The organism is Paenibacillus alkaliterrae (genome assembly GCF_021532375.1).
GTDB classification, from domain to species: domain Bacteria; phylum Bacillota; class Bacilli; order Paenibacillales; family Paenibacillaceae; genus Pristimantibacillus; species Pristimantibacillus alkaliterrae.
In genome coordinates this window covers 1-45,419 of record NZ_JAKGAP010000020.1, presented here as the reverse complement: position 1 = coordinate 45,419, position 45,419 = coordinate 1, and the positions used below count along the sequence as shown (strand labels likewise).

67 protein-coding genes are annotated in these 45,419 nt (G+C 45.2%); 56 read left to right on the top strand and 11 right to left on the bottom strand.

Annotated elements, in window-relative coordinates:
* Window positions 1-120: 120 nt before the first annotated feature.
* Genes L1N85_RS10940 through L1N85_RS10930 form a run of 3 tightly spaced genes read right to left on the bottom strand, consistent with a single transcriptional unit; the run spans window position 121 to window position 2,892 of the window.
* On the bottom strand, window positions 121-1,626 hold the full coding sequence (locus L1N85_RS10940) for a recombinase family protein (protein ID WP_235237680.1): 1,506 nt from the start codon (window positions 1,624-1,626) through the stop codon (window positions 121-123).
* A 25-nt stretch (window positions 1,627-1,651) separates the two neighbouring features.
* Window positions 1,652-2,224 (bottom strand): hypothetical protein, encoded by a 573-nt coding sequence (locus L1N85_RS10935; protein WP_235237678.1) that lies wholly within the window; start codon window positions 2,222-2,224, stop codon window positions 1,652-1,654.
* Window positions 2,225-2,271: 47 nt separating this feature from the next.
* Window positions 2,272-2,892 carry a LexA family protein gene (locus tag L1N85_RS10930; protein WP_235237674.1) on the bottom strand — a complete coding sequence of 207 codons (621 nt, stop codon included), beginning with the start codon at window positions 2,890-2,892 and terminating at the stop codon, window positions 2,272-2,274.
* 194 nt (window positions 2,893-3,086) lie between these two features.
* On the opposite strand from L1N85_RS10930, the gene L1N85_RS10925 reads away from it, so the two are divergent.
* The 19 genes from L1N85_RS10925 to L1N85_RS10835 all read left to right on the top strand — a co-directional run bounded on the left by L1N85_RS10925 (window position 3,087) and on the right by L1N85_RS10835 (window position 10,055).
* On the top strand, window positions 3,087-3,317 hold the full coding sequence (locus L1N85_RS10925) for a helix-turn-helix transcriptional regulator (protein WP_235237670.1): 231 nt from the start codon (window positions 3,087-3,089) through the stop codon (window positions 3,315-3,317).
* A 14-nt stretch (window positions 3,318-3,331) separates the two neighbouring features.
* Window positions 3,332-4,003, top strand: coding sequence for a Rha family transcriptional regulator (locus L1N85_RS27575; protein ID WP_235237667.1), 672 nt, complete (start codon window positions 3,332-3,334; stop codon window positions 4,001-4,003).
* Between the two features lie 12 nt (window positions 4,004-4,015).
* Window positions 4,016-4,222, top strand: coding sequence for a hypothetical protein (locus tag L1N85_RS10915; protein ID WP_235237664.1), 207 nt, complete (start codon window positions 4,016-4,018; stop codon window positions 4,220-4,222).
* A 129-nt stretch (window positions 4,223-4,351) separates the two neighbouring features.
* Window positions 4,352-4,504 carry a hypothetical protein gene (locus L1N85_RS10910; protein WP_235237663.1) on the top strand — a complete coding sequence of 51 codons (153 nt, stop codon included), beginning with the start codon at window positions 4,352-4,354 and terminating at the stop codon, window positions 4,502-4,504.
* Window positions 4,504-4,683 carry a DUF2188 domain-containing protein gene (locus L1N85_RS10905; RefSeq protein ID WP_235237662.1) on the top strand — a complete coding sequence of 60 codons (180 nt, stop codon included), beginning with the start codon at window positions 4,504-4,506 and terminating at the stop codon, window positions 4,681-4,683. The genes L1N85_RS10910 and L1N85_RS10905 overlap by 1 nt, the downstream gene beginning before the upstream one ends.
* Window positions 4,684-4,697: 14 nt before the next feature.
* Window positions 4,698-4,877: a hypothetical protein gene (locus L1N85_RS10900; RefSeq protein WP_235237661.1), complete on the top strand. Its 180-nt coding sequence runs from the start codon at window positions 4,698-4,700 to the stop codon at window positions 4,875-4,877.
* A gap of 88 nt (window positions 4,878-4,965) precedes the next feature.
* Window positions 4,966-5,229, top strand: a complete 264-nt coding sequence (locus L1N85_RS10895; protein WP_235237660.1) for a DUF1642 domain-containing protein — start codon at window positions 4,966-4,968, stop codon at window positions 5,227-5,229.
* Window positions 5,230-5,233: 4 nt separating this feature from the next.
* The gene (locus L1N85_RS10890) at window positions 5,234-5,590 is read left to right on the top strand and encodes a hypothetical protein (RefSeq protein ID WP_235237659.1); all 357 of its coding nucleotides are present in this window, start codon (window positions 5,234-5,236) and stop codon (window positions 5,588-5,590) included.
* 80 nt (window positions 5,591-5,670) lie between these two features.
* Window positions 5,671-5,835, top strand: coding sequence for a hypothetical protein (locus tag L1N85_RS10885; RefSeq protein WP_235237658.1), 165 nt, complete (start codon window positions 5,671-5,673; stop codon window positions 5,833-5,835).
* A 317-nt stretch (window positions 5,836-6,152) separates the two neighbouring features.
* Complete coding sequence (locus tag L1N85_RS10880) at window positions 6,153-6,368, top strand: hypothetical protein (RefSeq protein WP_235237657.1); 216 nt, start codon at window positions 6,153-6,155, stop codon at window positions 6,366-6,368.
* On the top strand, window positions 6,365-7,015 hold the full coding sequence (locus L1N85_RS10875; RefSeq protein ID WP_235237656.1) for an ERF family protein: 651 nt from the start codon (window positions 6,365-6,367) through the stop codon (window positions 7,013-7,015). Before L1N85_RS10880 ends, L1N85_RS10875 begins: the two co-directional genes overlap by 4 nt.
* Before the next feature lies 1 nt (window position 7,016).
* Entirely contained in the window at window positions 7,017-7,418 is a 402-nt protein-coding gene (locus tag L1N85_RS10870) for a single-stranded DNA-binding protein (protein WP_235237653.1), read from the top strand.
* Window positions 7,419-7,433: 15 nt separating this feature from the next.
* Complete coding sequence (locus L1N85_RS10865) at window positions 7,434-7,760, top strand: hypothetical protein (protein ID WP_235237649.1); 327 nt, start codon at window positions 7,434-7,436, stop codon at window positions 7,758-7,760.
* A 15-nt stretch (window positions 7,761-7,775) separates the two neighbouring features.
* Window positions 7,776-8,303, top strand: coding sequence for an HNH endonuclease signature motif containing protein (locus L1N85_RS10860; protein WP_235237648.1), 528 nt, complete (start codon window positions 7,776-7,778; stop codon window positions 8,301-8,303).
* A gap of 362 nt (window positions 8,304-8,665) precedes the next feature.
* The gene (locus L1N85_RS10855) at window positions 8,666-9,019 is read left to right on the top strand and encodes a hypothetical protein (RefSeq protein WP_235237640.1); all 354 of its coding nucleotides are present in this window, start codon (window positions 8,666-8,668) and stop codon (window positions 9,017-9,019) included.
* A complete protein-coding gene (locus L1N85_RS10850) occupies window positions 9,016-9,243 on the top strand; it encodes a hypothetical protein (RefSeq protein ID WP_235237637.1) in 228 nt (75 codons plus the stop codon). Before L1N85_RS10855 ends, L1N85_RS10850 begins: the two co-directional genes overlap by 4 nt.
* A complete protein-coding gene (locus tag L1N85_RS10845) occupies window positions 9,240-9,443 on the top strand; it encodes a hypothetical protein (protein WP_235237633.1) in 204 nt (67 codons plus the stop codon). Before L1N85_RS10850 ends, L1N85_RS10845 begins: the two co-directional genes overlap by 4 nt.
* Entirely contained in the window at window positions 9,433-9,660 is a 228-nt protein-coding gene (locus L1N85_RS10840) for a hypothetical protein (RefSeq protein WP_235237625.1), read from the top strand. Before L1N85_RS10845 ends, L1N85_RS10840 begins: the two co-directional genes overlap by 11 nt.
* 116 nt (window positions 9,661-9,776) lie before the next feature.
* Window positions 9,777-10,055, top strand: coding sequence for a hypothetical protein (locus L1N85_RS10835; RefSeq protein ID WP_235237617.1), 279 nt, complete (start codon window positions 9,777-9,779; stop codon window positions 10,053-10,055).
* Here the strand turns inward: L1N85_RS10835 and L1N85_RS10830 are convergent.
* The gene (locus L1N85_RS10830) at window positions 10,052-10,273 is read right to left on the bottom strand and encodes a helix-turn-helix domain-containing protein (protein WP_235237614.1); all 222 of its coding nucleotides are present in this window, start codon (window positions 10,271-10,273) and stop codon (window positions 10,052-10,054) included. The two genes, L1N85_RS10835 and L1N85_RS10830, sit on opposite strands and share 4 nt — an antisense overlap.
* 145 nt (window positions 10,274-10,418) lie before the next feature.
* Between L1N85_RS10830 and L1N85_RS10825 the strand changes: the two genes are divergently transcribed.
* The 34 genes from L1N85_RS10825 to L1N85_RS10660 all read left to right on the top strand — a co-directional run bounded on the left by L1N85_RS10825 (window position 10,419) and on the right by L1N85_RS10660 (window position 39,589).
* Window positions 10,419-10,559: a plasmid partition protein ParG gene (locus L1N85_RS10825; protein ID WP_235237611.1), complete on the top strand. Its 141-nt coding sequence runs from the start codon at window positions 10,419-10,421 to the stop codon at window positions 10,557-10,559.
* A gap of 1 nt (window position 10,560) precedes the next feature.
* Complete coding sequence (locus L1N85_RS10820) at window positions 10,561-11,445, top strand: phage replisome organizer N-terminal domain-containing protein (protein WP_235237608.1); 885 nt, start codon at window positions 10,561-10,563, stop codon at window positions 11,443-11,445.
* A complete protein-coding gene (locus L1N85_RS10815) occupies window positions 11,411-12,700 on the top strand; it encodes a replicative DNA helicase (protein WP_235237605.1) in 1,290 nt (429 codons plus the stop codon). Before L1N85_RS10820 ends, L1N85_RS10815 begins: the two co-directional genes overlap by 35 nt.
* The gene (locus L1N85_RS10810; protein ID WP_235237601.1) at window positions 12,681-12,857 is read left to right on the top strand and encodes a hypothetical protein; all 177 of its coding nucleotides are present in this window, start codon (window positions 12,681-12,683) and stop codon (window positions 12,855-12,857) included. The genes L1N85_RS10815 and L1N85_RS10810 overlap by 20 nt, the downstream gene beginning before the upstream one ends.
* Before the next feature lie 131 nt (window positions 12,858-12,988).
* Complete coding sequence (locus tag L1N85_RS10805) at window positions 12,989-13,138, top strand: hypothetical protein (protein WP_235237598.1); 150 nt, start codon at window positions 12,989-12,991, stop codon at window positions 13,136-13,138.
* Between the two features lie 13 nt (window positions 13,139-13,151).
* Window positions 13,152-13,565: a YopX family protein gene (locus tag L1N85_RS10800; protein ID WP_235237595.1), complete on the top strand. Its 414-nt coding sequence runs from the start codon at window positions 13,152-13,154 to the stop codon at window positions 13,563-13,565.
* A 189-nt stretch (window positions 13,566-13,754) separates the two neighbouring features.
* Entirely contained in the window at window positions 13,755-13,973 is a 219-nt protein-coding gene (locus tag L1N85_RS10795) for a hypothetical protein (RefSeq protein WP_235237590.1), read from the top strand.
* Window positions 13,974-14,276: 303 nt separating this feature from the next.
* On the top strand, window positions 14,277-14,678 hold the full coding sequence (locus L1N85_RS10790; RefSeq protein WP_328285198.1) for a RusA family crossover junction endodeoxyribonuclease: 402 nt from the start codon (window positions 14,277-14,279) through the stop codon (window positions 14,676-14,678).
* 200 nt (window positions 14,679-14,878) lie between these two features.
* Window positions 14,879-15,103 (top strand): DUF3310 domain-containing protein, encoded by a 225-nt coding sequence (locus L1N85_RS10785; protein WP_235237585.1) that lies wholly within the window; start codon window positions 14,879-14,881, stop codon window positions 15,101-15,103.
* Window positions 15,104-15,106: 3 nt separating this feature from the next.
* Entirely contained in the window at window positions 15,107-15,283 is a 177-nt protein-coding gene (locus tag L1N85_RS10780; RefSeq protein ID WP_235237579.1) for a helix-turn-helix domain-containing protein, read from the top strand.
* Window positions 15,284-15,461: 178 nt separating this feature from the next.
* The gene (locus L1N85_RS10775; RefSeq protein WP_235237576.1) at window positions 15,462-16,502 is read left to right on the top strand and encodes a hypothetical protein; all 1,041 of its coding nucleotides are present in this window, start codon (window positions 15,462-15,464) and stop codon (window positions 16,500-16,502) included.
* Window positions 16,502-16,966: a hypothetical protein gene (locus tag L1N85_RS27570; RefSeq protein ID WP_328285197.1), complete on the top strand. Its 465-nt coding sequence runs from the start codon at window positions 16,502-16,504 to the stop codon at window positions 16,964-16,966. The genes L1N85_RS10775 and L1N85_RS27570 overlap by 1 nt, the downstream gene beginning before the upstream one ends.
* Window positions 16,967-17,027: 61 nt before the next feature.
* Window positions 17,028-17,288: a hypothetical protein gene (locus tag L1N85_RS10765; protein ID WP_235237574.1), complete on the top strand. Its 261-nt coding sequence runs from the start codon at window positions 17,028-17,030 to the stop codon at window positions 17,286-17,288.
* Window positions 17,289-17,299: 11 nt separating this feature from the next.
* Entirely contained in the window at window positions 17,300-17,506 is a 207-nt protein-coding gene (locus L1N85_RS10760) for a hypothetical protein (RefSeq protein WP_235237573.1), read from the top strand.
* Window positions 17,503-17,973 (top strand): sigma-70 family RNA polymerase sigma factor, encoded by a 471-nt coding sequence (locus tag L1N85_RS10755; protein WP_235237569.1) that lies wholly within the window; start codon window positions 17,503-17,505, stop codon window positions 17,971-17,973. The genes L1N85_RS10760 and L1N85_RS10755 overlap by 4 nt, the downstream gene beginning before the upstream one ends.
* Before the next feature lie 550 nt (window positions 17,974-18,523).
* Window positions 18,524-19,063 carry an HNH endonuclease gene (locus tag L1N85_RS10750; RefSeq protein ID WP_235237567.1) on the top strand — a complete coding sequence of 180 codons (540 nt, stop codon included), beginning with the start codon at window positions 18,524-18,526 and terminating at the stop codon, window positions 19,061-19,063.
* Window positions 19,064-19,385: 322 nt separating this feature from the next.
* Window positions 19,386-19,901, top strand: a complete 516-nt coding sequence (locus tag L1N85_RS10745; protein ID WP_235237566.1) for a transposase — start codon at window positions 19,386-19,388, stop codon at window positions 19,899-19,901.
* The gene (gene terL / locus L1N85_RS10740) at window positions 19,873-21,417 is read left to right on the top strand and encodes a phage terminase large subunit (protein ID WP_235237565.1); all 1,545 of its coding nucleotides are present in this window, start codon (window positions 19,873-19,875) and stop codon (window positions 21,415-21,417) included. Before L1N85_RS10745 ends, terL begins: the two co-directional genes overlap by 29 nt.
* Before the next feature lie 4 nt (window positions 21,418-21,421).
* Window positions 21,422-21,670, top strand: coding sequence for a hypothetical protein (locus L1N85_RS10735; protein WP_235237564.1), 249 nt, complete (start codon window positions 21,422-21,424; stop codon window positions 21,668-21,670).
* A 32-nt stretch (window positions 21,671-21,702) separates the two neighbouring features.
* The gene (locus L1N85_RS10730) at window positions 21,703-23,826 is read left to right on the top strand and encodes a portal protein (RefSeq protein ID WP_235237563.1); all 2,124 of its coding nucleotides are present in this window, start codon (window positions 21,703-21,705) and stop codon (window positions 23,824-23,826) included.
* A gap of 81 nt (window positions 23,827-23,907) precedes the next feature.
* Window positions 23,908-24,903: a hypothetical protein gene (locus L1N85_RS10725; protein ID WP_235237562.1), complete on the top strand. Its 996-nt coding sequence runs from the start codon at window positions 23,908-23,910 to the stop codon at window positions 24,901-24,903.
* A 6-nt stretch (window positions 24,904-24,909) separates the two neighbouring features.
* Window positions 24,910-25,326 carry a hypothetical protein gene (locus L1N85_RS10720; protein ID WP_235237561.1) on the top strand — a complete coding sequence of 139 codons (417 nt, stop codon included), beginning with the start codon at window positions 24,910-24,912 and terminating at the stop codon, window positions 25,324-25,326.
* Between the two features lie 14 nt (window positions 25,327-25,340).
* Window positions 25,341-26,333 carry a phage head protein gene (locus L1N85_RS10715; RefSeq protein WP_235237560.1) on the top strand — a complete coding sequence of 331 codons (993 nt, stop codon included), beginning with the start codon at window positions 25,341-25,343 and terminating at the stop codon, window positions 26,331-26,333.
* Window positions 26,334-26,346: 13 nt separating this feature from the next.
* Complete coding sequence (locus L1N85_RS10710; protein ID WP_235237559.1) at window positions 26,347-26,700, top strand: hypothetical protein; 354 nt, start codon at window positions 26,347-26,349, stop codon at window positions 26,698-26,700.
* A gap of 2 nt (window positions 26,701-26,702) precedes the next feature.
* The gene (locus L1N85_RS10705; protein ID WP_235237558.1) at window positions 26,703-26,882 is read left to right on the top strand and encodes a hypothetical protein; all 180 of its coding nucleotides are present in this window, start codon (window positions 26,703-26,705) and stop codon (window positions 26,880-26,882) included.
* Between the two features lie 137 nt (window positions 26,883-27,019).
* Window positions 27,020-27,373 carry a hypothetical protein gene (locus L1N85_RS10700; RefSeq protein WP_235237557.1) on the top strand — a complete coding sequence of 118 codons (354 nt, stop codon included), beginning with the start codon at window positions 27,020-27,022 and terminating at the stop codon, window positions 27,371-27,373.
* Between the two features lies 1 nt (window position 27,374).
* A complete protein-coding gene (locus L1N85_RS10695; protein WP_235237556.1) occupies window positions 27,375-27,959 on the top strand; it encodes a hypothetical protein in 585 nt (194 codons plus the stop codon).
* A gap of 13 nt (window positions 27,960-27,972) precedes the next feature.
* A complete protein-coding gene (locus L1N85_RS10690; protein ID WP_235237555.1) occupies window positions 27,973-28,608 on the top strand; it encodes a phage adaptor protein in 636 nt (211 codons plus the stop codon).
* On the top strand, window positions 28,608-30,857 hold the full coding sequence (locus tag L1N85_RS10685; protein WP_235237554.1) for a hypothetical protein: 2,250 nt from the start codon (window positions 28,608-28,610) through the stop codon (window positions 30,855-30,857). Before L1N85_RS10690 ends, L1N85_RS10685 begins: the two co-directional genes overlap by 1 nt.
* 4 nt (window positions 30,858-30,861) lie before the next feature.
* Window positions 30,862-32,823: a right-handed parallel beta-helix repeat-containing protein gene (locus L1N85_RS10680; protein ID WP_235237553.1), complete on the top strand. Its 1,962-nt coding sequence runs from the start codon at window positions 30,862-30,864 to the stop codon at window positions 32,821-32,823.
* A gap of 80 nt (window positions 32,824-32,903) precedes the next feature.
* Complete coding sequence (locus L1N85_RS10675; RefSeq protein ID WP_235237552.1) at window positions 32,904-34,244, top strand: hypothetical protein; 1,341 nt, start codon at window positions 32,904-32,906, stop codon at window positions 34,242-34,244.
* Window positions 34,245-34,359: 115 nt separating this feature from the next.
* Entirely contained in the window at window positions 34,360-35,022 is a 663-nt protein-coding gene (locus L1N85_RS10670; RefSeq protein WP_235237551.1) for a S1 family peptidase, read from the top strand.
* Window positions 35,023-35,151: 129 nt separating this feature from the next.
* Window positions 35,152-36,792, top strand: a complete 1,641-nt coding sequence (locus L1N85_RS10665; RefSeq protein WP_235237550.1) for a hypothetical protein — start codon at window positions 35,152-35,154, stop codon at window positions 36,790-36,792.
* Window positions 36,793-36,802: 10 nt separating this feature from the next.
* Complete coding sequence (locus L1N85_RS10660) at window positions 36,803-39,589, top strand: hypothetical protein (RefSeq protein WP_235237549.1); 2,787 nt, start codon at window positions 36,803-36,805, stop codon at window positions 39,587-39,589.
* Between the two features lie 5 nt (window positions 39,590-39,594).
* On the opposite strand, the gene L1N85_RS10655 is transcribed toward L1N85_RS10660, so the two are convergent.
* Window positions 39,595-39,798 (bottom strand): hypothetical protein, encoded by a 204-nt coding sequence (locus tag L1N85_RS10655; protein ID WP_235237548.1) that lies wholly within the window; start codon window positions 39,796-39,798, stop codon window positions 39,595-39,597.
* 289 nt (window positions 39,799-40,087) lie between these two features.
* On the opposite strand from L1N85_RS10655, the gene L1N85_RS10650 reads away from it, so the two are divergent.
* The 3 genes from L1N85_RS10650 (at window position 40,088) to L1N85_RS10640 (ending at window position 41,946) form a co-directional block, all read left to right on the top strand.
* A complete protein-coding gene (locus tag L1N85_RS10650; RefSeq protein ID WP_235237547.1) occupies window positions 40,088-40,669 on the top strand; it encodes a hypothetical protein in 582 nt (193 codons plus the stop codon).
* On the top strand, window positions 40,632-41,336 hold the full coding sequence (locus L1N85_RS10645) for a peptidoglycan recognition protein family protein (protein WP_235237546.1): 705 nt from the start codon (window positions 40,632-40,634) through the stop codon (window positions 41,334-41,336). Before L1N85_RS10650 ends, L1N85_RS10645 begins: the two co-directional genes overlap by 38 nt.
* A 103-nt stretch (window positions 41,337-41,439) precedes the next feature.
* Window positions 41,440-41,946 carry a hypothetical protein gene (locus L1N85_RS10640; RefSeq protein WP_235237545.1) on the top strand — a complete coding sequence of 169 codons (507 nt, stop codon included), beginning with the start codon at window positions 41,440-41,442 and terminating at the stop codon, window positions 41,944-41,946.
* Between the two features lie 104 nt (window positions 41,947-42,050).
* Here the strand turns inward: L1N85_RS10640 and L1N85_RS10635 are convergent, their stop codons facing one another.
* From L1N85_RS10635 to L1N85_RS10610, 6 genes are all read right to left on the bottom strand, one after another.
* Window positions 42,051-42,245: a hypothetical protein gene (locus L1N85_RS10635; protein WP_235237544.1), complete on the bottom strand. Its 195-nt coding sequence runs from the start codon at window positions 42,243-42,245 to the stop codon at window positions 42,051-42,053.
* Entirely contained in the window at window positions 42,229-42,471 is a 243-nt protein-coding gene (locus L1N85_RS10630) for a hypothetical protein (protein ID WP_235237543.1), read from the bottom strand. Before L1N85_RS10630 ends, L1N85_RS10635 begins: the two co-directional genes overlap by 17 nt.
* A 115-nt stretch (window positions 42,472-42,586) precedes the next feature.
* Window positions 42,587-43,237, bottom strand: a complete 651-nt coding sequence (locus tag L1N85_RS10625) for a replication-relaxation family protein (protein ID WP_235237542.1) — start codon at window positions 43,235-43,237, stop codon at window positions 42,587-42,589.
* Window positions 43,131-44,228, bottom strand: coding sequence for an FtsK/SpoIIIE domain-containing protein (locus tag L1N85_RS10620; protein WP_235237541.1), 1,098 nt, complete (start codon window positions 44,226-44,228; stop codon window positions 43,131-43,133). Before L1N85_RS10620 ends, L1N85_RS10625 begins: the two co-directional genes overlap by 107 nt.
* Before the next feature lie 296 nt (window positions 44,229-44,524).
* A complete protein-coding gene (locus tag L1N85_RS10615) occupies window positions 44,525-44,719 on the bottom strand; it encodes a hypothetical protein (RefSeq protein WP_235237540.1) in 195 nt (64 codons plus the stop codon).
* 72 nt (window positions 44,720-44,791) lie between these two features.
* On the bottom strand, window positions 44,792-45,013 hold the full coding sequence (locus L1N85_RS10610; protein WP_235237539.1) for a hypothetical protein: 222 nt from the start codon (window positions 45,011-45,013) through the stop codon (window positions 44,792-44,794).
* Window positions 45,014-45,419: the final 406 nt, after the last annotated feature.

The window sequence follows — 45,419 nt, the reverse complement described above, 5'->3', positions numbered from 1 at the left end:
TTTGCTGCCTGACGGGAATTGGGGACTGATCCTAACGGCCTGCGCGATTTTGCTCGTCATTTATATCATTAATACGTTTTTGCAATATGTGGTCACATATTATACATTAGGTAGGTATGATTAATTAAAAATGACCTCTGTAATTCGAAACGGAAGCGTCTTGAATCGGTGAGCTCCTTCACCAGTCTCCTGGTCACATTCAATAACTACACTGTCAAAAAGCGTCTGCATCCATTCTTTACGTGACAAATTATCAAGGTTTGGCCAATATTTATTTAATTCGACAAGGTTGTCTATCGTTGTAGGATTAACCCCAAGATCATAGGATCGCGCATCTTCTAATGCTTTCTTGATAATCATTTCTTGCTCATCATCTTCACGTTTGCGCGCGCGGAAATCCGTCTCGCTAATCATATCTTCAGCAAACATATACTGCCACTTTTTGCGACGTTCCGTAATGATACGCAATTCTTTAAGCAGTTGTTCCTGGTCGGCAGCTTGATTTCGATTAGACGCTTGGATTTCATCAATTCCAGCAGCTACTTCTTGTTGAGACAGTAATACACTTGTGACATGGGACATAATCATTTCCTCCGCTACCACCTGACGGAGCATAGGCATGTTACAGCCTTGTCCTTTTTCTCGGTTGTAACATTTGTATACGCGAATAGGTTCATATTTGGTCCCGTCCGCTCTCCGGTTCGTGTATGTGCTTCCTTTTAGTTTGCTGCCGCAGCGCGCGCACCGGAGTATGCCCACAAACCAATAATCAGCTTTACGCGAGTTTCCGTACTTTACGCGTTTATTCATTCGCTCCATGTGCTCCTCAAACTCTTCCCATGAATAAATAGTGGGGAAGCTCGATTCCGAAATCATCACATCGGCACGATCCCCTTTCTTGCGGAAGCCATATTTCCCTTGCTTATCCTTAGAGCCGAACCTTATCTTCCCGGCGTAGATAGGATTTTCAAGCGTGTACCCAATCATGGTAGGGGACCATATCGCATCGTCACGCCTTTTCATGCCCCGGGAGTTTAGATACATCGCCGTATTCCGCAAACCGTTACCAGCCATATATAATCGCCTGAGTTCACGCAATGTAGTGTATTCCTCCGGTACGATGTGCATGGTTTCTCCATCCCAGGCGTATCCGTAGGGAACAACTCCCCCGGGCCAATTACCCTCTCTGACTAGCTGCTCTTTACCGAAACGGACGCGCTCCCCAAGATTAGCCCGTTCCCATTCAGCCAGGGACGCAACGATATTAATGAACAGCCGGCCCATCGCAGTGGTCGTATCATAAACCTCGGTAGCTGATCGGAACTTAATATTCTGTTTGTCAAACAAGTCCAGCAGGGCGTGTAAGTCACGTACCGAGCGCGTAAGTCTATCCAATCTGTAGACGAGTAGAACGTCGAACAAGCCCTCCCCAGCGTCTGAGAGCATCCGTTTCACTTCGGCACGATTCAAGTCCTTTGCAGATTCGCCTTCCTCAATATAGGTTTCGACTATTTCCCAATCCTGAGAGACAGCGTAGGCTTTACATCGGTCGATTTGAGCGTCAAGAGAATAACCTTCCTCCACTTGAGCTGAAGTACTTACACGGACGTATATAGCTGCTTTCATGTTGTTCCTCCTAATAAAGAAGCCCCTAGAGAGGGGCGTTGTTATCAATTCCATTGGAACGTTCATATGCGTAATAAAGCACAGATTTAGCTATCGATATTTCAAACATCATTATTGGAATACGGAGGACAAAGTAAACGACTCCACCTTCCCACCAATTTGTTGCAAAAACAATGATCATTAAAACCAATAACGCCAGGTTGGAAAATACTTCTATGGTTTTACTATAAACACCAAAACCATATCTGCCTATTCCATTGGCTATTCCGAATAAAACACTAATTATAATAAAGGTATTCCACATAATTGTCGGCATAAAGAAATTCCCTGCAATATTTATGATTACAGAGGAACACTCAGAGTTTGCTACATAAAGACAAATAAAGATAAGAAGGTGTCTGAAAAATGGATAGTTTTCTTTCATTGGCAAAGAAGTATTTATAAAAAAAGAAAATATAATAGAAAGTACGTAGAATGTAAACCAATTGTAATCAAACATATAAAAAATAATGGATTGGAATATAAACGCAATTGTAAATAACCATAAAAATCTAAAAAATAAACCAGTGTAATATCCAGTTTGCGTACCCGGATTCATATTACAAACACTCTCCCGACAATATTCCCCATCGGTTGGGGGATTGGCTATAAATCCCTACGTATTTGAATCACTTTACCTATAATATGTATTTGTTTAGCTGGATAAATCTGAGTTTCGTAAGTTGTATTCGACGGGATCAGCACACACATACCGTCCTGGCATTTTACCCTTTTCAAGGTAGCTGCTTCACAATCGATCGCCACAACTGCTATATCCGAAGCTGTGACGTCTTCATCCATAGCTACAATTACCTTATCGCCATTAAATATGTAATCGCCTGCCATGCTGTCACCATTAACGACAAGCACGAAACCACGCCTACCGCGCAACACCTCAGGTTCAACTAATTCGTATCCTTCTGTATGTTCACTCATGAGGATTGGTTCACCAGCCTTTATTGTCCCTAGCACGGGTAATCGTATCATGTTAGAGGGATCGTAGGGGATGGCATTATGTGGTAACTGTTGAACTTCGTTGCGACCAACTAAATGATCTATTGATACCTCAAAGAAGTCAGCTAATTTTTCTAAGGTTGCATACTCTGGTACTCTTCTATTTATCTCATATTGTGCGTAGGTACTCCTAGTTAAATGTAACCTATCCGCAATGTCTTGTTGTGTAAGTTTTTTCTTCTTTCTTAATAGTACGAGTGTTTCCCCAAGCATCTAATTTCCTCCTTCCAATGACCTATAAATAGCGCAACATCATCAACAATTATATCGTTGCATCAAGCGACAATAAACAAATGGGGCGATTATTAACATCCTCCAAAAATACTATTGACTTTGTGGCAACATGCAACTATACTGTGGTCATAGGGCAGTTGCTTCAAGCCACAAAACATAAGGGGGGTGATAACGTGAAACAAAAGCGCGATTGGTTGTCTGGTCTAAGGAACCATCAAAAACTAACCCATCAAGACGTTGCGGACTTAGCGAAAATCGACCGTTCCTTCTACACTCAAATTGAAAATGGGGATCGAAACCCAAGTGTAGAAACCGCGCAAAAGATCGCAAACGCCTTGAAGTTTGACTGGACCATTTTTTTTAACCATAAACGTGGCATAAAGCCACAAAATAAAACGGCGTAGGAGATGAGGATAAAGTGAAATTAGTATTCGTCGAAAACAACCGTCCAGTAACGGACAGCCTTACGGTAGCTGAAACATTCGGTAAAGATCATTCCCGGGTAATGAGAGACATTCGCGAGCTCGGATGCAGCGAAGTGTTTCGGGTAGGCAATTTCGCCGAGTCGGTTTATCTAAATCAGCAAGGAAGAGAAACACCAAAGTTCCTGATGACCGAACAAGGATTTGCACTACTGGCCATGGGATACACCGGAAAGAAAGCAATGAGCTTCAAAGAACAATACATCCTCGAATTCGATAACCTCCGAATTCAACTAAGTAACAAAGTTGAGGTGATGAGCGAACGCAAAGCATTGATCCAATCGCTCAAACTAACCGCCGAACTTGCTGATGAAGTCGAGGAAATCAAAGACCTTACGCAAGCCAACAGTCAAAGGATATTCGAACTAGAAGCAAAAGTTGACGAACAAATCACGTTGGATAGCGGTGATCAACGCAAAGTCCAGAAGGTTGTTGCTCGTAAGATTTACAGCATTGAAGTCGACAACAAGCAACGCAGTCAGTTATTCCGTCAGCTCCACCGTGAAATAAAAGACCGCTGGGCCGTACCGAGTTATAAAGACATCCGCAAGCACGAACTGGATGGACTTATGAACTATATTGAAGCATGGCGCCCGATAGCCACCTAGGAGGAACGCGAGATGTTCTATATCAAGACAGAACACGGCGGGAAGCAAATAAAGGTTGAAATCTTCGGTGACGAGATATACACCATTTGTTTCAATTGCGGTAAAGAAATACAAGTTGATGATGAAACGCTGCGAGAAGTCATGAAGGATGGTGATTTATCCTCAACGTCACTTAGCTGCTGCAGCAATAAAAAGCCCGAATTAACAGTAATCAAATAAGGAGGCATAACCCATGCAATACGATCCATCTGTAGTAAAAAACCAACCCAGCGACCGCTGCCGCAAGAATATGGCGTTACTCGTTGCAAAAGAAATCCTCAAACGAGCAGCCAAAGCTAATCAAGGCGCATGAAACACGCTCTATACGTAACCCAGCAAGCTTTAAAGGACTATGCGGACGCCAGCTGGCACCAACGTCTGAACATCATGACGGAGTATTTCGAGAATGAGCTGCCGGTTGTGGTGGAGGAAATGAAACGCAAATTGGAGGGTGAACAGTAATGGGATTTTTTAAAAAAACGAAAGAAGAAGCATTTGCGTATGCTCGCGAGAGAGCTCAACGACTTGGTTCTGATCAGCTTGTTATTGTGGTTGACGGTGGTTATCGCGTAGGAGGAGAAAAGACAATCTCTCGTTTCTTCCCGAATTTCCTAGGGTGGTATGTAAGACCAATTTATTAAGAGGAGGCATAACCATGGAAAACCCAATCATCGCCGCAGGAGAGCGACAGAACAACCGCATACCGATTCGTTATCCTCGCATTGTGATGAATCCCTGCGAATGCGGCGTAGGAGAAGCGGTAGCAGTCTACAAAGGCAAGCAGAAACTTTGCATAACCTGTCTGGAAGGAATATTGGAGGTGGAACTTATATGAACAAAGTCCAGCCAGTATGCGGTCCTAAACCAATCGTTCGCAATCCCCAGCAAGGCCAACCATTTGAGAGAAAAGGAGAGGTTAGAGTATGAGTGAAAAAGTGAAGCTGCCACGTGAAGTGGCGAGAGCGCTCAACTACGCACGTAACCGCCTAGGATGGACGGATGGGAATATTCTTGTTCGAACAATCAGAGGTGATTGGGAATCCGCAGAGATGCAGCCACTCAACGAATTCGTACAGTCAGATGACGATCGGATTTTAATTGCTGCCGCTCTTGTCAACGGCTATGAAGTAGAAGAAACGCACGTAGTCGAAATATGCCATATTCCGTATAAGTTAATGAGGAGGTAAATGTATGAAAGCTTGGGATCACTTGGAATCACAAATTGCTGAATTTATACAGGATTTAAACGGTCGAGGTTGGAAAAATGAAGAAATCGAGCAATCGCTCTCCAACCGGCTGTACTGGGTAACAGAAGCACCATTCCGCGGCGAAGTCTTCAACTACGAATCAGCTCGCTTCACCCTTCATCAGCTTTGCAACATTGTCGATATGCTCACCGGTTCAGATCAATCGTTTGTAGACGAGTTGAGAGGGCATATCAACTCACTTCTGAATGTGGGCTATGAGCAGGAAGTTGTTGCAGCTGAGATGCAGCGCGAACTTGTGTGGAGCTTGAAACAATCGATTGATAAAGGAGAGGTAGCATGAATCACATTTCGCCTTGTTGTCACAAAGAAATCATCGTCAGGACGCACGTTGAATTCCCATTAGGAGGTCGTACCTGGGGCATGAGCTACAAATACGATGCTTGCGCCGGATGCGGAAATGAGGTTGAGGAATATGTCCATGCTTGCGAAGAGTGCGGAGAAGTTAGGTGTGAATGCGACGCCGGAACAGTATCAGTGGTTGGCTCGGAAGATGTTAAGCAGACCGAACAGCCGGAGGTTGGTTGAAATACTGGTATTGAGCCAACATTTTCGAATGACAGCACAGAAAAAAGGCGTAGCTCGAACTACGCCAGTCGGGAAATAACGAAATATGGTACGTCCATCATACCCCAAGGAATGAGGGATTTCAAATGCCAATTATTGAGCATGAAGGCGAAAAATACCTACAAGTCATGGCACACTCAGCTGTTAGGCCGTACGGTAACGATCGGTTAAAGGTGCTGACTTTTGAAGAGGATGGCACGGTGCAGTGCAAGTCGCGGACCGTTCCTCATCGGTTGTTTGATGCTGTTGCAAGTATATACGAAAGGAACGTTTGAGCCATGGAGAAGCGCACAGCCTTAGTGTTGCGCCACAAGAAAACGGGGCTCTATTACGACAAAATGAACGGTCATGGTAAAGAATTGTGGCAGGCGCGGCGTTTTATGAACGAGGAACAGCTGGCGGTATGGTCGGAGGCATCCATCTACCGCCCGGATGATCCCGATGAATATGAGCCGGTTGTAGTTGAAATGAGCATACAGGAGGTAATGAAATGAGCGTAACAAAGAATCTGTATCAAAAGATTAGCGCGGTTATGAAGGACATTCAGTACTTACAGAAAGATGATAACGTTTCGACCGGGAAAAGCGGGTCCTACAAAGCCATGTCAGAGGAAAAAGTTACGCAGACGGTAAGAGAATCACTTATCGAGCATGGATTAATCATTTTGCCCGTTGCACAAGCACATAGCCGTAGCGAGTTGATTGACCGGGACGGCGTGTTAAAAGGCTATCTTAGTACCGTTGATACGCAATACAAGATAGTCGATATCGACACAGGTCAATTTGAGCTACTGGCATCCAGCGGCACGGGAGCTGACACGCAGGATAAAGGCGTGGGCAAGGCGATGACCTACAGTTACAAGTACCTGTTGCTCCGCACATTCGCCATTCCGACAGGTGACGATCCTGACAAAGTTTCTAGCGCCGCGCTCGATGAGCAGCATGAAGCCAGCAAACGGAAAGCGGCTGAGGAAGATGCGAAGCTGCTGCCTGAGTTAAAGGCGAAGTGGCAAACGTTAGCCGGGAACCTTGATGGATTCGATGATTGGCACGGAAAACAGCATAAAGCCGGTATCACAAACCAAATAATGAACCAAATGTTAACTAAAAAGATGATGGATAAGAAAAAGGAGGCTGTGTGATATGAACGTTGCAGCATTAGTGGGGCGGTTAACACGAGATCCTGATTTACGGTATACGAGTACGGGTGTAGCGACCTGTACTTTCTCCATCGCGGTTGAGGATCCATTCGCCAAGACAGACCCGAAAGCGGATTTCCTGCCGATTGTCACCTGGAAGCAGCAAGCCGAAGCTTGCGCTAATTATCTCCGCAAAGGTTCATTATGCTCCATTGAAGGCAGAATAAAGACTCGCAATTACGAAAACAAAGACGGACAGCGCGTTTATGTAACGGAAATTTTAGCAAATGGCGTTCGGTTCTTGGAACCAAAGAAAAACGGAGATCAACAATCTAGCAATCAGACTAGCAATCAGAATTCAGATAGTCGTAGCGACGAACCTCCTATTGATGATTTGCCATTTTAACAAGGAGTGAGCCTAATGGAAATCGCACAAGTAACCCAAGAAGTATACACCGCATCTAAACGCCTAGAGAAGGCCGCTAACGAACTCTACAAGCTGGGGGAAGCTAAGGCTTCCTCCGAGCAAGTATACCGCGTAAAGCTTGCTCAGGAGATGCTGAAGCTAAAGACAGAAGGAATGGCAGTCGGCATGATCTCGGACGTATCCAAAGGGAATGTCGGTGACTACCTTTTCAAGCGTGATTATGACGAGGTTCGATTCAAAGCAGCTCTCGAATCAGTTGATGCCATTAAGAGTCAGCTATCGGCGCTGCAGAGTATCTTGCGGTACCAGTCAGATTTTTAAGAAAGGGCGGTAGATATGGAATCACTACCTAAAAGATTTTCCGAAAAAATAGATTTTAGTGGCGATTGTTGGTTGTGGAAAGCCTGCATCTACAAAAATGGATATGGTCATTATTACTCCAACAAAAAACACGTATATGCCCACAGGTACTCATACACCCATTTCTATGGAGATATACCGGATGGAATGAACGTTCTGCATGAATGTGACGTTCGAAATTGCGTTAATCCAAGACACCTTTCTGTCGGAACACAAAGCAAAAACTTGCTGGATATGTACAAAAAGGGCAGAAGCGGAAAAAGAAATTTCCCAGTCGGCGATGATCATTGGAGCAAAAAAAGACCTGATTTAGTAAAACGCGGAGAATCAAATAACAAAGCAAAAGTTACTCCTGATATTGTACGGGAAATCAGAAACAGTTACAGAAGAGGAACAAATCGCAAGAGCGATCTTTCATACAACGGACTAGCAAAAAAATACGGTTTGACAATAAATGCCGTTAGAGAAATTGTTCTTCGGAACACATGGACTCACGTCGAATAACGTGTAGGAGGACAAGCTATGGGATTACCATTCCAACCGGTCCCGAAACCCACTCACAAACGAAACAAACCAACGGCGAAGCAGCGCGGGGCTATCAGCTCCTCTGTTCGCCAACAGGTCAACATTCGCTCCCAAGATCGATGCGAGAGATGCGGCAAGCACATAAGCAACGTTTGGACGCTTGAGCAAGCCCATATAAAGCGGCGGTGGACGATGGAGGGTAAATGTACCGCAAACGATCTCGTACGCCTCTGCGGTCCTTCTAGCGATTCTAGCACGTGCCATCATTTTGCAGATTATACAAGAGCCGGCCGGGAGTGGTTGGTAGAGTTTCAAACTAAACTTTTGGAGGAATCAACCTAATGAATAAAATCCCTGTAATGGTGTTGCGCAATAAAACGAATGCAGATAGGTATTTGGCGGCGAATATCGATGTGGGTGATTGGGACGATGAGAATCTAGACGTAACCATGAATGACATCCAAAACGCCTACATGATTGTCCGCAAAGATTTAGCTGTTCCGACTGTTTCTGATTTTGAGGAACACAAAGATTACCATGCAAAGTGGAAACAAATATTGACCAAAAAATACGGCAACGACGCTTTTATTTCAATGGACTTTGAAGGTGTGTGCGAAGCGTACGAGCCAATCAATATTGAAATCACAAAAGAGCAGTATGAATATGCCAAAGAGTTAATGGAGGAATCGGAATGAACCGTATAGACCACCAAAAAATCCTGCACGAATTAGCCCAACCTTACCTCCAAATGGCAGCAAGCAGCTTAAGCAATCACCTTGAGCGCGTGAGAGTAGATCCCGTTACTCAGACTATGGTCGAAAGCCTGATCCTGGCATTGAAGGACAAAAATGCTCTTGCAACAGAGCTTTCCGAAGAGAACGACAAACTAAAAGAGATGTTGAAGGAGCTGGTGAAATGAGTGAAATAACATGCCGATATTGCAATGAATCATCCGAGGACAAAGATATGATCGAAATGCCGTTACGCAAGGTGATTAACGGCGAATTGTTAACTACAGTGGTACATCCGATGGGGCGTAAACAATCTGAATTCATGTGCTTGGAATGCTTAAAAAGTGAGATTGAGAACTATGACGGGCGGTGGCCAAATGAGTGGTAATCTGCAGCAAATCATACAGAGAGCGAAAAGGGATATAGAACTCAAATACGTTTACGTCATGATGCCAATTCCGCAGCTACAGACTCTATTAAACGCCATAGAAGATTTACAGCAAGAAGTAGAAGAAAGAGACGATGCGATCAGCTACGCAATGAATCAAATCCAGATTAAAGAATCACATATCCGCAAGTTGGAGGAATCGCATGCCGCATCCTGATGAAAGTGGCAATATCCAGCAGTACAAAGTAACTCTGCGTGATACCTTTCGGGCACATTTAACGGCACTTATAATTCGCATTCTAAATTGGGACGCTGAAAGGTGGTACAAGAAATATGGAAACCGCTAACCTGGAAATATCGCACTGTATCGTAAATGTATCTTCTTCTTTCGAAAGTCACCGCTGGTTTGAGGGAAAAGTTATTGTGTTCGAAAACGGGAAATTGATTAACTTCAACGTCGATTTCCCTATGGAGGATATGAAGGAGCTCGGCGTATGTAAGAACCTCGGAAACTGGAAAGCTATCCGAGCTTGGGTAGAGACTGAGGAAGGGTTAGATTACATTGTTCGCAATAGGAAACGTAATTACTTCGATTTAGTAAGGGGAGGTTAGTCCCCTTTAGGTGGATCGGGGACATACTCCAGCAGGTCGCCAGGAGTGCAGCTAAAGAACTTACAGAGGGCGTTGAGCGTGTCGTAATCGATGCCTCCGCCCTCACCGTTGTATATTTTCGCAAGCGTTCGACGAGACACACCGGTTTCCTTTTCGAGCTGAGAGAAGCTTTTAATCTTATGTTTACCCATCATTTCAGACAATAACGGACGGATCATAACGTTCACCCATTCTTTATTAGTTAATTCTATAATACCCGTCCAGCTTAATAAGTAAACGATATAAGCCTAATTGGTAAATATATATACCAAAACGGTAAATATATGATACAATGATATCAAGACAAATACGGAGGTTGATCATATGAAACCAAAAGCTTTGCCAGTCCGATTCGATGAGAATGAGCACAAGAGATTGAAAGTGTTCTGTGCCGAGCATGGCATTTCGATGCAAGAGTTCATCATGAGAGCAGTTGAAGAGTACAAGAAAAAATGGGCGGTGTAAAATGGCTGGCGACATCAAGTGGATCAAGGTTATTACAGACATTTTCGAGGATGAGAAAGTAAAGCTCATTAAATCCATGCCTGAGGGAAGGACACTCGTTCTGCTGTGGTTTCAACTGCTCATACAGGCAGGGAAAACAAACGCGGCCGGTTGGATCTACTTAAGCGAAGGCTGCGCCTACACACCAGCGATGCTTGCGACATTGTTTAACGAAACGCAGCAGATGGTTGAGCTTGCATTAAAGCTATTTTCGACTAAGCCGTTCGACATGATCGAGATTACAGAGGATGGACTCATCTATATTCCTAATTGGGAAAAACATCAAAATGTCGAATCGATGGATAAAATTAGGGAAAAAGAGCGATTACGCAAAGCAAAACAGCGTGAAAAGCAGAAATTATTGAAAATGTCACGGGACAGTCACGGGACAGTTCACGGGACGTCACACGAAAGTCACGCAACAGAAGTAGAGTTAGAAGTAGAACTAGAAAAAGAAAATAATACTACTCTACCCGAGGATCCATTCGAAAAAGTAAGGATCGCTTTCAAGCTGATGCATAAAATGATCGACATGCCGTACAAAGACAGTCCCCTTTTAACTGATCTGCTCAAGGAGTTCCCAGCTGATCTGATTATAGGAGTCATGAAAGACAAGTTCAGAGAAAACGTAAGAACATTGAAATACTACGAAGGTGCTATTCGTGATACAGCTATATTCGATAGCACCCGGCGTTCCAATGGGAATAACAAAGCTGCATATTTCCGACCAGCGCCAAAAATTGATTCCGAACTTGATTACAGAAGAAGAGAAATAGCATTCAACAAGTGGGTGCAAGATGGAGGGAATCCGGATGAGTTTGAATATGGACATGCTTCAAACCATTGAATCAGAATCAGCCGTGTTGGGTGCGGTATTCTTAGACAATCAGGTGTTAGACGACATAGTTGAGATGCTAGAGCCGAGAGATTTCACCATTGAAGCGAATGAGCTGATTTGGAAAGCGATGCAATACCAGTACAAGCGCAATCTTCCGAGTGACCTTGTTACCATTACGGCCATGTTGCAGCAATACGATCGGCTGGAGGAGACCGGGGGAGTCAGCTACCTTGCAAAACTCGCCAATTCCGTACCGACTTCTACCCATGCGAAATACTACGCCGATATCATCCGGAGTCGGTCATACCGGCGCCGGGCGAATGAAGCAGGCATAAAGATAACGCAATTATCCATGGATGCTGATTACAGCGACGACGAAGTTTTATTCCAAGAGGTTGAGCGGATCGCATTAGGAGTACGGCCGTCCATATCCGGAGACATGAAAAGCTTAGCGGAAGCCCGGCAAGAATACTTTGAGTACCTGGGGCAGAAGGATGATTTCTTAAACACCGGATTTAGGCAATTTGATGAATGGATGGGCGGCATTGGCCGGGGTTGGTTGTATGTACTGGCCGGACGTCCAAGTGTAGGGAAGACAGCCAAGGCGCTGCAGATGATGCGAGGGATTGCAGAACAAAACGCCGGGCATGTTCTTCTGTGGTCGCAAGAGATGAAAAGGAACCAACTTCTTAACCGGATGATTGCACCGGCTTCTGGAATATCGGGAAACCGGATCCGGCGCAAAGAGATGGACGAATCGGAAATGAAAAGGCTCCGGGATGCTTATGACATTCTCGAAAAGCTGCCACTACATATTGAGGATGCCAAGAACGTGACGATTGATGAAGTCCGGGCCGCTGCCAGACAGTTCAAACGGAAGCATGGACGCTTGGGGGCGATAGTCGTTGATTACCTCACAATCATGAAGATCGTCCAGCAGAAGGGCGAAACAAGATCGCAGGCAGTTGGATACGTCACAAGGACGGCCAAACAGATTGCGTTAGAGCTAGATTGTCCGTTCATCATGCTGGCGCAGCTGAGCCGGGACGGAAAGGACGAACCCAAACTGGAGCATTTGAGAGACTCCGGGGAGATTGAGCAGGATGCGGATGTGGTTGAGTTCCTTTGGCACAATCCGGAGGACACGCACCGGGAAGGTAAAGTCATTCAGTCCATCATCGCTAAAGGCCGGGACGTTGGAGTTAACCAGTTCAAATATTTATTCAAGGGGTGGATTCAAAAGTATGAGGAACTTGCCACGTAATGACGACGAGTACAATGAGCTACTCGCAAGAATCGTAAAAGGTGCTGAATATCTGGAGAATCCAATCATCAAGCCGCAAGACTATAAACGGGGTATGGCGCTGTATGACGAGTTGTGCAATATAGCCGACAAATACCGGTTTGGAGGTCAATCGTGAATCTACAAGTCAGAATATTGCGATTAATTCAATCGGTGGAGCTAGAACCTTGTCGGTATAAGCGTATGTCGATGGCGGCGGAAATGCGTGAGCTAGAGAGCCAGCTAAATCAACTAAGGGAGAGATGACGAATGAAAAAAGAAGTGTGGAGGCTCTGGGTTTGCAGTTCTTGCCGGTCTGAGACGAAATTGAACTACGTTGCAAGCAAAGAGAACTACGAGCGGATCAAGGTGTGTCATTGCGGAAACGAGCTGGAATACAAGAAGGATCTAGAAGGGTAGGGGAGAGATGAATATGCGTGAGTTTAAATTTAGAGTTTGGGATCCGAATGTAGACAGCATGTACATCAATGTTGGAATCGGTCAGATCAGTTTGTATGACTTTGATGGAGACCGCATAACTGAGCAAGAAGGGCTGATTATCATGCAATACACAGGACACAAAGATCATACAGGAGCTGAAATTTACGATGGCGACATTGTTTTTGCAAACTCCAACGAATACACCTATGTAATCAAATTTGGAACATATCCAAATGAACACGATAAGGACTATGAATGCACCGGATGGTATGCAGAGCTCCTAGATGATAACTCAAAAAGCTACAAATGTTCTTTGCAAATGACAGAAGAACTAGAGATCATCGGCAACATCTACGCTAACCCGGATCTTTTGCCGAAGGCCCCCGATTCGACCGAAATTGCTTAGCGTTAGCGGCAGCCGTGTACAGATTTTCCAATCATAGAGGAGGGTACCACCCTATGACCATACAGGATCAAATACATCACGCTCAAGAAGAACTGGCTAAAGCAAGCGACGAGAGAACAAAGTCACACATTAGGCGAGTCATAAGGCAGCTGGGATTTAGGCTGATAGACGAGATAAAGGGGAGTAAGCATGTTTAAATCCACAAAAATACATTGGCAGTGGACGGCGCATACCGAACAAACATGGCAAAGGCATAATATAGAGCCGCGTAAGGCAGGGCAGATGCTGACGGAGCTGGACGAACGTGGCTATCGAGTGAAACGATTGACGGTGCCGCGGTCATGGGTGGAGAAGGGTTTAGTGCAGGAAGCGGAAGAGGAACAAATAGATCTGCTGGACATTATCTGAATCGGGGTGCGCATGGTGGTTGTGAAATGTCATTGCTGCAATAAGCCATTCCAACATTATGGAGTGCGAAGTAAATTTGTTTGGTGTTCTGCTAAGTGCATGAAGTTAGATAAATCGAATAAATCAACAAAATGAATTATCGGAATAACCCAAAGAAAGGATGATACCCATGACTAAGAAAATACACACTGTAGTAACCCGTTTTGGATTCGTCAGCGCTCCAATGGACTTATTCTCAGCATACCGCTATGCCAGAACATTGCGTCAACTTGGTAACGAGGAAGTTATGGTGAGGAAAAGCCGATGAAGATAACAATCGACATAACCCCAATGGGCGCGGTCCGAACAACACAACGAGGTAAATGGGTGAAAACAGACGCACAAAGATACATGGCATACAAAAGTCGAATCGGCTGGGCGGCGAGAGAGCACATCAAGACAGCCATAGATGCCCCTGTAAGCGTACGGATGAGATTTTACTACCCAATACCCCAATCATGGTCAAAAGCGGATAAGGCGGCGGCTAGGAACGGCACAAAGCGCCCTATCGTCAAGCCCGATATCGACAATGTCGTAAAAGGTTGCTTTGACGCTCTAAACGGTATCGCCTGGAAAGATGATAACCGAGTGGTTGAGGAGTCCAGCAGCAAGTGGTATAGCGATACGCCGAGGATCGAAATCGAGATTGAGGAGTGGATTGCATGAAGAACATCACCAAATACATCCGCTTAAACGGTACTTACCTCGCTCTCACGGATGATAATGTTTTGGTCGGGTATCTGTTAGACGTTAAACCGATCATCAGACCAGCCTGAGAGAGTCGTATACGAGTTTAAATAGATTAATAGAGTAAATGTAGCGGTTAAAATCAAAACGCCTGTATGAGGCGTATAAGGGGATTTAAGATGAACGACATGGTTAACAGTCCATCACACTATACAGCCGGTAAAGTGGAGTGCATCGACGCATTGGAAGCAGCTACATGCGAATTAACCGGCATTGAAGCTGTATGCACGGCCAATGCGATTAAGTACCTGTGGAGGTGGAAGCAGAAGAACGGCATCGAGGATCTGAAGAAGGCGCAGTGGTACATTAACCGACTGATAGAGAAAGTCGAAAAGGAGGCATAACCCATGGAAATGTTCGGGGAGCGGTTGAAATTGAGACGTAAATCGAGAGGGCTTACGCAGAATCAACTTGGAGAGATGGTTGGATGCACGGGTCGATGCATCAGCCATTATGAAAAAAATTTTTATGAGCCAAACGTATTTACGTTGCTAAGGATAGCAGAAGTTTTAGGTGAATTTTAGGTATCTGAATGAATATTGAATTACATGGACTAATAGCACATTTTTGATCATTGATTAAGTTAATTAAATAGTTGTAAAAACCGCCATAAACCCTTATAAACACTGGACTTTTTACTACTTTTTTGCTACTATTACAGTATGGATAAATAGCATTTTATCATCGAACGGAGGGATTATTTTGGACGAAAAAAAGGATCAATTACAGACTGACCTACTGTTCATAAATAACGAACTGCAGGCGGAAAGGCAAAAGGGTGCGGAAGGTGACGCTACAAAAATAACTCAACTTGAGCAGCGTAAGGCTGATGTACAGTATCAACTGGACGGAATCAACAAAGCGGAAAAGGAGCAGGCAATTGAGGAAAAGATACATAGTGAAATCACATTCGCTATTCCTGGCGTGGACTTCACTCAATTGCCGGTTGAACTCATTAACATCATTCATGCGGTGGTAAAGGCCGATCGCCGCAAGAATCTTAGCGAACATTCGGCTGAACTGGAACAGATTGAAAACGAAAGAGATGCGTGGGTAGAAGAAAACGGAAAGCTTATTAAAGAAAATTATGACCTGCAACAAGAATGTCAAACGGCTGCGCGTGAGCTGAAAGAACAAACAGCCGAAACGGTCCGATTAATCGCTGAACGTGACGATGCTCGTAAGAACCGTGACAATGCCGCAGCCCAGCTGGAAGAGGCGAAAGCAGAGATTGCTCGTTTGGAAAGCCAAGTTGATGACTACCAAAAAGCGAAAGTATTGGGTGAGCGCCAGGCACAAGCCGTAATCGACGTTACGCCAAATGAAGCTGAAGAGATCAATGCAGCAATCAAAACGTTCCTCAAGTCCGAGGATTGGGGGAGCATCATCAAAGTTGTAAAGCCAGACGAAAGCTTTGAACTCGTTAAGCGTGATGTATTCGAGAAGGAATGGACAGCAATTACACCTCCGCCACTCCTAGGAGGTAGCGATAACGGGGCAGCAACGTTTCAAGGAGAAACTGTTGAAGCTAACGCTGAAGTCAGTGGGGTTTTGGCTCCCGAAGTTCCGGTCTTAGACTTTCGCCCGCAAGAGGAAAGCAACGCAAGCGGATTACCAGTGGATGAAAACGGAACTCTACGATCGGATGATGAGCCGGCAACTTGGGCAGAACTTAAAGCCCTTGAAGCAAGAATCGACGAGCGTCTATCGAGGCTTGAACAGTCGGAGGTCGCAGTAGCGTAATGGCAAAGTATCGGAAGAAGCCAGTTGTGATTGAAGCTTTTAAATATGGCGTTGATGGTTGGCCGGATTGGTTCCATGACAAAGTAAATACGAATGAGATTATCACACGGCGTGGCGATGAAAGCAGCGGACCATTCGATCATTCGCAGAACAGCTGGTGCGAAATAAGTACGCTAGAGGGCGTCATGAAAGGTGATTACGGCGATTACATTATCCAAGGTGTGAAAGGCGAGGTATACCCGTGCAAGCCTGACATATTCGAAGCTACGTATGAAGTGGTCGAGGATGAGATTACTCAGGAACAATGGCATGCGGTAATGGATAATGCAAAATTCATGCTGGAGGAATACAAGAAGATCCCAACAGGCATGTTTGGGGCAATCAACATTGCGAACGCCATATCACGGTATGAAAACGGCGAACGCACGAAGGAATTGTACGAAGAGCTGAAATCAATCGAGTAGCTTAAATAAATCAATGGGGCGCCTTTAACCGGGGCGCTCTTTCAAACAGAGGGGTGAGGAAATGGCGCTGTTCGAACGCTTTCTGTTTGATAGCAGAGAGTACAAAAAAGTCCGGCATCGATCATTCCATTGGATGACAACAACAAAGTGCTATATGACAGCATTTAGTTGGTCGCTATTAAAAGGCGATTGGTGGAAAAGCAAACACGAAGAGAAAGCGAAGTTTTTCAGCGCCAAGTGGAAAGAACGAGATGATATATATTGCAGAACAGGATTGTATATAGGTAGATTAGCAATTGTATTTCAAACCAAAGACAGATAGGGGTGAACACAATGGATATAACGATAGGTGTTTTTATGACTGTATTCATAGGCTTCGTATTCATATTGTCCATCGGAGCGATTTTATTATATGAGCCGCCGAAGAAAGAGGCGATAAGGCAAATTGTAATGCCAACCATCTATCGGACAGGTGATGGAGACGCGGCATGGAAAAGGCATCAAATGGTGCAAAAAGCTTTAAGGAGGGGCCGACAATGAACAAGGAGCAGATAACGCAAGCGCTCAAATCATTCCTATCTTACAAGTATGCGGTATCCCGATACGAAAGACACATATCTGTGCCAAGTGCAGGAATAGCCAACTATTCGGGGATGCGTGGGGGATCAGGGGCACCAGAAAGATTCTTTGCAATGGTAGGTAAACCGGCAGACATGGGGCATACATCGTATCAGGACTATGAGGACTACTTAGAATATAAAACAATCGTAGAAGACCTAGAAGGCGCTCTAGAAGTGCTGACAGAGGACGAACGGATTGTAATCAAAATGAAATGGATAAAGGATATTACATTGCGACAGATTGCTGATCAGCGAAACATAAGCTTAGCAACAGTAGATAGGCAGCACAAACGGGCGCTAAACAAGCTGAGTGACGCACTAAGGTTCACGAAAGCAAAGGTGCCACATATCGAGAACCACGCTAGCACAAAATTGATTGTTTCTTGATATGATTATGATTATGATTATGTGGTAAAATTTTTTTATAGGATGCTGTGGTGAGCGATTCTTGATGATCACGAGACGTTCACACAGCGTTCTGAAATAACACTATTATGACGGTTCCGCAATTGATAAGCTACGGCTACAATTGAAAATATATCGTGGTGGCGGAAGAGAACGCTAAGACTATAAAGCAGATACGCGTTGGTGAGCCCCGGCGCAATCTACAGGCGCGGAGAGAGAAAGCCGAGCTCCCACTGACTGATTGTAGATGCGGAATAAGGCCAGAAAGCAGTAAACTGCTACCCGTTATAGAATGCTGCTATTCATGGGAGAATGGCCCATGACCACGTAACTAAGGTGATAAGCGACCCATATCGCTTCACATAAATTAAATTGAACAATCCTGCCGTCTACGTACCCAATGCGTGACGCGATTATGCAATGCTCTCGCATGTAGCTGCCGAAAGGTGGCTATTTGCGTTTGTAACATGGAAGATACGAACGGTGGGGCAAACTCCCACCTCTTCCTCCCCATAAAAAAAGGAGGATCAGTATGAAAAACGAGTATGAGGTTCGCGGGGATGTTGTAGCTATAATCATCAACAGTCCCAAGTATGGTAGACAGGAAACACTTATAAGTGTAGACAAGCTAGAGCGAGTAAAAGAATTCCCTTATACTTGGCGAGTAGCTCTAGCCAAAAACAAAAAATCATTTTATGTGCATGGTAATTTACCATCGAGTATGAAACCTAGAGTAGGCGATATAGTCTGTTTGCACAGATGGATAACGAATGCGCCTAAAGGAATGGTCGTAGATCATATTAACCATATAACATTAGATAATACTGATGGAAACCTAAGAGTAGTGACACAAGCGGAGAACCAACAAAATATAAAAGGTGCAAAATCTAATAGCAGAACAGGTATACGCGGGGTATCGTGGCACAAAAAGAAAAGAAAATGGCATGTTAGATTTACGTTTAACAAATCTCTAAAACATGTTGGATATTTTGATAGCATTGAAGAAGCAGAGAGAGAAGCTATTGCGTATAGATCGAGGTACCTCCCAAATTTAAGAGGGGACACGTTGTAGTGAATACTTCAGATGACATAGTATTTTTGGCTGTATGTAATCTAATCCTGTGGCAAATTGCTATGTGGGCATATTTTGGGGGTGATGAATGATGGGATATGGAAATGATACAGGCTTACGCATCACATATACCATACTCACTCACAACGTTCTCTCTTGGAAAGCGCGGACAATGGTCAATTATGATGCTGATGAAGGTATAAATATTGATGAATTATACAAGTGTGTGAATGAAAGTAGCAGAAAAGTGATCTCAAACACGGGGTAAATACTTTATTTCTTGCATAAACGATGTATAAATGAACTTTTGGGGGTGTTGAAGATGGCAGTAGGTAAGTACGATACGCATGTAAAGCCCAAACTACTGCTAATAGAGGCATGGGCGAGGGATGGATTGACTGACGAGGATATAGCAAAGAACCTTGATGTAGGAGTATCAACATTCCACGCATACAAGAAGGATCATCCAGAGTTAGTGGAGTCCTTAAAAGGTTCGAAGGATGAAGCAGACATAAAGGTCGAGAATGCGTTGTACAAAAGAGCGTTAGGCTTTGAATATGACGAAGTAACGCAAGAACCACTATTCAATCCAGTTACAGGTGATCCAATCCTCGGAGACGATGGAGAACAGAAGATTGCAGTTACAAAGATTGTTCGCAAGATGGTTAACCCGGACACGACGGCGCAGATATTTTGGCTGAAGAACAGACGGCCTGCAGCTTGGCGTGATAAACAAGACATTGAACACTCTGGTCACATGACCAATAAAATAGACTTGAGTGGATTAAGCGTAGAGGATTTGAGAGCCTATGCTAAAACTAAGTCAAGCACAACTTAAAGCAATAGAGGAACAAGCCACTTATGAATTAGCGCGGCGCGACTTTTCCTATTTCGTAGATGTAGACAGCGAATTCAGGGACAGGGACGGCGCACACCTTGACGTACTCGATGATACGCTTATCAAAGTATCTGAGGGCACACTCAAGCGCGTTATCGTTACAATGCCGCCGCGACACGGAAAAAGTGAGCGAGTAAGCAAGAAGTTCCCGGCATGGCATGTGGGACGCAATCCCGGTGATGAAATTATACTAGCCTCGTACTCAGTTGATCTGAGTCGGGGCTTTTCTCGTATTGCCAGAGACACGCTTATAGCTAATCGGGATATGTTTGGAGTTAGTGTTGATCCAGCAAACCAATCGGCTGAATCGTGGGGCACAGAGGGATACAGAGGCGGCGTGACTGCTGCCGGTGTAGGCGGTGCTATCACTGGTAAGGGCGCAAAGATAGCTATTATCGACGATCCTGTTAAGAATGCAGAGGAAGCCAACTCTGAGGTCATGCGTGAAAAGGTGTGGGACTGGTATCAATCTACTTTGTACACTCGCTTAACGCCTGACGGTTGTATCATCGTCGTAATGACACGTTGGCATGAGGACGATCTTGTAGGACGTTTGCTCAAAAAAGAAGCTGACGAGATTCGGGAGGGCACTCACAAAGGCGAACAGTGGACGGTGATAAACTTTCCGGCGATTGCAGAGAGTAATGATTTCCTTGGTCGTAAAGAAGGAGAACCGCTGTGGCCCGAATTTGGTTTTGATGCGCACCGGTTGGAGCAAATCAAATCAGATGTCGGTTCATATGTGTTTAATGCACTCTATCAGCAACGTCCAAGCGCAGCCGGTGGAACAATATTCAAAAGAGAACACTTTAGATACTTCAAAAGGATTCAGCATCTTGGATCCTCATATTTGCAAGTCGGTGACAAGAAATACCTTGAATCTGCTTGTTGGAAGTTTCAGACGGTAGATACCGCAAACAGCGAGAAGACGATCAATGACCCCTTCGTCGTATCAACCTGGATTACGACACCGGATAATGATTTGCTACTGGATGACGTTTACCGAACACGTATTACTGGTCCGGATCAAAAACCACTAATGAAGCAGATGGTACAAAGGTTCAAACCAAAGTTCCAAGCAATCGAGGATAAGACATTCGGCACGAACTTAATTCAGGAATGCACCCGTGAGGGTATGAACATAAAGCCGATTAAGGTTGACAAAGACAAAGTAACTCGGTCACTCGTTATTGCGGCTCGTTACGAAGTCGGCAAAGTCTATCACAGGGAGGATGCGAAATGGTTGACGGATTATGAAGACGAACTGTTAAGCTTCCCGCGGGGCAAGCATGACGACCAAGTCGATACGGCTTCTATGGCTGGCGAGATTGTACATTCGTTTGTAGCTGAGCTGAAACCTTGGTCGGCGACTCCGGAATATAAACCGAACAAGTCCACCTTAGACAGCGACTTTGACGACTTCGCACAAAATAGCGCATCGAGTGTATGGGGGTGATTGAATGAACGACATTGCATTACTATCCGTCGTATCGCTGATTCTCATGGGTACTATCGGCAGTGTGTGCTATTCGTATATAACCAGCTTGCAACGTACCATATATCGCCAAAACGACACAATACAGCGCCTAATCAGTCGGGAGCCTGTAACGTATCAGGAAGTAGGCGCGAAGCCTACAAAGCCGAATAGGGAAGTGTACGCAGCTTGGGGCAATCAACTTATTAATATTGACGAAGATGAACGCCAATAAAGGCGTTTTTATTATGTGTTGGAGGTGATACATTGGCAAAACTACTGGACAAAGCAACGGAAGTATTCGGAGCAGTCAAAGGTATATTCAACAACACCGAACCGAAACCGGAAGTCACGGACGAGGAAATAAACACAGAAGACGAACAAAAGTTAGTCATGATGGTCGATTATGACTATCAAATCTACAAAGAAAAGCGCTCCGGCATGGAAGATGTATGGCGCAAAGAGCAGCAGATGTGGAAAGGCGACCAGTGGAAGGACTTACGACCGCCTGACAATGGGCCTTATCCCGAGCGCATGGAATATGTCGGGAACTATGCCGGAAGCCAGATTGAGTCCATCGTATCCAGGCTGACCGGATGGACGCCGGAACCGGCATTTGAAGCCACAGAACCGGGGGACGAGGAACGGGCGGCACTCCTTAACGCTTATATTCCTTACGAGCTTAACTGTATAAAGTTCAAACAAAAACATATCCGAGCTGTGCGCAGAATGGCCATTCACGGTCCGCTGATTTACGAGGTCATGCACGATCCAACCATTGAGGGTGGAAGAGGAAACAACCGATGGAACGGACAAAACGATATTGTGCCGCTTAATTTCGGTAGCTTCTTCCCGGACCCTGCGATAAAGGACTTTATTTATCTCCAAAAAGGCCGGGCGCACATCATTAACTACCTTATGACGCTGGATTATATCCGGGAACGCTGGCCGAAGCAAGGTCCTAAGGTGATGGCGGACAATCGGTCAAGTGAGTCGGAGATATTCGACCGAGACAGCAACACGATCATGGGAACCACGCTCAAGACGGAGGACAACCGCACAACAGCGAACGTCTTACGATACATGTATAAGGGTATACCCAAGTACATGAGCGACGAGGATATTAAGCGGTTCAAGGATAGCGCAAACGAGAAGCTTGCAGAAGGCAAAGACCCGAGTATCGACATAGCCAAATCCCAAGGAAAGATGAAGGGTGTCCACTTTCTATACGTAACGACAAATGGCGTATTTCTCTCGCATGAGTCCTATGTATACGATCACGGTCAATATCCTATCGTTGCCCGGACATTGTTCCCCGAGGAAGACAATCCATGGGGCAAAGGGTACATGCGGGACATGATATCCCCGCAAACGATGTATAACCGGTTCTGCGAGTTGGCGATTGAGGTTACGTCCAAGATGGGCAATTCCGCGATTGCATACGGTACTGCTGCGGGAATTACCGAGCCGATCAAACAGATTTGGCGCAGAATTCGCGGCAAGGCCGGGGCTATGTTACCAGTTGAGGGCGATGTAAACCAAATCAAGGAGTTGCAGGGAGTGCCGCCGAATCCTGGTATATTCCAGTACATGCAGCACTTTTTGGAGATGCTGCAGAAGATCCCCGGCATGTTCGACTCTGCGAATGGCGCGGCTAATCCTAACGTGACCTCTGGACGGCAGTCTGAGGCGCTTATATCGGCTTCTCAAGGGCGTTTAAGCACGGCGGCTGAATTGATCGAGGATGCAGTAAAAGAGGTAATAGAGCAGCTTATCGAGCTTGACGCGCAGTATTACACCACCGAGCGCATAACGAGGATCACAGGAAAAACATACTCCTTCAGCCGCGATTCGATGGTTAACCAGGTGCAGACGGAGTACGAAACCGGCAACAAGGTACTGGATGAATACGGGAACGAAGTGGATGAAGTCGTTCCGGTTGTTGAAGAATACGTACCGAAATACGATATAACGGTATCTATTGGCGTTGAAAGGCCGAAGGATCGAGAGTACTGGGTGCAAACGGCACAAATGTTATTCCAAACTATCGACCCGGCCACGGGAATGCCGACGATTGATGCAAGAGCACTTAAATATGTTGTTGATAACGGTCGCCTTGAGCCGTTTTCGGTAATCGAAGAACGGATGCAACAAGAACAACAAATCATGTTGCAGATGCAACAACTTCAACAGGAAAATCAAATGTTGCAAGAACAATCCGCTATGATGCAACAACAACTAGGACAAATGGCACAAGACGATATTACACAACAAACAGAGCAACAACGGATGATGATGGATGCGGACAAAGAAGAATTTAACCGCGCTATCCAGTTAGAGAAGATCGATATTGATCGCATGAAAGCGGAAAGACAACTGCAAAGAGTTTAACGGGCCGCTTCCAGTCGTGGGGCGGCCTTTGTTGTGCCAATTCTACCGCCTGCCATAGCGGATTCGATTAGGAGGATTTACATGAGCGAAGATCAAGCCAGCCAGAGCTTGGAAACGCCAATTGAAGTTGAAAGGGACGCGGACACCGAGGCGCTCTTTGATAGTTTCGGTCTTGCTCCCAAGCAAGCGGAAAAGAAAGACATTGAATTTCCAAAGATGGACGAACCTACTGATCCCGCCATAGATCAAGAGGACGATCCGGAAGTGAAAATGGACGAGGAAACCGAGGAAAAACCAACCGACACCCGCAAGTACAAGATTAAGTACAACAAAGAAGATGTCGAGGTTGAAGAATCCCAGGTTCCTGAATTGCTCGAAAAGGGAATGGCGCTCGATAAAACGAGGGCCAAGTTAACCGAGCAACAGAAAGCCATGGATGAAGTCGCGCAACTCCAAGGATACAAGGACCATGCGGAACTCATCGCTAATCTGCCTAAATTGCGCGAACAGCACCAACAGAAAGAACAAGAAGCATACAACCAGTTACGCACCGACCTTCGCGAACAAGCCGAAGATGCTGGTTTAGACCCCGATAAAGTAGAGGCATGGCTAGATAATCACCCTCTTATGAAAGAGGCCGCACAAACCAAGCGAGAGCGCGAGAACGAGCGTGCAGAGCGCCAACGGCAAGAAGATGAGCAAGCAAGACAATCGAAATGGAGTGAATTGTACCAAAAGTACCCGCATTTGGTAGATGATTCGCAAGCATTCACCCGCGGCGAGGAACCGCAGTTTTTCACGGCCGAGATGAAAAGTCGGATAGAACGCGGTTATGACCCTATCGATGCTTTTGAACTTGCTCACCGTGATACTCTTTCGGCTCAAACGAAGAAATCAGCCGAACAAAAGATCATCAAACAGCAACAATTGGGTATGAGAGGTCACGTTAACGAACAGACCGCCACGCCGCCCGATGAAGGATCGTTACTCCCGGCACAAATTGCGCTTGCGGAGGAATTTGGCGTAAACATCAAGGGTGTACAGCGGCAAAATCAACTACTTAAAAGCAGGAGGTAAACCAATATGCCATTTGTATGGAGACAAAACAGCGATTCGAGACAACCGAAAATGATCAGCAACATCAAAGCAAAAGCATCCACTACGTTTACGTACGGTCAGACCTTGCAGGTTGTATCCGGACGATGGGAAAGTGCTGTTGCCGACGGTGTTGTCGGAGGGATTTATAATGGCCCAACATTCACTTCCGGTGCAGAGGACTTTATCGATGTGATTGAAGCGCGACCTGGTGATGAGTTTGTGGCCGATTACACGGGCACGCCGGATGCGGCTTTTTTGGCAGGACAAAGAACAGCTGATATCGCAGCAGGAGGCCTGAACCTTAACGCGGCTGACGTGTTAAACGGCGCTTGGGCAATTCTCTCGGTAGACACAGCAAATACAAAAGCAATCGTGCGGCCTAAAAACCGCCAACTCAGCTAAGGAGGCGGACATAAATGCCCATTATGACAGGTACTTACAAATCCATGAAGGAAGTCAACACGGTTTATGAGCCAATTGTACGCGAGGTGTTCACGCAGGCCGAAAGTCAACAAATAGATTACATTCCGCTTTTGTGCGAAGTCGGTAAAACGACAAAAGAGCGCGAACACTATGAAGGTGTTGGCGCTCGCGGCCTCATGAAAAAGTGGACAGATACCGGGCGATCGGTACATTACGAAGATCGGGAAAAATTGTTCCCGACCCAAATCCCACAGGTGAAGTACTCGGCAGGTACGCAGATCGACCGCGATTGGTTTGACTTCAACAAACATCAGGAAATCAAAAATGAAGTCACGAACCTTGCAGATTCGGTTTACAATACCCGTCAACTGCAGATCGTGGAGCCGTTTAAAAACGCCTATACGACGACAGGCACGGACTACGAAGGTGCAACGATTGTCGGGGGTACCGCGATCCCGGACGGGAAAGCACTGTGCGCCACCGATCATCCGCGGAGCCCTACTAACTCCACAAACACGAACACGAACAAAATTTCTCTCTCGTTGGATTATGACTCATGGCACGAATGCCAGGTCATGGGCCAAAACTGGACGGACTCCAAAGGCAACAAAATGCCGGTTATGTTCGATTGTTTGATGGTTTCTCCTCGCCTCATGTCTGTCGCCTATCAATTGGCCGGCATGAACGCGAAGCAAGCGGATCAATCTGAGGCCAAGTTCGTTCCGAACCAAGCGAATTTCTCGCTAAACATCTATCGCGGCACGTTCGATGTAATCGTGAATCCATATTTGCCGAATGCGTATAACTGGTTTGCGATCAACAAGTCCCGCATGCGCCGTTACCACAAATGGAACGAATTCCGCAAACCGGATTTCAAAAATGAGACCGACTTCGACAGTGAAGTATTTAAGTATGCTGTCGTGGGACTGTGGGGCAAAGGCGTAATTGATTGGAGCTGGATTATTGGCTCGGATGCAACGGTCTAAGGAGGGGTGACAAATGCCTACAGGTGGAGTTGATTTTCGTAATAAGGCCGGTGCCGGAGTTGTTACCGCCGATGGATTGAAGATCGGCGTTCTAACACAACCTAGGGTGGTTGTATCCACAACAATCACCTTTGACCCGCCTTCGCTTTTAACAGATGGGATTGCATTATCCAGCGCCATTGCAATTACAGGAGCGGCGCTTGGTGATGCAGTTGAATTATATCCGCCTTATGATACGCAAGGTGTAATTTATCAAGCTAGCGTATCGTCAGCCGGAAACATCAGGATTGCATTGCATAATGCAAGTGCTGGCACGGTAGACCTTGCATCCGGCACATGGGGTGTCGCGGTGCGAAGGAGGACGTAGCCATGGAGGAAATAACATGGACAGTCAGTAACGGGGGTTCTTCCGAACCGAAACACAAAGTGCCGTATACCGCGAAACAACGCGTAAAAGACAGTATGAGTGAATCAGAAAAGCAGGGCATTGAGCGGTGGAACGCTATGATCGATGCGCTGAAGGAGAATAATCTGATGGAAGACAAGTAGAGGGCCTAGTGCCCTCTTTTCTTGTATTTGGAGGTACGTTATGGAACTTGAATATAGGATTTTAAAAGAACTGTTGATCGAACAAAAGAAAACAAACGAACTTTTAACTCAGTTATTAATAAATGGAGGCGCGGAAAATGGGATTGAAGAACTTACGGGGAATCTCACGGGAACTGAGCATCATTCCGGCATGGAGAGCAAGCGGCAGCGCGGACAACGCACTAGCAACCGCAACAAAAGCGGCGGTAACCGGTAAACGCCATTATATTACGGGTGTATCCGCATCATTTGGGGCCGCCGCTATTAAACTATTGCAAATCAAAGACGGAGCCGCAGTCATATGGGAGGACTACGTCCATAACGGATTTCAAATAGTGTTTTCGCAACCTCTCGCAATCACATCAGGCAACGCGGTTTCTGCCGAACTTGCGGCAAGCGGCACAGCTGCGGTTTTGGGAAAAGTGAACCTCACCGGATTTACGGAGGCTTGATATGGCGAAGACATTGGAAGATATTCGGTTTCTTATCGAACAAGAAGTAAAGACACCAATTGAAAATCAAGATGTAATCAATTGGTGTAATCAAGTGAATGCGGATATTGGCATGAACATCAACATACCGGCAACTCCGTCATCAATAGCGCTTACGGCAACTGCGTTAGAATATACGCTTCCGACAAATTTGAAAATTATAAACCGTTTGCGATTACAAAGTATCATTAACGAAGGAATAGACACAGAGTTTGGCGTAAATTACCGGATTTACAACGGTAAGATCATTTTCCCTCGTACACTTTGGATTGCTCCGGATACGCTTGTGGTGGACTATTACAAGCATCTAACCACATTCACGTTGATAACCAATGCAATCGAACTGGATGATCGATATTATCCGATCTATCAGTTCTACGGGCTGTTGAAATATTATAGACAACCAAGTGTTGTGTCTCAATTAGGAGAAGCACATGCGCGTCGTGAGTCCGAAACAAATGAACGGTTATACAACGGCATGAAAAATCAATTAACCGCCTATCAAATGCTCGGAAATGAACCGGTTGTCATAGATTCCAGGTGGTAAGGAAGGTGATCTAATGAGTGCCTACACAGCCTCACAACTCGCAACAATAATCAAAATGGCTTGTAAAAAGGATATGCCGGACCTGGGCGAGGACACCGATCAAGATTTTTACATTTTCGAATGGCTCAACATGTTCCTCCAGCAAAACGCCCGGAAAGCCTTTTTAGACACATGGAGCGACGATTTAAGTGTAACCACAAGCGGATATTACACATTCAAACGATCATCACAGGATATCACGAACCTTTACGAGCCGCAGATGGTTTACAAATATACAGCAGGACAAGAAAAGTACGAACAGGTAAGGCCCCTGCGTTCCTTCGACAGCGGGGACGGATGGTTCCGGGGCGGTCCCGACTCGAAAATTTACATGCGAAACCAATCCGGGACGTTCAGGCTTTATTATCTGCGGTACCCGGCTAAGATTACACTTGGTACACAAACACCAGAATATCCGCCAGCAGGATATGGGGAACTGATTTCGTGGGTAGTTTCGCGCATCAAATATACAAAGAACTATCTTGAGGAAAGCAAAATGGTGGCACAAGACGCAAACGCTTCAAGATTTGCCGCCGTTAAAGCCGCCACAGCCGCGAGGGGAAGCAATCAAGCTCCGCCAAGCGAGTACGATGCCAATATGGGGGGATAATGATGCCCGCAGGGATTCAGCCGCAAGTTCAGATTCAAACGCCCGATGGCGGCTTTCTAGGACTTGATACGGCCTCCGAGCCGACCAGCCTATCGTTGGCGCGTTCTCGCCGCCTCCATAATATCTATCAAGGCAAATTACGCGCTTTAACTCAACGACCGGGGAGCGTGCCGGTCATTAATCCCGCATTGGGTGCGGCGATCAAACATCTTACGCAATATCCGTTTAAACAGTCGGTTTCCGTAGGTGCAGCTCCCACACTCTCCGCTGTAGGTGATGCGGCAAGCACGCTTCCAAGCGGCACGTACTACGTGCGGTATACCTATGTCACAGACAACGGGGAAACGGAGGCAAGCGCAGAGGTGAACGTTGTTGTGCCTCCGGCTGTGGACAATCCTACGGCAGCACCTTCACTAACTACCGCGACCTCAGGAGGATCTCTGCCAGCTGCGACTTATTTTGTAGTTTACACTTGGGTGAACAGCGTAGGGGAAACCCAAGTCAGCCCCGAAGCCAGCATTATCACATCCGGCTCGACAAGTACCATCACGGCCACCATGCCCACCTTTCCCTCAGGCGTGACGAGTGTAAATGTTTATATCTCCACATCGACCGGAACGCAGACGAGACAAGGCAGCACCACAACTACCAGTTATACGCAATCGGCGGCTTTGGTGTCAGGAGCAGCAAAGCCAGCGTCCAATACGTGCATTGTAGCCAAACTCCGAGTCACTGTTCCAGCCGTTCCGTTCCATGCGAACAAGACGAGGATATACATTTCAACAACGACCAACACGGAAACTTTGCAGGGGGAGACAACGACAACAACCTTTGACCGTTCTACGCCGCTTGTGTCGGGCGCAGCTTATCCCACAGCTAATACAACATCATTCCGGGGTGAATTACTCGCCACAAGCAGCACGAGTCTCTACAGCTTTTATAACGGCAAATTAAACGCCGCTACAATGACCAATGCTCTAAATAGCGCAGACATCTATGACGCGGACTTTACGAATAAGGCGCTCACGAATCGCAAAATCATTGCAGATGGCGGGAGTTTAAAATCGTATGACGGTTCAGCGGTGGCGAATATCACACCAGCAGCTAATGATGGAGGATCGAATCCAAATAATGTGTTGCCGGACATCAACGCCAAAGGTTGCAAATACGTTTGGACGCACAACAATTATATCTTCATCAGCCCCGGAACGGCGGAATTGTTCTACTCCAAGAAAGACGAGTTCGATTATTTCCCGCAAACATTCTATGGCCTGTTGAACCGCCTTGGAGATTATGTAAACGGTCCGGGAGTCTCTTTTGATAATGTTTGTTTCGTCCCGTTGCGCAGGGGATGGAACATCATTTCTGGAACAGATTCCACGAATTTTACGTTCCAAGAATATCTTAACACCATAAACGGCGTAATTGCTCCCCGGTCTATCGTTGGAAAGATCACCTATCCGGACGGAAGGCAAACAATACCGTATCTTTCGGACGACGGGGTGCATGAGATCGTCAATGTTGCGGTCGATTCCAAGAGTCGATATTACGGCACACGAAGTCTTATGAAAGATAAGGTCGATTGGGCCGCATATGGTTTTACAGAGGCGGAAATGACCGCTGCTGTGGCTGAATATATCGTCCAGTGGAACATGTATCTCCTTCAAATCAAGCGCGGGGCAACGCAATATGTATTTGGATATGACACACGAAATGAAGAATGGTACGGACCGTGGACCGGTCTCACCATAAACTCCCTGATCGAATGGCAGGGGGTTGTTTATTTTGGTGGGGATGATGGACGTTTAAAGAAGTTCGATGCCACGCTTAACAGCGACTGGACGGACATGGCAAAAACAGTCGGAACGCCAGTGGATTACGACCGCATATCCGGTATGATCTGGTTTGAAGACACTGGATACCCATCGATGTTGGATTATTACATTTTGCGGCTCAAACAATATTCATTAAAGGCCAGTTTGGATATCTCAATTATTCATATGAGGGGTACGGTGGAGGTGCAAGAAGCATTGAAGAATGTTTATCTCGTTTGGGACGCGGGACAATGGGACAACACTGCTTGGGCTAACCTCGATTACACGGATTTAGTTAGTGCGCCGCAACGACTAAGCAATAAGCTGAAACTGCCTCGGCAGGGCTTCTACTTTCAAATTCGCCTAAGAAATAACAGAGATGAACCGGTAGAAATATTCGGAGAAACGCTAATCGGAAGAACAAGCGGGGAGTGATAACATGGCAACTTTACCAGCAGATCGATCAAAACTAGCATTAGCACAGAGTAATCAAGTGGCAGGGACAGTAGCATCGGGGCAGAAGAATAAAGACGCCCTCACAGAAGCTTACGATACGGTTGATTTACTTTTCCAACGTCTCAATGAATACCAGAACGCCGGAACACTCTCCCGCCTTGCCATCATAAACGTCAAGGATTACAACGCATCAGGAAGCGCACAGACCACCACAGGAAGCATTACGGCGGGGGATAATAAACTTACTGTGGCATCAGCAATTGACTTCGCTTCAGGGCAAGGCATCAACGTATACGGAAAATACGAGGTCGCTTCTCTCCAAATCACCGCCGCCGCAACCGCATCCTCCAATGTCACGGTGACGCTTAACGGCGTAGCTACAACCGTAGCTGTCGTAAACGGAGATACCGCAATTAATGTCGCAACAAAGATTCGCGCAGCTACTTTCGCAGGATGGACAACGGGCGGCACAGCAGGAACAGACACCGTTACGTTTACTTCAACGACGACAGGAAACAAAACAGATGCAACGTACTCCGCAGGCACAACAGGCGCATCGGGTACAATGACAACGACGACGCAGGGTAGCGCGGATTTGATTACTACAATAAGCGGAATAAGCGGTACTACGCTTACACTTGCAGCAAATGCGAGTACGACGGTGACGAGCGTGACGGTGGCCCATGATGATACGGTGGCATTAACTAATGCGGCTAACTCGCTGACAAATGGTGGCACTCTTTATTTTCCCGGCGGGACGTATCTTACCGATGGATTATCTTTAACCGCAAAAACAAAACTAATTGCAAGCGGTAATGCGATTTTAAAAGGCCGATCAGGGACGGCTGATGTTTTAACTTTGGCATCAGGATGCAGCGTTTACGGACTAGAAATAGATGGTAATAAATCGATTAAAACAGGTGGCAGAGGCATACACGCAGCTCCGAATATTTCAGATTACATCGTAGAAGGATGCTATATACATGACTGTTTCGGTCAGGGAATTGAAGCGAATGCTGCAAGCAAAGGACGATTAGCAAATAATCGGATAGAGAATTGTTTGCATGGTATACAGTGGTGGGGTGGAGATTCGGCCACATCGGAAACTATCGGAATTTTTGACATAACCATAGTAGGCAACATTATAAAAGGTGTTATGGGTGGTATATGGGGGAGCCTAGGCGAACGGATAACGGTTGTCGGGAACACCATCGAATCATGCACCGACGTCGGTATCGATTTTGAGGGTTGTATGCATTGCGTGGCATCAGGAAATACCGTGAAAAACTGCACATATGCAGGATTGGCTGCGTTTTTCGGTTCAAAATATATCGAATTCACAGGCAATACCGTGAAGCAGGATAACACGTATGGACCTGGAATTAAATTCTTCAGCTCATCTAAGCAGCACAATTATATAACCGTTAACAATAATACGATCTATACTTACAACCAGCCGGGTATATTCACGGACGTTGGGTGCTTGTTCAATTCGCTGATTTCTGGGAATTTGATTCGAGTAGAAACAGTAGATTTAGGTATTCGTATCCAAAGCGGCAATAAAAACGACATCATCGGAAATAAAATTATTACAGCCTCGACACACGGCATTTTATATGAAGGGGGTAGTGATTCTTTAATCGTTCAGAATGATATCGAAACTTCTACGGATGCATCAGCAGGAGGTGCGGCAGGAGGCATTCGCTTGGTATGGATTTCCAGCACATATCCTTGTCACAGAAATATCGTAAGAGATAATTTCGTCCGGGGCTTTGTTACTGGCGTGAACGATGACTGTGGCGGCGATATCATTAGTTATAATTGGATAGAAGGCAATCGGGTAAGTACAATCTACAGGAGAGCGGGGGCAGGATATGCGGGACGTATCGAGAGAAATGTTAGTACTGGAAATCCAAATACGGACGTTGCTGGGACGACTTATTAATGAACAGATAAAAAAAATATTGCAGAAATGAAGCGCAAACGAGTAAAATAAGGGGAAAATGCTCGGGAAATGGTGAAAAAATGAAAAGTTATAATGAAATACCGCTTCTAATACCGCCTAGAATTCTCTGTATGTTCTTTTTCATCGCTGCGTTCACTGTTTCTTTTGATATTTTTCTTAACGTTAATATCGCGGGATTCAACTTTCGATTTGCGCAACTTGCACTACTCATACCGATTGGTATGAGTATGATACATCCGCTTGTATCTCGTCAGATTATACGGCCGCTTGGATTCGGATATTTAATGCTTTGGGTGTTTTTTATCCTTTTATTCATTCCTAACACAACATACATCAGCCGAAGTATCGGTTATGCCGGTTGGTTGTGTTTCAGTGTTTTAATGATTTTTGCAGCGACGCAAATTTTTACAACTGAACAGCGAGTTCTTAAACTGATAAGAGTTTATCTGTATACTTTTTTCTTTGTTAGTCTTTTCGGACTCTTACAATTCATAATGCCAATAATGGGCATAGGAGCTCCGTTTGTTACTCAATGGTGGATACCGGGAATCCCAAGAATAAACGGCTTTTCTTACGAACCATCATATTACTCCACATATATGATCACTGGCTTTATCCTAATAGCCTATCTAAGAGAGCATGGTTCTACAATAATCAAACGGTCCCAGTTGAATGTAATGTATTACACCGTTGCCTTAACATTAGTACTTTGTTCTTCACGAATGGGTTGGATATTGATGATTATCTGGCTATCCAGGCACCACATAAGGGTTTTGTTTAATCTTATTAGAGGTAAGATTAGCGCAAAACAGTTTAATAGTATGGCGATCCTGAGCGGAACGATTGTGGTTGTTTTAGGTATCTCAATGTTAAGTTTCGGGACTTCAAAAATGACTGCTGGTCTTGAGCGTATGTCTTTCTTGGTTAATGGACTTGGAATATTGGGTACTTCCGATCACTCATCAGGAGCAAGGATATCCGGTCTACAAGACACATTTCAGGTTTTTATGGACAATCCATTGGTCGGTCATAGTCTTGGAGGTGTAGCTCCAGCTATTGGACAACAGTATAATTATACCGTCACCAATAATGAAGATGCGAAAATGTTTGAGGGTATTGCAGTTTTTGTGGAGGTGTTAGCTGCAAGTGGTATTATTGGTTTCATTCCTTTCGTAATCTATATGACAAAAATCATAGTATCTCCTTTGAAGTTAGTAAAACGGATCGAAGATGCGGAAGTGAAAGTAATACTAAAAGCACTTTCCTACTCTCTGGTGTTCGAGTTAATCATTCTTCAATTTAACCAAAACATCCTTCGACCTTACTTTTGGTTCCACATCGCTGTACTATCATCAGTATATTTTGTATACTTGAGAAAATATAAACTAAAAAGCGCCTAGTGCGCTTTTTTTGATTTAATGTAGAGGAAACTTTTAATTTCACAGTAGGACTATACTGCGACACAGCGAGCACCCCCTCTGCGGTGCTCTTTTTCATTCGAAAGGAGTGTATAAAGTGAAGAAAATTATACCATTAATTATCATAATGTGGCTGTTCTCCTCGCTTCCGGTCACAGCTGAAGAACCGACAGCCGAACAATCACGCATAACCGGCATAGAAAAAGCGATGAAATCAACCGTCAAACTAAGCGTAATAGCTAATCAAAACGCATTAAACATGAACCTCGAAGCCGCAATGGGCTCGGGGTTTTTTATTGCTCCAAATAAAATTATCACCGCGAGTCATGTTGTGTTAGTGCCCGGCGTTACGAGAATCGACGTTACCACTTATGACGGTCGTAAATGCACTGGTAAGCTGGGATACCGCGATGAAGTAATCGACCTTGCAATCATAGAAACGGACTGCACAGGCGAATCGCTTAAACTAGCTAGAAAAGTATCTATGGGCTCGGACGTATACATGCTAGGAAATCCCAAGTCCATTGATTGGATCGTCACAGGCGGCATTGTGAGCAGTATCGTGAAGGAATCCTATCACTACACCATCATAGCGGACATTAGCGGCGAGCACGGTAACAGCGGCGGTCCGATGATCGATAGCAAAGGAAATGTAATCGGGATAGCTCAAGCTCTGAATAACCAAGATAGATACCTCATATTCGGCATTCATGCCTACGATATCAGCCGATTCCTGACGAGGATCGGAGTGCCGATATGAACTGGATCATGTACCACTATCACCGAATCATGAAACGCCTACACAAACGCACAAGCTGGGACAAATGGCAGACCTTGTCCTTCGAGCATCACCACAAAAAGATGAATATGTACAAGGGGAGGTTAAAGCATGGCAATACCAATGTCAGCGGCGCAAACTCAAACGGAGCTCCAGCGGAAGAAGAGTCTCGGAATACCTCCGACTAGCTCGGCTAATCAAGCGCAATATAACGCGCTCAAGCCTATGGCTACACCTAAACCAGCCATGGGGGGCGCGATTCCTCCCACTACACCAAAACCCATCAAACCATTCGCGGCTACACCGAAAGCGGCACAGTCCAGTCATAAAGGGGCAATCCCTCAAATGGTGGGTAACACAGCCGCGGTAACTCCCGTTACTCCTGTAGCCGCTCAGACGCAGCCAAAGGGTGCTATCCCCAACATGGCACCAACATACAATGAAGCTGCGGCAACGAATTACGGCGGCAAAGGCAGCGCGCTGAACGAAATATTGTACAGCAAGAAGAGTTATGACGCAGGCAACAAAGCATGGGCAGCAAGCAATGCTCAACAACATTACGGTGCGCTATCGGCAGACGAAGCAACAGCGGTTAAGGGAATGAACACGCAGCAGTTAATTGATTACATCGGCAGCAAAAATCAACCAAAAACTGATGCCGGAAAAACCGATAACGGAGGATACTACCCGACAAATGACGCGGTGGCGGGAGTGCGTACTTCGAACGAGTTATTGGACCAATCGGGAGATTTGAATGCTATCGAGCGCGCCGCCTTACAAAATGCCGCAAATGAACGCCAAGCATCGCTACGGAACAATGCGGGATATGTGAATCAACAACTAAAAGATCAGCGTACCCTTGAAGACTTCTGGTTCGATGAGACACACGACCCTTTCAATGGACGAACCTCTTATGACAAGGCTATGGTGGGCAGGGAACGCACAATAGCAGACGCATATCGAGGGGCTAACCTTGAGAATCAATTGAATGCAGTACAACAAGAATTATACAACTTCGATAAATTAGCGCCGGAACGTCAGCGTCAGGTTTATAACCAAATGCTTCAGATGGAACGTGACTTCGGATTAAATGTAGGTCAGCTCACCGGTAGCTTCGGCGGTCAACGCACGCTTGCAGGACAGGCGCAGGATTGGGGACAGACGGTTGATACGGCTAACCTAACAGGAATGTTCAACGGTCAGCAGACAGCTCAGCAGACGCAGCAGGAATGGCAGAACCGCTTTAACTATGGCAATGCAATCGGCCAGTTTGGGAATGGTCAGCAGACGATGGAGAACAAGCAATTCAAAGCGAGTGAAGCACAACGCCAATGGGAAAATGCTTTCACTCAAGGACAATTTGACTTCCAAAAGGCGCAAACAGCTTATGAAAATGCCTTTAAAGACCGTAGTTTCCAACAAGATATGCAGGAAGCTGCTGCATCTCGCGGTCTACAGTGGGCCAGCCTCGGTCAGCGCCAGAAAGAATTTGTAGCAGATCAAGCGTTCAGAGAGAAACAGTTTGAGTATGAGCAGGGGCAGGATGCGATTGCAAACGATCTCGCAGCGCAAAAAGCTAATAGCCCTGGCGAATATAGCTATAAGTCCGACCCTGATTTCATGACCGATGCTGCTGCGATGGTTAAGAGTCCCGGTGAAGCACGGGTTGCTTTGCGCGATAATGCTCAAGCATATATCGATAAATACGGGATTGAAGGTTATAACTATTTAATTACCACTATTAATAAATAGGAGTGGTGAAATGCCTGGATTATTCAACCCAAGCGGTGGAACCTCAAAAAAAGAAGAAGAGAAAAAATCTAGCGGCGGCTTGTTCAAATCAAGCGCACCAAGTACATCGAACACAAGTTCAGGAGAGGGCGGTTTATTCAAACCGTCCTCTTCTTCTACTTCCGATGCATTGCGTGTAAATCCGATATTTAACGAAAATCCGTTTGATACGGCAGCTACGGAAAGATCAATCGCCAATGCAAAATTACGAATTCAGAACTCTGGATGGTCGGCTAATGAGGATAAAAGGAATCGAGTAGAGAAAGCCCTAAACCTTCCTCAAGATCAAAACTGGTTCTTTGATACACTAGACGTTCTAAACCGCCCTCAGCAAGCTTTGTTTGGTGGAATGGATGCAATCCTTAAGTCGGCAAACGGAACGCCTACAGATCGCGACAAAGCGTTTATGGATGGATTGACGGGTAAGCAGAAGGTTAGGGGTTCTGATCTCATGCAAGGTTTGGGGATTAAGAATAAAGCATTAAAGTCCACTTTAGGATTTGTTGCTGACGTAGCTACCGATCCGCTAAACGCTGTTCCTACGAAATTGGTTGGCGCCGCAACTAATCTTGTTGGTAAGGCTGGTAAAGGAACGCTGAAAGGCGCAGAAGCAGTTGTTCCACCTCTAAAAACATTGCGCGAGAACAAGATTCAGCCAGCGTTACAGTCAGGTAAGGACGCATTAGGCAGAATATTCGTTCCTAAATATAAATGGGATGAAACGTTAACAGGAACTAAAGACCCATTTTTGAAAGACCGTTACATTCAAACGGAAAATGATATTCGATATATGACGGATGAAGCTCTACGTGGGGTGACAGACGCTGCAAGGAAATCGGGCGGTTTGGATACGGGTACAGACGTAGGACGAATTATGGAGCAAGATGTGCCCCTATATGGTCCGCGTCCAAATAGACAGTTGTCTGCTGATCCGAAAGTACAGGCTGCAGCTGACTCGCTGGTAAAAAGTAATGATGAAATACGTAATTGGGCAAATTCCAACGATATACCGGTCGGTGAAATTGAAGGTTACATGCGGCATATCTTGAGCGTGGAAGAACAGGCTGCACGTAAGATTAAAAAGCCGAATGCGGTGGATCGTTCTTTCAGCAGCATGAATAACCCGGATAAAAAGGTGCTTGAAAGCCGGAAATTGCAGGGTAGCGCGGAAGACATTAATGATATGATCGGGCGCAAATTCTTCGAGCCGAACGCTTATTTCGCTACTGCTCTTGGACAAAAGAAGCTAATAGAGTATGGCAATGCCGTTAAATTCCGCAGGGAAGTCCTGAGCAACCCGAATTTTGCGGAAAAATTCATACCCGGTCAAACTCCTGCGCCTGTTCAAGGTCAAGTCGTGATTAACACCAATAATTATAAATTCCTCTCCAACCCTAATAACGTTGGATTAGCGGATGATATTGGCGGCGATTACCTTGTCACATCAGGCGTTAAACAGGCTTTAGATCGCTATCAGAAGATATCCAATGACGAAGGAATACACGCATTCCTCAAAGCCTATGATGCTGCGACAAGCGGGTGGAAGAAGCTGACTCTGTTATCACCTGAATATCATGTAAGAAATGACTTGGGCGCTAAGTTTAATAATTACATTGGCGGTATGGACCCTGCAGCAATAACTAAATATACGACTTCTGCTACTGTGGATGTAACGAATGCTTTGGCTCGGGGTAAAGAAACACCGCTATTTAATGAATTCAGGCGGCAGGGACTAGGCTCTAATTCTCAACTAGCAATTGAATTTGCACGTCATGGAAATGATGCAGAGAAGGCTTTGAGAGGTGTCGTCAAAGATCAAAGTCGCAGCAAATTGCAAAAAGGACTAGGCGTTATTAATCCGTTGAGGGCATTCAAAACATCTCAGGAACTTGGTAGTGTTATCGATCAAATTAACCGTTTCGCTCTATATAAGTGGTCGAGGGAAGTCAAAGGAATGGATGCAGGTCAAGCGGCAGCAAAGGTTAAAGAGGTACAATTCGATTATTCCGACCTAACTCCAACGGAGAGGGAATTATTTGTTAGAGCTATTCCGTTCTACAGGTGGAGCCGTAATAACATTCCATTCCAACTTAAAAAACTCGCTACTGATCCAACAAGGTTTGAAAACGTAAATAAACTAAAAACAGAAACACAAAATTATTTCGGAATGGACCCCAATAACGAGTCTGAATTTACTAAGAACAGCTTAGCGATTCCCGTATCAGGAGACGGCAAAGGTACGGGGTATATGTTAGGTCTTAACTTGCCTGCCGGTGATCTCACAAAATTAAGCGATCCATTTAAACTATTAGCAGATTCGTTCACTCCAATAGCCAAAACCCCTGCTGAGTTGGCATGGAACTACGACACATTTAGAGGGAAAGAAATACAGCAATTCGAAGGAGAACAAAAGAAACTTCAAATTCCAGATAAATTTTTTGGAGTTAATGTTCCGGGAGCCGGTACGCCATTAGGGGGAATCCCCGTAAAACAAGCTCATGCTATAAAGCAACTAGGAGGAAACCCAGCGAGACAACTTTTTAATAAGCTTGGCGTGAAAACAGAAAGGGAAAAAGAGGAAGCCGCTACAAAGCCTGTATTGGGGATTTCGAATATATTCAAAAAGTATGATATTAACGAAACCAACTTCTATGAGAAAAAGAGAGAACTTCGAGAACTCATGGATCTGATTGATTACATTGAGCAAGAAACAGGTGATAAGCCGAAGTCGGTTAGGGACATAAAGAAAGGGCTGTAGATGAACTACCGCCCTCCATATTGTTGGCTCTGATCTATGTTAGGGTCAATACCGTTAATGTAATAGTCGTAGGATTCATCATCAGTCATCGAAGGTGGACCGACATACTCAGCAAGTTTTCCAGCGCCCCACATGAATACGAAAAATAAAGCTATTGTTGCAACCATCCAGAATAATTGTTGAAAAAAATCCTTTAATTTCTCTCCCATCTCACTCACCTCCTTGCGAGTGGTATATCTAACATAATACGACTTCGTACTTGCTCAGTATACCGCAATATGGTAAATTATTCTCAAATCCGAAAGCATCGGTCAAGAGAGTCGTGGGAAAGCATCCCTCGGCTCTTTTTGTGTTCAGGAGGAACCATGAGCGATCCACCTATCCAATTTCATGAGGACGAGTATTTTTACTCACCATTGAGCGACGAGGTCCTACGCCTTATCGCTCTTTTTGTTGATCGCGATACTTACGACAAACTGTTATATAGGGGCGCAACCTATGTACGATGCTATTTTAGAAATCCTTCACGGCGTATGGAAAAACGGATTCAGCTTAACCGCATTAGGTACGGCCGTGTTCGTCTTATTGAAGCAACGCAAAGTGAAGAAACGGTTACGCCGCTATATCCCTTGGCTTCTGGAGGATGATTCGGAGGTCAAGGCTTACATTCATAATCAACATTTAATCATGGAAAGGTTGGGAATACCATGCGACACCAAACCTACTGCCGGGTCACTAAATCCATCTATTCAGAAGAGTTACGCAAGCTTATCGATATCATCCAAGGAAAAGACGAAAAGGAGAATGAAAATGAGAGAGTATCTGAAGAAACTAGGCCGCACTAAATTCCAAGCTCTATTAGCATCGTTAATCGTAAACGGCGTTAGCGCCTATTTGTTCCTGTCCGGAACGCTGGACATAGACGGCCAACTCAATACCTGGATGCCGATTATTAACCTCACAGTAGGTACAATTTCGACGTGGGTTTATATCCTTGTCGAGGGCGGTATCGATAAAGCCAGAGTGGAAAAGGAGCAATCGAATGACATTACTTTCACTGATTCCGGCTCTGCTGAGTAATGGCATCCCTCCAATACAGAACATCATTGACCAGTTGCCGAACCATCCGACGAAAGTTTATCAGAAACGTGATCTATCCCAAGTCACAAGGCTGATAGTACATCATACAGCTAGTGAAGCACCGCTGATTAATCAGGCAAAGTACCATGTTAATGGACGTAATTGGCCGCGAATCGGCTACCATTTTGTCATTCACAACGGCGCCATTTATCAAACCAATTACCTCGACACAGAAAGCTATCACACAAGCGGAAATAACCGCACTGGGATAGGGGTGGCGATCCTTGGAGACTTAACCAAGCGGAGTATAACCAAACATGAAAGAGAGCTTATAACAGCGCTTCTAGCGTCCCTACGTACGGTTATTCCAGACGCTGAAATTAAGGGTCATAATGAATGCGGAGTAAAGACCAGATGCCCAGCGACGAGCGTGGACGCGATAAGAGAGGACGTTATGACATTGGAAATGGAGATCGAGCAAGCCCAATCAAAACCGAAGCAAGAAGAGTTAGCTTATCGAATGGCGAACTCTACGCTTTATTATTACAACCTAGCTAAAGGTAAAAAATCTGATGGGAGCCCTGCGACCGAGGGAGAAATCCTGTGGGGGTTGAATCAACTACTGAAATTAGAACCCGAATTTCGTCGACTCGGCTTCTTAAAGTAACGGGGAAATGGTATAATATACTTAGGGGATAGGGTAGCTCCCGAACGGAAGAATCCTACTTCCTTCCCCCACTTTTATAGGATGCTACTAAGGAGGTAGTGCGATGAAATTTATTGATTTAACGGGGAAGACATTTAGTAAATGGACAGTGAAGGAAAGGTACCTTCACCCAACAATTAAGAAATCATTTTTCATTTGTTTATGCGAATGTGGTACAGAACGACCTGTTAAGGGTGACACATTATCAAGGGGATTATCAACAAATTGTGGATGCGTAAAGCGAAAAGAAATGTCTAACAGGTATACCACGCATGGACACACGCAAGGCGGAAAATTTTCTTCAGAGTATAATAGTTGGACGGCTATGATTACAAGGTGTAACAACCCGAAGGCTAACAACTATCATAATTATGGAGGTAGAGGAATTGCTGTTTGTAGTCAGTGGTTTGATTTCAATGTATTTATTAAGGATATGGGATTAAAACCAACAAAAAAACATACTATCGACCGTGTCGATGTAAATAAAGGATACTCTCCCGAAAATTGCAAATGGGCAACAAGAAAAGAACAGAGGATGAATCAACGACCTAGAAAGAAAGTTGAAGCTTGAGCCGGAGAGCAACGATTCGCCAAGGTGCAACGGAATTTAGGCGTCTGGGATTTTTGAAGTAGCCGTACAGATAAAAGCGGCCCTATAAAGGCCGCTCAACATCTTTATATTAATCCCTTGTCTTTGAATAATTTATGTAGTGCCAAATTCACTATTTCCGATTTAGCCCCTCGACCGCCTTTTTTACCCAAAGAAGCAAGTATATCAGCATATTTTGGTTCCAAATAAATACCGACCAACACCTTATCAAATGTTTCTGGCACTTTGGAATTAATTATCCCATCAATATAATCCGTCATCGTAGTCATCCCACCCATCATTAGATTCTTTTATGCTGTTAATATCGCCACACTCGATAACAAGACGTTTCTTTCCACCAGTATTTTTTACTGAATGGCCGTTATACCCTCCACACATTGAGCTACCACTACCACTTATACAACTGCCGCCACTGCACGAGAATAGAGGGATAACGCCTTCGCTTCCATGTTCCTTGCCAATTACATATACGGTGGTATTAATCATGCTTATACCTCCTTACTAGTATTAATGCTAATATTAACTATACCACAAAGTATTATCTTTGAATATGAATTCTTTTTATAGGGTAGCCCCCTCTCAATGTGAAAGGGGGCTCTTGTTATTTCACAGCATCGAGCATTAATACCTCCGCTTTCAACCCATCAAGTAACGCCCGTAATCGCTTCTGACGATGTTCTGAAGTGGTGACGAATAAAATAGTGGGGAACGCCCCGTAATTCTTCTGAAACAGCCCTGAGTCCTTCAGTGATCGATATGATTTAATCTTATCCTCGTTTTTCGTCATCGATTGGCAGCGATCTACCTCCAAAAAAAAATGTTGATTATTTTTAATGAAATACGCATCCGGAATTATCGTTTCGTTGTGCCATTGAAAAGGTTGCTCCGCATGCCAGGCAACCGGCCGGTAATAGAGGTATACATCGTTTCGCATGAGAAAGTGAGGAACGTTAGGCGTGCGCTTGCGAATCTTTTCAGACCCGATCAATTTACGGCCGGCAGCTGCGAGATAAAAAACTTTCTCGTCCATCACGAACGACGAAATAAGCTTCGATTCCTCCATATCCGAAAGTATCCTCAATGTATTGCGTTTTCCTCCAGTAAGCTTCAGTGATTCAATTTGGCTTGTTGCCAGATAATCCAGCCTATTTAAGTACCACAGGACGTTTTCCCATCTTTTTAGTTTTAACTGCTGTTTCGTTAATGGCTGGCTGCTGGATTCCTGGATCAGATTTTGATTCGTTATGGGCATGTGCAATCTCCTTTCTCGGCGCCGACTCAAGCAATATTTCCGCATCAACATCGTCCAGATAAAAACATTGTATGATTTCCTGCTTAACGCCATGCTGGTATATCGCACGTCCCGGTATATCGGGCAAATAAGCCGCATCCGGTGCATCAAGGATCGTTCGTGATTGGATTTCGTCACGTGTACGGAAGGCAATGGCGGTTGAAATGTTAGTCCGAATATCCCCCGGCACCGAATTAACCGTCGGACGCTGAGTGGAGAGAATGAGCCAGCAGCCAGCAGCGCGTCCTTTTGCGCTAATCGCACGCAGTTTGGCTTTAATCGCTTGCTTCAATCTCTTGTCGGGATCATGATCTGTTTCGATCAGATCAGACATTTCGTCGATACAAAGTACACATTTATCATTGTTCCATTTCCGCATATTGTTTTTACGCATCGTAGTAAGTCGTTCTAACATGATGGCTTCCACGGTTGATGCCACTTGCAAAAGTTCCTTTAAAGTCGTGGCAAACCCTCGCACACATTCGATATGCTCAAAAATCATAAACTCCACGCCTTCCTTCATATCCGCCAGGTACAATTGCAGATCGTCGTGCTTATTCATAATTAACGACGTTAACATAATGCGAATGATGCACGATTTACCGGACCCGGACAAACCGCCATCGACAAAGTGAGGATAGGGCGCGTCGAAGTCGAAATAATGTACATCATGCCGCTGATTGATCCCGAGCGGAACTTTCCAATCTTTCCTCTGAACATAATGGTACGTAACCATTTCAGGCAGCTTCTCATTGAAAATGTCGAGTATAAGGCCATTGTCGAATTTAATATCCACGTCCTTGCGCAGCGCTTCACTCAGAGCTTGCTTTGCCATGATTACATCACGCGATGATTTCCCGACAGGAAGGTTAATGAGGAAGCGATGGCCCCAAGGATAAACGATTTCCTTATTGATAGTGGGTAGCAGCCATACCTCCTTATCTCCTGCCACAATGGGGACGCCGATCCGCATTTGCTCAAAGATGGTCATAAGTTCCAAAGATAAAGAAGAAGAATTAAAAGATAAAGATTTAATAAAAGAAACACATGAACCAACAATCAAACCCACAGATATAGATTCAAGAATCACGTCTTTTCCTCCTTATAAACCACCAGTTTAGTTGCAGTTTGGCGGAATAGTAAGGGACAAGTTAAATGTTAGAGTAGATAAGGGTGTATGAGCTATCCGGTTACCGATCACCCAGCGCATATATAACGGAATACTGTTTTCAACCCCTTACGGAATACTCAAACAAAGAAAAGTAACGCTTCTTTCGCCCAGGAATAAGCGATGTATACCGCGCAACCGATGAGAAAAAAACGACCAAATATCTGTACCGACTTCGCATCCCGGGTATAGCCCTTAGACAACAACCGCCGCTCTACAACAACAGACAAAATAGTTATTCCTCCAATTACAGTAAAACCAATTACAGTTCCCACCTTATCCCTCCTTCGGTCCGTAGCTTCACGCGGCCATACGTTATCGTTCGTGATACTGTTCGACCGTTTCCTTTAACGGTGTTTGAAGAATACTGGCTTTGGCAATTTCTGCTCCTTTGCAGCTGGCACCTCCAACGGCTGCTCCCTAACCTCAACTTGTTTGTTTGTGCGGATCCCCAGCATGAGACGCAGTCCATTGCGGCACAAATCCGGCAAATCCTCCTGCGGAATATCCAGCTCGATCAGATCATCGTCCAGTTCCTTTCGTAAACGGAAACTAATATGCGTTTTCATCTCGTTCACCTCCTGTCGACTGTGGTGTATTTCAATCGTATGGAGGGCTGATTGTCCGATATACCAAAAATTTGAGCTGAAAAGTTTAAAAATATGAGGAATTGACCAAGCTGGTAGCAAGGAGGTGGATTATGTTCGGACTAGGGAAACGAAGGACAAAGTTAGGAAAATGGCTAGATGCGCGGGGAATAAAGCAAGAATGGTTAATCAAAAAAAGCGGAGTGTCCAAGGGAACGATGACTAATGTCTGTAGTGAAGATGGATATATGCCGAGTGGAACTACGATACAGAAAGTAATAAAAGCCCTGAGGGAAGTCGATCCTTCCGTCAAGGCTAATCAGTTTTGGGACATGTAACTATCCACAGTTTATTCACACAACAATACCTACCTAATATGCAATAAGTA

What these genes read in the sequence shown, in the direction of transcription:
- L1N85_RS10720 (WP_235237561.1), top strand. Translation starts at nt 24,910, where the DNA reads ATGCCATTTGTATGGAGACAAAACAGCGATTCGAGACAACCGAAAATG.
- L1N85_RS10780 (WP_235237579.1), top strand. Translation starts at nt 15,107, where the DNA reads ATGGAAATGTTCGGGGAGCGGTTGAAATTGAGACGTAAATCGAGAGGG.
- L1N85_RS10695 (WP_235237556.1), top strand. Translation starts at nt 27,375, where the DNA reads ATGGCGAAGACATTGGAAGATATTCGGTTTCTTATCGAACAAGAAGTA.
- L1N85_RS10710 (WP_235237559.1), top strand. Translation starts at nt 26,347, where the DNA reads ATGCCTACAGGTGGAGTTGATTTTCGTAATAAGGCCGGTGCCGGAGTT.
- L1N85_RS10785 (WP_235237585.1), top strand. Translation starts at nt 14,879, where the DNA reads ATGAACGACATGGTTAACAGTCCATCACACTATACAGCCGGTAAAGTG.
- L1N85_RS10690 (WP_235237555.1), top strand. Translation starts at nt 27,973, where the DNA reads ATGAGTGCCTACACAGCCTCACAACTCGCAACAATAATCAAAATGGCT.
- L1N85_RS10940 (WP_235237680.1), bottom strand. Translation starts at nt 1,626, where the DNA reads ATGAAAGCAGCTATATACGTCCGTGTAAGTACTTCAGCTCAAGTGGAG.
- L1N85_RS10905 (WP_235237662.1), top strand. Translation starts at nt 4,504, where the DNA reads ATGGGATTTTTTAAAAAAACGAAAGAAGAAGCATTTGCGTATGCTCGC.
- L1N85_RS10895 (WP_235237660.1), top strand. Translation starts at nt 4,966, where the DNA reads ATGAGTGAAAAAGTGAAGCTGCCACGTGAAGTGGCGAGAGCGCTCAAC.
- L1N85_RS10835 (WP_235237617.1), top strand. Translation starts at nt 9,777, where the DNA reads ATGGAAACCGCTAACCTGGAAATATCGCACTGTATCGTAAATGTATCT.
- L1N85_RS10800 (WP_235237595.1), top strand. Translation starts at nt 13,152, where the DNA reads ATGCGTGAGTTTAAATTTAGAGTTTGGGATCCGAATGTAGACAGCATG.
- L1N85_RS10820 (WP_235237608.1), top strand. Translation starts at nt 10,561, where the DNA reads ATGGCTGGCGACATCAAGTGGATCAAGGTTATTACAGACATTTTCGAG.
- L1N85_RS10845 (WP_235237633.1), top strand. Translation starts at nt 9,240, where the DNA reads ATGAGTGAAATAACATGCCGATATTGCAATGAATCATCCGAGGACAAA.
- L1N85_RS10665 (WP_235237550.1), top strand. Translation starts at nt 35,152, where the DNA reads ATGGCAATACCAATGTCAGCGGCGCAAACTCAAACGGAGCTCCAGCGG.
- L1N85_RS10930 (WP_235237674.1), bottom strand. Translation starts at nt 2,892, where the DNA reads ATGCTTGGGGAAACACTCGTACTATTAAGAAAGAAGAAAAAACTTACA.
- L1N85_RS10705 (WP_235237558.1), top strand. Translation starts at nt 26,703, where the DNA reads ATGGAGGAAATAACATGGACAGTCAGTAACGGGGGTTCTTCCGAACCG.
- L1N85_RS10805 (WP_235237598.1), top strand. Translation starts at nt 12,989, where the DNA reads ATGAAAAAAGAAGTGTGGAGGCTCTGGGTTTGCAGTTCTTGCCGGTCT.
- L1N85_RS10655 (WP_235237548.1), bottom strand. Translation starts at nt 39,798, where the DNA reads ATGGGAGAGAAATTAAAGGATTTTTTTCAACAATTATTCTGGATGGTT.
- L1N85_RS10865 (WP_235237649.1), top strand. Translation starts at nt 7,434, where the DNA reads ATGGAAATCGCACAAGTAACCCAAGAAGTATACACCGCATCTAAACGC.
- L1N85_RS10700 (WP_235237557.1), top strand. Translation starts at nt 27,020, where the DNA reads ATGGGATTGAAGAACTTACGGGGAATCTCACGGGAACTGAGCATCATT.
- L1N85_RS10850 (WP_235237637.1), top strand. Translation starts at nt 9,016, where the DNA reads ATGAACCGTATAGACCACCAAAAAATCCTGCACGAATTAGCCCAACCT.
- L1N85_RS10935 (WP_235237678.1), bottom strand. Translation starts at nt 2,224, where the DNA reads ATGAATCCGGGTACGCAAACTGGATATTACACTGGTTTATTTTTTAGA.
- L1N85_RS10610 (WP_235237539.1), bottom strand. Translation starts at nt 45,013, where the DNA reads ATGAAAACGCATATTAGTTTCCGTTTACGAAAGGAACTGGACGATGAT.
- L1N85_RS10830 (WP_235237614.1), bottom strand. Translation starts at nt 10,273, where the DNA reads ATGATCCGTCCGTTATTGTCTGAAATGATGGGTAAACATAAGATTAAA.
- L1N85_RS27570 (WP_328285197.1), top strand. Translation starts at nt 16,502, where the DNA reads ATGGCAAAGTATCGGAAGAAGCCAGTTGTGATTGAAGCTTTTAAATAT.
- L1N85_RS10630 (WP_235237543.1), bottom strand. Translation starts at nt 42,471, where the DNA reads ATGATTAATACCACCGTATATGTAATTGGCAAGGAACATGGAAGCGAA.
- L1N85_RS10685 (WP_235237554.1), top strand. Translation starts at nt 28,608, where the DNA reads ATGATGCCCGCAGGGATTCAGCCGCAAGTTCAGATTCAAACGCCCGAT.
- L1N85_RS10900 (WP_235237661.1), top strand. Translation starts at nt 4,698, where the DNA reads ATGGAAAACCCAATCATCGCCGCAGGAGAGCGACAGAACAACCGCATA.
- L1N85_RS10760 (WP_235237573.1), top strand. Translation starts at nt 17,300, where the DNA reads ATGGATATAACGATAGGTGTTTTTATGACTGTATTCATAGGCTTCGTA.
- L1N85_RS10725 (WP_235237562.1), top strand. Translation starts at nt 23,908, where the DNA reads ATGAGCGAAGATCAAGCCAGCCAGAGCTTGGAAACGCCAATTGAAGTT.
- L1N85_RS10635 (WP_235237544.1), bottom strand. Translation starts at nt 42,245, where the DNA reads ATGACGGATTATATTGATGGGATAATTAATTCCAAAGTGCCAGAAACA.
- L1N85_RS10640 (WP_235237545.1), top strand. Translation starts at nt 41,440, where the DNA reads ATGAAATTTATTGATTTAACGGGGAAGACATTTAGTAAATGGACAGTG.
- L1N85_RS10735 (WP_235237564.1), top strand. Translation starts at nt 21,422, where the DNA reads ATGAACGACATTGCATTACTATCCGTCGTATCGCTGATTCTCATGGGT.
- L1N85_RS10645 (WP_235237546.1), top strand. Translation starts at nt 40,632, where the DNA reads ATGACATTACTTTCACTGATTCCGGCTCTGCTGAGTAATGGCATCCCT.
- L1N85_RS10750 (WP_235237567.1), top strand. Translation starts at nt 18,524, where the DNA reads ATGAAAAACGAGTATGAGGTTCGCGGGGATGTTGTAGCTATAATCATC.
- L1N85_RS10880 (WP_235237657.1), top strand. Translation starts at nt 6,153, where the DNA reads ATGGAGAAGCGCACAGCCTTAGTGTTGCGCCACAAGAAAACGGGGCTC.
- L1N85_RS10825 (WP_235237611.1), top strand. Translation starts at nt 10,419, where the DNA reads ATGAAACCAAAAGCTTTGCCAGTCCGATTCGATGAGAATGAGCACAAG.
- L1N85_RS10755 (WP_235237569.1), top strand. Translation starts at nt 17,503, where the DNA reads ATGAACAAGGAGCAGATAACGCAAGCGCTCAAATCATTCCTATCTTAC.
- L1N85_RS10680 (WP_235237553.1), top strand. Translation starts at nt 30,862, where the DNA reads ATGGCAACTTTACCAGCAGATCGATCAAAACTAGCATTAGCACAGAGT.
- L1N85_RS10815 (WP_235237605.1), top strand. Translation starts at nt 11,411, where the DNA reads ATGAGTTTGAATATGGACATGCTTCAAACCATTGAATCAGAATCAGCC.
- L1N85_RS10890 (WP_235237659.1), top strand. Translation starts at nt 5,234, where the DNA reads ATGAAAGCTTGGGATCACTTGGAATCACAAATTGCTGAATTTATACAG.
- L1N85_RS10795 (WP_235237590.1), top strand. Translation starts at nt 13,755, where the DNA reads ATGTTTAAATCCACAAAAATACATTGGCAGTGGACGGCGCATACCGAA.
- L1N85_RS10660 (WP_235237549.1), top strand. Translation starts at nt 36,803, where the DNA reads ATGCCTGGATTATTCAACCCAAGCGGTGGAACCTCAAAAAAAGAAGAA.
- L1N85_RS10625 (WP_235237542.1), bottom strand. Translation starts at nt 43,237, where the DNA reads ATGCCCATAACGAATCAAAATCTGATCCAGGAATCCAGCAGCCAGCCA.
- terL (WP_235237565.1), top strand. Translation starts at nt 19,873, where the DNA reads ATGCTAAAACTAAGTCAAGCACAACTTAAAGCAATAGAGGAACAAGCC.
- L1N85_RS10650 (WP_235237547.1), top strand. Translation starts at nt 40,088, where the DNA reads ATGTACGATGCTATTTTAGAAATCCTTCACGGCGTATGGAAAAACGGA.
- L1N85_RS10885 (WP_235237658.1), top strand. Translation starts at nt 5,671, where the DNA reads ATGAGCTACAAATACGATGCTTGCGCCGGATGCGGAAATGAGGTTGAG.
- L1N85_RS10860 (WP_235237648.1), top strand. Translation starts at nt 7,776, where the DNA reads ATGGAATCACTACCTAAAAGATTTTCCGAAAAAATAGATTTTAGTGGC.
- L1N85_RS10840 (WP_235237625.1), top strand. Translation starts at nt 9,433, where the DNA reads ATGAGTGGTAATCTGCAGCAAATCATACAGAGAGCGAAAAGGGATATA.
- L1N85_RS10715 (WP_235237560.1), top strand. Translation starts at nt 25,341, where the DNA reads ATGCCCATTATGACAGGTACTTACAAATCCATGAAGGAAGTCAACACG.
- L1N85_RS10855 (WP_235237640.1), top strand. Translation starts at nt 8,666, where the DNA reads ATGAATAAAATCCCTGTAATGGTGTTGCGCAATAAAACGAATGCAGAT.
- L1N85_RS10765 (WP_235237574.1), top strand. Translation starts at nt 17,028, where the DNA reads ATGGCGCTGTTCGAACGCTTTCTGTTTGATAGCAGAGAGTACAAAAAA.
- L1N85_RS10810 (WP_235237601.1), top strand. Translation starts at nt 12,681, where the DNA reads ATGAGGAACTTGCCACGTAATGACGACGAGTACAATGAGCTACTCGCA.
- L1N85_RS10745 (WP_235237566.1), top strand. Translation starts at nt 19,386, where the DNA reads ATGGCAGTAGGTAAGTACGATACGCATGTAAAGCCCAAACTACTGCTA.
- L1N85_RS10675 (WP_235237552.1), top strand. Translation starts at nt 32,904, where the DNA reads ATGAAAAGTTATAATGAAATACCGCTTCTAATACCGCCTAGAATTCTC.
- L1N85_RS10915 (WP_235237664.1), top strand. Translation starts at nt 4,016, where the DNA reads ATGTTCTATATCAAGACAGAACACGGCGGGAAGCAAATAAAGGTTGAA.
- L1N85_RS10910 (WP_235237663.1), top strand. Translation starts at nt 4,352, where the DNA reads ATGAAACACGCTCTATACGTAACCCAGCAAGCTTTAAAGGACTATGCG.
- L1N85_RS10875 (WP_235237656.1), top strand. Translation starts at nt 6,365, where the DNA reads ATGAGCGTAACAAAGAATCTGTATCAAAAGATTAGCGCGGTTATGAAG.
- L1N85_RS10870 (WP_235237653.1), top strand. Translation starts at nt 7,017, where the DNA reads ATGAACGTTGCAGCATTAGTGGGGCGGTTAACACGAGATCCTGATTTA.
- L1N85_RS10790 (WP_328285198.1), top strand. Translation starts at nt 14,277, where the DNA reads ATGAAGATAACAATCGACATAACCCCAATGGGCGCGGTCCGAACAACA.